This window comes from Campylobacter ureolyticus (assembly GCF_027277485.1).
Lineage (GTDB): Bacteria > Campylobacterota > Campylobacteria > Campylobacterales > Campylobacteraceae > Campylobacter_B > Campylobacter_B ureolyticus_B.
The window spans coordinates 57,672-115,342 of record NZ_JAPXGQ010000002.1; the positions used below are offsets into that span (position 1 = coordinate 57,672).

60 protein-coding genes (2 of these 60 cut by a window edge) are annotated in these 57,671 nt (G+C 31.6%); 13 read left to right on the top strand and 47 right to left on the bottom strand.

Annotation, left to right across the window (positions count from 1 at the left end; all coding sequences use genetic code 11):
* Both O6B72_RS01280 and htpG read left to right on the top strand, forming a co-directional pair.
* Window positions 1-826, top strand: the 3' portion of a protein-coding gene (locus tag O6B72_RS01280) for an SH3 domain-containing protein (protein ID WP_269491988.1). 437 nt of this gene lie to the left of the window's left edge; 826 of the gene's 1,263 nt are visible here — the last part of the coding sequence; its start codon lies beyond the left edge, outside the window; its stop codon occupies window positions 824-826.
* Window positions 827-956: 130 nt separating this feature from the next.
* Window positions 957-2,792, top strand: coding sequence for a molecular chaperone HtpG (gene htpG, locus O6B72_RS01285; protein ID WP_269491989.1), 1,836 nt, complete (start codon window positions 957-959; stop codon window positions 2,790-2,792).
* Window positions 2,793-2,813: 21 nt separating this feature from the next.
* Here htpG and O6B72_RS01290 read toward each other — a convergent pair whose 3' ends face one another.
* From O6B72_RS01290 to O6B72_RS01310, 5 genes are all read right to left on the bottom strand, one after another.
* Complete coding sequence (locus tag O6B72_RS01290) at window positions 2,814-3,197, bottom strand: rhodanese-like domain-containing protein (protein WP_269491990.1); 384 nt, start codon at window positions 3,195-3,197, stop codon at window positions 2,814-2,816.
* A gap of 274 nt (window positions 3,198-3,471) precedes the next feature.
* Window positions 3,472-4,689 carry a tyrosine-type recombinase/integrase gene (locus tag O6B72_RS01295; RefSeq protein ID WP_001291561.1) on the bottom strand — a complete coding sequence of 406 codons (1,218 nt, stop codon included), beginning with the start codon at window positions 4,687-4,689 and terminating at the stop codon, window positions 3,472-3,474.
* 81 nt (window positions 4,690-4,770) lie between these two features.
* Complete coding sequence (locus O6B72_RS01300) at window positions 4,771-4,974, bottom strand: excisionase (RefSeq protein WP_000814511.1); 204 nt, start codon at window positions 4,972-4,974, stop codon at window positions 4,771-4,773.
* A gap of 460 nt (window positions 4,975-5,434) precedes the next feature.
* A complete protein-coding gene (locus O6B72_RS01305; protein ID WP_000857133.1) occupies window positions 5,435-5,665 on the bottom strand; it encodes a helix-turn-helix domain-containing protein in 231 nt (76 codons plus the stop codon).
* On the bottom strand, window positions 5,662-6,084 hold the full coding sequence (locus O6B72_RS01310; protein WP_000804885.1) for a sigma-70 family RNA polymerase sigma factor: 423 nt from the start codon (window positions 6,082-6,084) through the stop codon (window positions 5,662-5,664). Before O6B72_RS01310 ends, O6B72_RS01305 begins: the two co-directional genes overlap by 4 nt.
* A gap of 504 nt (window positions 6,085-6,588) precedes the next feature.
* Here O6B72_RS01310 and O6B72_RS01315 point away from each other — a divergent pair.
* Entirely contained in the window at window positions 6,589-6,942 is a 354-nt protein-coding gene (locus tag O6B72_RS01315) for a helix-turn-helix transcriptional regulator (protein WP_001227347.1), read from the top strand.
* Window positions 6,943-7,001: 59 nt separating this feature from the next.
* On the opposite strand, the gene O6B72_RS01320 is transcribed toward O6B72_RS01315, so the two are convergent.
* The 14 genes from O6B72_RS01320 to O6B72_RS01390 all read right to left on the bottom strand — a co-directional run bounded on the left by O6B72_RS01320 (window position 7,002) and on the right by O6B72_RS01390 (window position 21,466).
* Complete coding sequence (locus O6B72_RS01320; RefSeq protein ID WP_000336323.1) at window positions 7,002-7,169, bottom strand: cysteine-rich KTR domain-containing protein; 168 nt, start codon at window positions 7,167-7,169, stop codon at window positions 7,002-7,004.
* 118 nt (window positions 7,170-7,287) lie between these two features.
* Window positions 7,288-9,207, bottom strand: a complete 1,920-nt coding sequence (gene tet(M), locus O6B72_RS01325) for a tetracycline resistance ribosomal protection protein Tet(M) (protein ID WP_269491991.1) — start codon at window positions 9,205-9,207, stop codon at window positions 7,288-7,290.
* 377 nt (window positions 9,208-9,584) lie between these two features.
* On the bottom strand, window positions 9,585-10,502 hold the full coding sequence (locus tag O6B72_RS01330) for a conjugal transfer protein (RefSeq protein ID WP_000975336.1): 918 nt from the start codon (window positions 10,500-10,502) through the stop codon (window positions 9,585-9,587).
* 14 nt (window positions 10,503-10,516) lie between these two features.
* Window positions 10,517-11,518 carry a bifunctional lytic transglycosylase/C40 family peptidase gene (locus O6B72_RS01335; protein WP_136306020.1) on the bottom strand — a complete coding sequence of 334 codons (1,002 nt, stop codon included), beginning with the start codon at window positions 11,516-11,518 and terminating at the stop codon, window positions 10,517-10,519.
* Entirely contained in the window at window positions 11,515-13,698 is a 2,184-nt protein-coding gene (locus tag O6B72_RS01340; RefSeq protein WP_002345008.1) for a CD3337/EF1877 family mobilome membrane protein, read from the bottom strand. The genes O6B72_RS01335 and O6B72_RS01340 overlap by 4 nt, the downstream gene beginning before the upstream one ends.
* Window positions 13,699-13,700: 2 nt before the next feature.
* Complete coding sequence (tcpF, locus tag O6B72_RS01345; protein ID WP_000331148.1) at window positions 13,701-16,148, bottom strand: conjugal transfer ATPase TcpF; 2,448 nt, start codon at window positions 16,146-16,148, stop codon at window positions 13,701-13,703.
* Window positions 16,132-16,524 carry a conjugal transfer protein gene (locus O6B72_RS01350; protein ID WP_002345009.1) on the bottom strand — a complete coding sequence of 131 codons (393 nt, stop codon included), beginning with the start codon at window positions 16,522-16,524 and terminating at the stop codon, window positions 16,132-16,134. The genes tcpF and O6B72_RS01350 overlap by 17 nt, the downstream gene beginning before the upstream one ends.
* A gap of 86 nt (window positions 16,525-16,610) precedes the next feature.
* Window positions 16,611-17,108, bottom strand: coding sequence for an antirestriction protein ArdA (locus O6B72_RS01355; RefSeq protein ID WP_002345010.1), 498 nt, complete (start codon window positions 17,106-17,108; stop codon window positions 16,611-16,613).
* Window positions 17,109-17,226: 118 nt separating this feature from the next.
* Window positions 17,227-17,448: a hypothetical protein gene (locus O6B72_RS01360; RefSeq protein WP_001009056.1), complete on the bottom strand. Its 222-nt coding sequence runs from the start codon at window positions 17,446-17,448 to the stop codon at window positions 17,227-17,229.
* Window positions 17,449-17,490: 42 nt separating this feature from the next.
* Complete coding sequence (gene mobT / locus O6B72_RS01365; protein WP_015646596.1) at window positions 17,491-18,696, bottom strand: MobT family relaxase; 1,206 nt, start codon at window positions 18,694-18,696, stop codon at window positions 17,491-17,493.
* Window positions 18,697-18,872: 176 nt separating this feature from the next.
* Window positions 18,873-19,310: a hypothetical protein gene (locus tag O6B72_RS01375; RefSeq protein ID WP_015646595.1), complete on the bottom strand. Its 438-nt coding sequence runs from the start codon at window positions 19,308-19,310 to the stop codon at window positions 18,873-18,875.
* Between the two features lie 5 nt (window positions 19,311-19,315).
* Complete coding sequence (locus O6B72_RS01380) at window positions 19,316-20,710, bottom strand: FtsK/SpoIIIE domain-containing protein (RefSeq protein ID WP_015646594.1); 1,395 nt, start codon at window positions 20,708-20,710, stop codon at window positions 19,316-19,318.
* A 39-nt stretch (window positions 20,711-20,749) separates the two neighbouring features.
* Entirely contained in the window at window positions 20,750-21,133 is a 384-nt protein-coding gene (locus O6B72_RS01385; protein WP_001234287.1) for a YdcP family protein, read from the bottom strand.
* An 18-nt stretch (window positions 21,134-21,151) separates the two neighbouring features.
* Entirely contained in the window at window positions 21,152-21,466 is a 315-nt protein-coding gene (locus tag O6B72_RS01390) for a YdcP family protein (RefSeq protein ID WP_000420680.1), read from the bottom strand.
* Between the two features lie 448 nt (window positions 21,467-21,914).
* On the opposite strand from O6B72_RS01390, the gene O6B72_RS01395 reads away from it, so the two are divergent.
* Together O6B72_RS01395 and O6B72_RS01400 are read left to right on the top strand one after the other, a co-directional pair.
* A complete protein-coding gene (locus tag O6B72_RS01395) occupies window positions 21,915-23,330 on the top strand; it encodes an aspartate ammonia-lyase (protein WP_269491992.1) in 1,416 nt (471 codons plus the stop codon).
* 74 nt (window positions 23,331-23,404) lie between these two features.
* A complete protein-coding gene (locus O6B72_RS01400) occupies window positions 23,405-24,751 on the top strand; it encodes an anaerobic C4-dicarboxylate transporter (RefSeq protein ID WP_050335974.1) in 1,347 nt (448 codons plus the stop codon).
* Between the two features lie 519 nt (window positions 24,752-25,270).
* On the opposite strand, the gene cuyB is transcribed toward O6B72_RS01400, so the two are convergent.
* Together cuyB and O6B72_RS01410 are read right to left on the bottom strand one after the other, a co-directional pair.
* A complete protein-coding gene (cuyB, locus tag O6B72_RS01405; protein ID WP_101636730.1) occupies window positions 25,271-25,951 on the bottom strand; it encodes a cysteate racemase in 681 nt (226 codons plus the stop codon).
* Between the two features lie 123 nt (window positions 25,952-26,074).
* Window positions 26,075-27,418, bottom strand: coding sequence for a class II 3-deoxy-7-phosphoheptulonate synthase (locus O6B72_RS01410; RefSeq protein WP_269491993.1), 1,344 nt, complete (start codon window positions 27,416-27,418; stop codon window positions 26,075-26,077).
* Window positions 27,419-27,540: 122 nt separating this feature from the next.
* Between O6B72_RS01410 and rarD (O6B72_RS01415) the strand changes: the two genes are divergently transcribed.
* Genes rarD (O6B72_RS01415) through O6B72_RS01425 form a run of 3 tightly spaced genes read left to right on the top strand, consistent with a single transcriptional unit; the run spans window position 27,541 to window position 29,697 of the window.
* Window positions 27,541-28,425 carry an EamA family transporter RarD gene (rarD, locus tag O6B72_RS01415; protein WP_269491994.1) on the top strand — a complete coding sequence of 295 codons (885 nt, stop codon included), beginning with the start codon at window positions 27,541-27,543 and terminating at the stop codon, window positions 28,423-28,425.
* Window positions 28,422-29,276, top strand: a complete 855-nt coding sequence (gene rarD, locus O6B72_RS01420) for an EamA family transporter RarD (protein ID WP_269491995.1) — start codon at window positions 28,422-28,424, stop codon at window positions 29,274-29,276. Before rarD (O6B72_RS01415) ends, rarD (O6B72_RS01420) begins: the two co-directional genes overlap by 4 nt.
* A complete protein-coding gene (locus O6B72_RS01425) occupies window positions 29,269-29,697 on the top strand; it encodes a hypothetical protein (RefSeq protein WP_269487415.1) in 429 nt (142 codons plus the stop codon). The genes rarD (O6B72_RS01420) and O6B72_RS01425 overlap by 8 nt, the downstream gene beginning before the upstream one ends.
* Before the next feature lie 674 nt (window positions 29,698-30,371).
* On the opposite strand, the gene O6B72_RS01430 is transcribed toward O6B72_RS01425, so the two are convergent.
* The 14 genes from O6B72_RS01430 to O6B72_RS01495 all read right to left on the bottom strand — a co-directional run bounded on the left by O6B72_RS01430 (window position 30,372) and on the right by O6B72_RS01495 (window position 41,782).
* A complete protein-coding gene (locus O6B72_RS01430; protein ID WP_269487414.1) occupies window positions 30,372-31,178 on the bottom strand; it encodes a hypothetical protein in 807 nt (268 codons plus the stop codon).
* Window positions 31,179-31,270: 92 nt separating this feature from the next.
* The gene (mrdA, locus tag O6B72_RS01435; RefSeq protein WP_269491996.1) at window positions 31,271-33,049 is read right to left on the bottom strand and encodes a penicillin-binding protein 2; all 1,779 of its coding nucleotides are present in this window, start codon (window positions 33,047-33,049) and stop codon (window positions 31,271-31,273) included.
* Window positions 33,046-33,552, bottom strand: a complete 507-nt coding sequence (locus tag O6B72_RS01440; protein WP_050334948.1) for a hypothetical protein — start codon at window positions 33,550-33,552, stop codon at window positions 33,046-33,048. Before O6B72_RS01440 ends, mrdA begins: the two co-directional genes overlap by 4 nt.
* Window positions 33,501-33,959 carry an N-acetyltransferase gene (locus tag O6B72_RS01445; protein ID WP_269491997.1) on the bottom strand — a complete coding sequence of 153 codons (459 nt, stop codon included), beginning with the start codon at window positions 33,957-33,959 and terminating at the stop codon, window positions 33,501-33,503. Before O6B72_RS01445 ends, O6B72_RS01440 begins: the two co-directional genes overlap by 52 nt.
* The gene (yihA, locus tag O6B72_RS01450) at window positions 33,946-34,548 is read right to left on the bottom strand and encodes a ribosome biogenesis GTP-binding protein YihA/YsxC (RefSeq protein ID WP_258298379.1); all 603 of its coding nucleotides are present in this window, start codon (window positions 34,546-34,548) and stop codon (window positions 33,946-33,948) included. The genes O6B72_RS01445 and yihA overlap by 14 nt, the downstream gene beginning before the upstream one ends.
* Window positions 34,545-35,030 carry a lipopolysaccharide transport periplasmic protein LptA gene (lptA, locus tag O6B72_RS01455; RefSeq protein WP_269491998.1) on the bottom strand — a complete coding sequence of 162 codons (486 nt, stop codon included), beginning with the start codon at window positions 35,028-35,030 and terminating at the stop codon, window positions 34,545-34,547. The genes yihA and lptA overlap by 4 nt, the downstream gene beginning before the upstream one ends.
* Entirely contained in the window at window positions 35,012-35,530 is a 519-nt protein-coding gene (gene lptC, locus O6B72_RS01460; RefSeq protein WP_269491999.1) for an LPS export ABC transporter periplasmic protein LptC, read from the bottom strand. Before lptC ends, lptA begins: the two co-directional genes overlap by 19 nt.
* Entirely contained in the window at window positions 35,521-36,009 is a 489-nt protein-coding gene (locus O6B72_RS01465; protein WP_050334960.1) for a KdsC family phosphatase, read from the bottom strand. Before O6B72_RS01465 ends, lptC begins: the two co-directional genes overlap by 10 nt.
* A gap of 11 nt (window positions 36,010-36,020) precedes the next feature.
* Window positions 36,021-36,587 carry an imidazoleglycerol-phosphate dehydratase HisB gene (gene hisB, locus O6B72_RS01470; RefSeq protein WP_024962803.1) on the bottom strand — a complete coding sequence of 189 codons (567 nt, stop codon included), beginning with the start codon at window positions 36,585-36,587 and terminating at the stop codon, window positions 36,021-36,023.
* Between the two features lie 9 nt (window positions 36,588-36,596).
* Window positions 36,597-37,340: a septal ring lytic transglycosylase RlpA family protein gene (locus O6B72_RS01475; RefSeq protein ID WP_269491617.1), complete on the bottom strand. Its 744-nt coding sequence runs from the start codon at window positions 37,338-37,340 to the stop codon at window positions 36,597-36,599.
* Entirely contained in the window at window positions 37,327-38,523 is a 1,197-nt protein-coding gene (locus O6B72_RS01480) for a lytic transglycosylase domain-containing protein (protein WP_258298376.1), read from the bottom strand. The genes O6B72_RS01475 and O6B72_RS01480 overlap by 14 nt, the downstream gene beginning before the upstream one ends.
* Window positions 38,524-38,532: 9 nt before the next feature.
* Entirely contained in the window at window positions 38,533-39,315 is a 783-nt protein-coding gene (locus tag O6B72_RS01485; protein WP_258298375.1) for a TatD family hydrolase, read from the bottom strand.
* An 80-nt stretch (window positions 39,316-39,395) separates the two neighbouring features.
* Window positions 39,396-40,919, bottom strand: coding sequence for a DNA repair protein RecN (locus tag O6B72_RS01490; RefSeq protein ID WP_269492000.1), 1,524 nt, complete (start codon window positions 40,917-40,919; stop codon window positions 39,396-39,398).
* A complete protein-coding gene (locus O6B72_RS01495) occupies window positions 40,916-41,782 on the bottom strand; it encodes an NAD(+)/NADH kinase (RefSeq protein WP_269492001.1) in 867 nt (288 codons plus the stop codon). The genes O6B72_RS01490 and O6B72_RS01495 overlap by 4 nt, the downstream gene beginning before the upstream one ends.
* A 92-nt stretch (window positions 41,783-41,874) precedes the next feature.
* Here O6B72_RS01495 and aspS point away from each other — a divergent pair, with 92 nt between their 5' ends.
* From aspS to O6B72_RS01520, 5 genes are all read left to right on the top strand, one after another.
* Window positions 41,875-43,623: an aspartate--tRNA ligase gene (gene aspS / locus O6B72_RS01500; protein WP_269492002.1), complete on the top strand. Its 1,749-nt coding sequence runs from the start codon at window positions 41,875-41,877 to the stop codon at window positions 43,621-43,623.
* Between the two features lie 11 nt (window positions 43,624-43,634).
* The gene (locus O6B72_RS01505) at window positions 43,635-44,216 is read left to right on the top strand and encodes an adenylate kinase (RefSeq protein WP_024962810.1); all 582 of its coding nucleotides are present in this window, start codon (window positions 43,635-43,637) and stop codon (window positions 44,214-44,216) included.
* Window positions 44,217-44,227: 11 nt separating this feature from the next.
* The gene (ppa, locus tag O6B72_RS01510; protein WP_258298372.1) at window positions 44,228-44,746 is read left to right on the top strand and encodes an inorganic diphosphatase; all 519 of its coding nucleotides are present in this window, start codon (window positions 44,228-44,230) and stop codon (window positions 44,744-44,746) included.
* A gap of 43 nt (window positions 44,747-44,789) precedes the next feature.
* On the top strand, window positions 44,790-45,416 hold the full coding sequence (locus O6B72_RS01515; protein ID WP_269492003.1) for a uroporphyrinogen decarboxylase/cobalamine-independent methonine synthase family protein: 627 nt from the start codon (window positions 44,790-44,792) through the stop codon (window positions 45,414-45,416).
* 80 nt (window positions 45,417-45,496) lie between these two features.
* Complete coding sequence (locus O6B72_RS01520; protein WP_269492004.1) at window positions 45,497-45,886, top strand: uroporphyrinogen decarboxylase/cobalamine-independent methonine synthase family protein; 390 nt, start codon at window positions 45,497-45,499, stop codon at window positions 45,884-45,886.
* 50 nt (window positions 45,887-45,936) lie between these two features.
* On the opposite strand, the gene O6B72_RS01525 is transcribed toward O6B72_RS01520, so the two are convergent.
* The 12 genes from O6B72_RS01525 to O6B72_RS01580 form a co-directional block, all read right to left on the bottom strand.
* On the bottom strand, window positions 45,937-46,263 hold the full coding sequence (locus O6B72_RS01525) for a hypothetical protein (RefSeq protein ID WP_258298370.1): 327 nt from the start codon (window positions 46,261-46,263) through the stop codon (window positions 45,937-45,939).
* Window positions 46,260-46,619 (bottom strand): hypothetical protein, encoded by a 360-nt coding sequence (locus O6B72_RS01530; RefSeq protein ID WP_258298369.1) that lies wholly within the window; start codon window positions 46,617-46,619, stop codon window positions 46,260-46,262. Before O6B72_RS01530 ends, O6B72_RS01525 begins: the two co-directional genes overlap by 4 nt.
* The gene (gene mnmC / locus O6B72_RS01535; protein WP_269492005.1) at window positions 46,616-48,478 is read right to left on the bottom strand and encodes a bifunctional tRNA (5-methylaminomethyl-2-thiouridine)(34)-methyltransferase MnmC2/FAD-dependent 5-carboxymethylaminomethyl-2-thiouridine(34) oxidoreductase MnmC1; all 1,863 of its coding nucleotides are present in this window, start codon (window positions 48,476-48,478) and stop codon (window positions 46,616-46,618) included. The genes O6B72_RS01530 and mnmC overlap by 4 nt, the downstream gene beginning before the upstream one ends.
* Window positions 48,478-50,091 carry an N-acetylmuramoyl-L-alanine amidase family protein gene (locus O6B72_RS01540; RefSeq protein ID WP_269492006.1) on the bottom strand — a complete coding sequence of 538 codons (1,614 nt, stop codon included), beginning with the start codon at window positions 50,089-50,091 and terminating at the stop codon, window positions 48,478-48,480. The genes mnmC and O6B72_RS01540 overlap by 1 nt, the downstream gene beginning before the upstream one ends.
* Window positions 50,075-51,166 carry a nitronate monooxygenase gene (locus O6B72_RS01545; protein ID WP_269492007.1) on the bottom strand — a complete coding sequence of 364 codons (1,092 nt, stop codon included), beginning with the start codon at window positions 51,164-51,166 and terminating at the stop codon, window positions 50,075-50,077. Before O6B72_RS01545 ends, O6B72_RS01540 begins: the two co-directional genes overlap by 17 nt.
* On the bottom strand, window positions 51,166-52,371 hold the full coding sequence (gene tyrS / locus O6B72_RS01550) for a tyrosine--tRNA ligase (RefSeq protein ID WP_269491632.1): 1,206 nt from the start codon (window positions 52,369-52,371) through the stop codon (window positions 51,166-51,168). The genes O6B72_RS01545 and tyrS overlap by 1 nt, the downstream gene beginning before the upstream one ends.
* A gap of 14 nt (window positions 52,372-52,385) precedes the next feature.
* Window positions 52,386-54,593, bottom strand: coding sequence for a RelA/SpoT family protein (locus O6B72_RS01555; protein ID WP_101637430.1), 2,208 nt, complete (start codon window positions 54,591-54,593; stop codon window positions 52,386-52,388).
* Window positions 54,568-54,792 carry a DNA-directed RNA polymerase subunit omega gene (locus tag O6B72_RS01560; protein WP_024962820.1) on the bottom strand — a complete coding sequence of 75 codons (225 nt, stop codon included), beginning with the start codon at window positions 54,790-54,792 and terminating at the stop codon, window positions 54,568-54,570. Before O6B72_RS01560 ends, O6B72_RS01555 begins: the two co-directional genes overlap by 26 nt.
* Window positions 54,793-54,802: 10 nt before the next feature.
* Window positions 54,803-55,519, bottom strand: coding sequence for a UMP kinase (gene pyrH / locus O6B72_RS01565; protein ID WP_024962821.1), 717 nt, complete (start codon window positions 55,517-55,519; stop codon window positions 54,803-54,805).
* 62 nt (window positions 55,520-55,581) lie between these two features.
* On the bottom strand, window positions 55,582-56,829 hold the full coding sequence (locus O6B72_RS01570) for a murein hydrolase activator EnvC family protein (protein WP_244078924.1): 1,248 nt from the start codon (window positions 56,827-56,829) through the stop codon (window positions 55,582-55,584).
* Window positions 56,826-57,635, bottom strand: coding sequence for a cell division FtsX domain-containing protein (locus tag O6B72_RS01575; RefSeq protein WP_024962823.1), 810 nt, complete (start codon window positions 57,633-57,635; stop codon window positions 56,826-56,828). The genes O6B72_RS01570 and O6B72_RS01575 overlap by 4 nt, the downstream gene beginning before the upstream one ends.
* Window positions 57,622-57,671 carry the 3' end of a cell division ATP-binding protein FtsE gene (locus tag O6B72_RS01580; RefSeq protein ID WP_269492008.1) on the bottom strand. 622 nt of this gene lie beyond the right edge of the window, so 50 of the gene's 672 nt are visible here — the last part of the coding sequence; its start codon lies beyond the right edge, outside the window — the gene reads right to left on this strand; it ends in the stop codon at window positions 57,622-57,624. The genes O6B72_RS01575 and O6B72_RS01580 overlap by 14 nt, the downstream gene beginning before the upstream one ends.

A 57,671-nucleotide genomic window follows, 5' to 3' on the forward strand; every position in this document is an offset into this window, starting at 1 on the left:
TGGCGTTTATTCAACTAAGCTTTGGTTTGAAGCAAAAGAGACAAATGCAAGTTTAAATAAGATTTCAATTATAGCAAAAAGAAACGGAGAATTTTTTCAAAAAGCAAACATAAGCCCTAAACTTCCTAAAATTCTACCTATAGAAGAAAAAAATGGTTATGCCCATATTGTAGCTGATGAATTAAAAGTATTAAACTACAAAACAGCAAAATTTGATGCAAATTCAAATATTATGACTATTGAATTATCTTCAAAAAATACAAATTTAAAAAGCTTTTATATAAATAATGAAAATATCATAAGACAAGGTATGACTTCAACAAAAGGTGGGTATCAAAATCAAAAAGGCTTTTACTTTGTTGTTTTTAATAATAATATAAAAAAATTTGATTTTTCCTATTTCAATGCTAAAACGAAACAATTTGAAAGTTTTTCTTTGGGTATTAAGCTTGAAGTTGATGATTTGAGTACCCAAACAGAGTTAAATCCACAAAATGATCCATTTTATGCTTATAAAAAAACTGCTCTTTATGTGGGTGTTATATTGCTTTTGTTTTTATATATTTTTAGTAAAAATACCACACCACTCATATTTGCTTGTATTTTGATAGGATTTCATATATATAATAAAGATCCTCATAATGTTGGAATTGTAAGCAAAGATGCAAAAGTTAAAATTTTACCTATTGAAAAATCAACTATTTTTTATATGCCTAACAGTGATGAAAGTGTTGAAATTTTTGAGCAGAACAAGAATTACTATAAAGTTCTTTTCGAAAATGGAAAAATTGGCTGGGTAAATAGTAAATATTTAATTAAAAAATAATTTTAAATTTTAACACTCAGTAAGTTGATAGTAATAATATCAACTTACTTTATAAAAATATATTATTTCTTGCAATTTTAATCACTTTGTTGTATAATCTGCTAAAAATTTGAAATAAAAAGGAATAATTATGGAACAAAAACATGAATTTCAAACTGAAGTTAGCGAACTTTTACATTTAATGATTCACTCACTTTACTCAAATAAAGAAATTTTTTTAAGAGAGCTTATATCAAATGCAAGTGATGCGCTTGACAAGCTAAATTATCTATGTCTTACAGATGATAAATATAAAGCGCTTTCTTATACTCCAAAAATAAATATTGAGTTTAATAAAGATAAAAAAACTCTAATTATAAGTGATAACGGCATTGGAATGGATAAAGAAGATTTGATCAATAATCTTGGAACAATAGCAAGAAGTGGAACAAAAGGATTTTTATCAAATTTAAGTGGCGATATTAAAAAAGATTCAAACCTAATAGGACAATTTGGAGTTGGATTTTACTCTGCTTTCATGGTTGCTGATCGAATAGAAGTAATGAGTAAAAAAGCTTTAACCAATGATGCAAATATATGGAAAAGTGATGCTACAAATTTTAGTGTTGAGCCAGCAAAAATGGAAAACTTTGGAACAAAAATAACTCTTTATATGAAAAATGATGAATTTTTAGATGAGTATACGCTAGAAAATATTATTAAAAAATATTCAAATCACATCCCTTATCCAATTTTTATGGATAAAAGCGACTATATCCCACCAAAAGATGGAGAAAAAGAGGGTCACACAGAGATAAAAAATATTCAAGTAAATAAAGCAAGTGCATTGTGGCAAATGCCAAAAAGTGCGTTAAAGCCGGCTGATTACAATGACTTTTACAAGCAAATCAGTCACGATAGCAAAGACCCACTTTTATATATACATACAAAAGCTGAAGGAAAAATAGAATACTCAACACTTTTTTACATTCCTAGCATTGAGCCTTTTGATTTATATAGAGTTGATTATCAAAGTGGTGTTAAGCTTTATGTAAAAAGGGTTTTTATAACCGATGATGAAAAAGAGCTTTTACCATCATATTTAAGATTTGTAAGAGGCATAATCGACGTTGAAGATTTACCACTTAATGTAAGTAGGGAAATTTTACAAGAAAACATTATAATGCAAAACGTAAAAGAGGCAAGTATTAAAAAAATTCTATCTGAGTTAAAAAATTTAAAGGAAAAAGATTTTGAAAAATACTTAAAATTCTATTCGCTTTTTGGAAAAGTTTTAAAAGAGGGGCTTTATGGTTTTACACCATATAAAAATGAAATTTTAGACTTAGTACTATTTAAATCAAATAAAAAAGATGGTTTTATAAGTTTAAAAGAATATAAAGAAAATATGCAAAAAGATCAAAAAGAAATTTATTATATCACTGGAAAAAATGCTAAGACTTTGAAAAATTCCCCTCTTCTTGAAAATTTTAATAAAAATAACATTGAGGTTTTAATCTGCGATGACGAGATAGATGCCATTATTATGCCTATGGTTTATGAATATGATAAAACTCCTATTAAGCCAGTAACAAGTGCTGAATTTAAAGAAGAGTTAAATCAAGATGACTTTAAAGAACTTACAGAAAAAATAAAAGAAGCTCTAAAAGATGAAGTAAAAGATGTAAGAGTAACCTCAAGACTTAATAAATCAGCTTCGTGTTTGGTTTATGATGAAAATGATCCAGACTTTGCAACACAACAAATTTTAAAACAAATGGGACAGGATAATCTGCCAAAAATTCTACCAATTTTAGAAATAAACCCAAACCATGAAATTATAAAAAAACTAAAAGATAATAATATGGTATTAAACGATGTAGCAAAAGTTCTTTTAGGGGTTGCGAAAATTCAAGAAGGCACCACAATAGAAAACACAGATGAATTTACTAGCATTCTAACTAGTTTTATACAAAAAGCAATTTAAAAAGTAAAAGAGTAGATTTTTCTACTCTTTTATGAATTTATAATTATATTCTTTAGCTAATCTCTCAACGCCACCTTTTAAATTTACTACATCTTTATAGCCATTTTTATCAAGTAGTTTTGCAGCTGCACTAGATCTTGCACCACTTCTGCAAATAACAGCTATCTTTTTATTCTTATCAATGTTCAAATCTTCTAACTCATTTAAAAAATTAGCATTATAACCATTTTCAGTTGTTATAGGAATATTTAAAGCACCGGCTATATGAAAGCTTTTAAACTCTTCTTTTGTTCTTACATCAATAAGTAAAACATCATTTAACGCTTCAGGTGTAACCAAAATATTTGAAATTTTGCCAAAAAGCACACAACTACCAAAACATAAAATAAAAATTATTTTTTTCAATTTTCTATTCCTTTAATAAAGTGAATGTATTATACAAAATAATTTTAAATAAAACTATTACATTTCTTTTTTATAACAAATATATAAATTTTTTATAATTAAACAAAGTATAAATTTCTAATTATCTTTTTATATTTTCTTAAATGCTCGTAAAGCCTTATTCTATGTGCTTTCGAGTATTTTTACTGTAGGAAGATACTTCACGTTTCTTTGCATATTTCCTCATGTCTTAGCTGTCAGAAGTGGTAAATAAGTAGTAAATTCATTTGTACTACTAAGCAACAAGACGCTCCTGTTGCTTCTCTTTATTCAAGCGTTTCATTTCTGCCATTGCAGAATCGAATGTTGCATGTGCGTAATAGTTCAGCGTCATGGCTATATTAGCATGTCCCATAATGTACTGTAATGCCTTTGGATTCATTCCTGCATTTGCATAGTTGGTACAGAATGTATGTCGCAAACTATGTGGAGTGATGTGTGGCAATTTATCCTCGTTATACTTATTGTATTTCTTAACAAGACCTTTCATCATGCCGTTGTAATCACTTGCCACTTTTGGATAGTTCTTTCTATTAAGAAAGAGGAAATCACTATATCCATCAATCTCAACACGCTTATCATTCTTTCGATTCGCTAACACTCGCTTAAATGCTTGATAGGCTTCTTCAACCATAGGAACTTGACGTTCGCCACTTTTGGTCTTTGGTGTTTCAATGTAGTACCCAATTTCAGTATCTCTCAATAGCTGATGGTCTATATTGACAAGACGATTCTCAAAATCTAAATCTGGAAGTGTCAAACCACCAAACTCTGAAATACGAAGACCTGTTTTTAAGAGTATCAGAATTTCATCATAATTTTTGCTGTAGGTTTTATCAGCTTTTGCAAAGGCTAACAGTTTTTCTTCCTGTTCTTCTGTTAGTACGGTCTTAGGGACAGTATCATCATCAAGAACTGCTTTCAGTTGAAAGTCAAATGGATTCTTCCGAACACAATCATCTTGTATAGCAATATAGAATGAAGCCTTTAAAGAACGTTTGTAGTTATTGATGGTTTGATAAGCATAACCATTTTCACTCATTCTAATAGCCCATTCTTTAGCGTCTGATGGCTTAATACTGTCAATACTTCTTACACCTAACTTGTCTTTCTTCAAAATATCCATAAGATATTTGCGTCCAGTTTCAGTGTTTTTTCTAACCTTTGGTCTTTGAGCGTTCTGTTTTGCGTAAAGCTGGCAGAGTGTCATTTTCTTTCCTACAACATCAATACCATCATGAATGTCTTTCTGTAACTCTGCGATTTTCTCTCTAAGTGAGATACAATCACGCTTTCCTGCTGGTACTCGGTCTGTAGCCACAAGTTTCCACGAGTAAACAAATTGCGGTTCTCCAAATGAATCTATATATTTGTATAAGTATCTTCCGTCTTTTCGTTGGCTCTCTCCAGTCTTTAAGATTCGACCTTTATTGTCACGTCTTTTTTCTGACATGGCATTTGCTCCTTTCCTTTATGGAAAGAGCCTTGATACGACTTAATACTATTTTATCATATACAAGACCCTTTGGCGACGCTAGATTGCGTCCAATGTATCTATAATTTTTTCAAATTGTTTTCGTTTAATCTGAATACGATTGCCATTCATAATCAGCCAATTTGCATTTTTATTTTCCTCTGCCAAGCGTCGTAGCTTGTTTTCGCCAATACGAAAATATTTTGACGCTTCTTCAATGGTTAGGGTATAACGTTCCCAAATAGGAATGTCAGTCTGCTTCATAAAATCCTCCTTTCCAAATCACTTATTTGGATTTCATAAAAGTTGTTTTACCAGCAATCGAACAGCTTTAGCAAAGCTCACGGGAGTTCCACCCCTGCATGGTTCTCATGTAGCCATACTCATTGCCTGCGACGGTTTTATCACGCTCGGACTATTGACTGTATGGGAGTATCATTATCACGATAAGAATGTCGTTGCAGGCAATCCTGCTAAAGATTGCTTCTCGGATCACTAACATGAATCGCTCGCTATCTTTATAAGATAGGTCATGGCGGTTAGTTCCGTTGGCTCTTTTCTTATCGAAACGTATTCGATTACTTTTATTCAGTTTTCAAAGAACAATGGCTCGTTAGCCTATCAAAACACATTGAAAGCTCAATATGCTTTGGTGGAATAACAAACCTCCCTGTTCGGGAAGCGTGGAATGGTTTAGCACGCTTCCACGAAAGGAGAGAGGATATTACTTAATTTCAAATGACAAAATCTTTGTAATCAGTCTGGTTTCCATTCTTCCACGTAAGACTTCATCAACGACCATACTTTGATTGCCATATTCATCTTTCATAAGTCGTAGGGAACGCTTCGTTATGTACCCTCTGTAATGATGTAGAATCTGGTTAATCGCTTCGGTATCGCCATCTGTTGCCTTTACAATGAGAGGAAAGGGAATCATAGGATATTGTGTTTTCATTCTTCAAATTCCTCCATAAACTTTTTAATTAAGGCTAGTCCACTGGTTCTATGCCGATAGACAGTAGAACGGTTCAATTTCAACAGGTCTGCAATTTCTGAATCGCTCATGTCCATAAAGTAAAACAGCAGTAGAATTTCACGTTTCTTGTCTGGCAACTCACGTAATGCTTCACTCAACAAATCATTTTCAACGCCTACTGATAACCCATTGAGTGTAAAAATCTGAAAGTCAGTTGAATAGTTATCTGTTGTCGCAAACTGGCTAACAAGATAATCGCCAACATCCGAAAAGGACACCTCACGCTTTGCAATCCTTGAAAGATAAAGCATATAATTCTTTCGCTCGTCTTCCATAGCACGTTTACAGATATAGTCAAACTGATTTTCTATTGTGGTCTGAAAAGAAGATGGTTTCATGTTTCTCACCCCCTTTCTGTCTAGGAAAGGAAGTGAGCCTTGCTCGTTTATCTCCTTTCACTCTTAGTCCCAATGTGAAAGGGGGATTTGTTGCATTACTGATAAATAAACTTTGTAAAAAAGTTCTGAATAGCCAAAAAAGCATATAAACAGATTTATTTCTCTGTTTACATGCTTCTGTTATTCTATCTATATGATTTATAAAACCACATTGGTGGACGTACTTATCTATTGCAGATAGACGACTTTTTTTGACAAGAACCCAATGTAAGGAAATTTATTGTATATGATGTACTTCATGGCGACGTTGACCTCCAACAAACCGCCATTTGGAAGTAATATACAATATTTTAACAGCGTAAATAGCACTACCATATAACGGTTTTTTTTATTGGCGTTTAGTAGTGCTTTTTATTAAATATAAACCTATAAACCATATAACACGTTTTTCTATACCTGTTTTTAATTCAGTAGGAACAATAAAATGTATAGAGGTGGTCTACTATGCGTAAAAAAGAAGATAAATATGATTTTAGAGCCTTTGGTTTAGCCATTAAAGAAGCTCGATTGAAACGAGGTTTAACTCGTGAACAAGTGGGAGCATTGATTGAAATTGACCCACGGTACTTAACTAATATTGAAAATAAAGGGCAACACCCCAGCATACAAGTTCTTTATGACCTTGTATCGTTACTTCATGTTTCCGTTGATGAATTTTTCTTACCTGCTAATAACTTGGTAAAAAGCACCCGACGATTACAGATAGAGAAATACATGGATAGCTTTACAGACAAAGAACTATCCTTAATGGAATCTTTAGCCAGCGGTATCAACGAAGCAAGAAACATCGAAGACTAATTAAAAGAATCCATACATAACGGAAAGAGCCGATAAAATGAGATTGTATTAATCTCATTTTATCGGCTCTGCGTCTTTGCGTCTGGCTCTGTAATCACAGTTACTTTGAACTGCTTTATTTCAATTAAATTTTCTTGTCTGCATTTCGGACAATAGAGGGGGAATTTTTTTAATTCAGTATCTTCCCTTATCTTTAATCGTGTTTTATTTCCACATACAGGACACAATATCCACTTGTAGTTTATAATAACTATCTCCTCCTTTACACTTTAATTCAAATCTTTATTAAAAAATATTTCATCTTATTTAACAAGAAACCATATTTATATAACAACATAAAATACACTAAGTTATTTTATTGAACATATATCGTACTTTATCTATCCGACTATTTGGACGACGGGGCTGGCAAACAGGTTCACCGGTAGTAACATGGTACCCTTTTAACTCTGTTAAACAAACACTACGTCCATTTGTAAAGAAAGTTAAATCACTACGATATTCTTGAATACACCGAGCAGGGATTTCTCCACTAAGAATGACCTCATTATTTTTCAATTGAGTGTCTACGATGTTCGCACAATATTTAGGAGCATCGTTGTATGCTCGTGAAAGATATTCCTGTGGCGCATAAATTTTAAAACTAAGATATGGCTCTAACAATTCTGTTCCAGCTTTTTTTAAGACTTGTTCCAATACAATAGGAGCAAGCATCCGAAAATCTGCTGGGGTACTAACAGGGCTATAGTATAAGCCATACTTAAAACAGATTTTACAGTCCGTCACATTCCAACCATATAATCCTTGTTCGCAACCATAGCGTATCCCTTCCATAACTGCATTTTGAAATGATTGATCTAAGTATCCAAGAGAAACCGAGCTCTCATACTGCATTCCACTTCCCAACGGAAGCGGTGATACAGATAAACCAATGGAAGCCCAGAAAGGATTTGGCGGCACTTCGATGTGAATGGTATATTCTGCATTTTTTAACGGTCTCTCCATATAAATGACTGTAGGCTCTTTTAGTTCTATCTCCACATGATACTTTTCTTGCAACAGTGCACTAATCACTTCCATTTGTACTTTCCCTAAGAAAGAAAGTATAATTTCATGTGTCGTAGAATCCACGTAATATCGTAGAAGCGGATCACTATCTGAGATTTCCAAAAGGGCATCAAGCAACATTTCTCTCTGTTCAGGTTTACTCGGTTCAACAGTTGTTTGTAGTAGAGGGTGCGGATTTTCAATCTTTTTTCTCTGTGGCAATAGTTTTGTATCTCCAAGAACACTATTTAACTTCAAAAACTCATTTTGCAAAATAACAATTTCTCCAGAATAAGCCTTATCGATTTTACATAATTCACCATTTATTGAAGTATACATTTCTGTAATTTTTATTTTTTCCTTTTCCGATATTCTAACCGGATCTCGCAAATGCAGTACGCCACTATAAAGACGTATATATGCAAGACGCTGTCTTTTTTCCGAATACTCAATTTTGAAAACTTTTCCGCAAAGTTCAGACTGACCTCGATGTGTTGATGAATAAAATTTATTCGTAATCACTTCTATAAGGTTATCAATCCCTATATTGTTTTTTGCACTTCCGTGATAAACAGGGAACAGAGAACAATTCTGAAATCTTATGCTTTCCTCTTGTTCGAGTTCCAATGCTTCTAATGATTTACCGGACATATATTTCTCTAAAAGGTCATCGTTTCCCTCTATTACCGTATCCCATTGTTCAGATTCGGTAAAGTTCGTCACACACATATTAGGATACAGTTCTACCTTCTGTTTGATTACAATTTCGGCAGAAAGTTTCTCTTTAATATCCTGATAAACCGTTGATAAATCAATTCCATTTTGGTCAATCTTATTGATAAAAAAGATTGTGGGAATCCCCATTTTCCTAAGTGCATGAAATAATATACGAGTTTGTGCTTGTACGCCATCTTTTGCAGAAATCAGTAGAATTGCCCCATCTAAAACTGATAATGAACGATATACTTCTGCTAAGAAATCCATATGGCCTGGCGTATCTATAATGTTGACTTTTACATCCTCCCACTGAAAAGATGTCACTGCTGTCTGGATAGTGATTCCCCTTTGACGCTCCAAATTCATTGTATCTGTCCTTGTTGTGCCTTCATCTACGCTCCCTAGTTCTGCAATTGCACCACTGGTATACAATAAACTTTCCGTTAATGTTGTCTTTCCTGCGTCAACGTGAGCCAGAATGCCTAAGTTAATTATTTTCATGTAATTTTCCTCCTATCAACACCCAAAAAAGGGCATAAAAATACCCAGTGATAAATACTCCTATCACTGGGTAAATAACTCCAATAGCCCCAAAACACTTATATGTTTTCGGGCATATAAAATTACATGATAAAAGTATTCTTAAACTGGGTACAAAAAACTAAGCCCCATATTAAAAGTGAAACGGGACTGCTACTTTTTGTTCCCACTATCAAATTGACAGTTTATTTAAGAATACCTTGCCGCATATTTATTAACTCCTTTTAAATAGTCACTTAAATTATAGCACGTAAGAGCATATTTGTAAAGGAATCTCCAATTTTTTATCAAAGAGAGTACATGATTACAAAGTATCTGTAATCATGTACCAATATTTGTTATTTTACAATCTTCCAATTACTCCCGTTCTTTTCAAGTACCAAATCAAATTGAGATACCTGCGTTGCTTTGGTCTGCTGGTCGATATACTCCACTGTCAGCGATACCGTGACTTGATTATCCTTACGATTGTGAATAGGATTTACCAGTTCTTGAAAGATGTACTCTTTTCCGATTGGTTTTAATATCCCGTCATTCACATAGTAGGAAAGTTCACTGGCTGTCGCTGTAGGATAGAGCTTGAAGAACGTCGTTAAAAACTCATTGATTTCATTGGTTGTAATGGAATCAACCGTCCCCTCACTTTCAATGGCTTTTGGTTTATAACTTGATTTCTTAGGTATGTTGGTAATGGTCGGATTCTTAACCAGTACCATATTTCCAGAACCATCTACATAGACACTCACTATATAAGCAGAGTGGACGGTCTTTGTATTTTCTCCCTCTGTAATGAGCTGGTCTACACTGTAGGTTACATTAAACTCATTGTCGCCAGTTGGCTCTACCGTCCATATCTGAAATCCTCTTACAGAAGACGATACAGGAATATCTTTGCGTACTGTATCAACATTGAGAGCTTGAAGTTCATCTGTCAGATAGCCTTTTAGACTTTCCATTCGATTATCAATGGACTTATCGGATTGCTCCCATGAATAGTAGACTTTCGCAAAGTTCTCTACAAAATTTTCTACATGATGAGTATCAACGTATTCCTTTTCTATGATAGTTGTTTCGTGAATAGTATGAGTATCTATAGCTGTAAAGTGCTTGAATATCGCAAAGCTGAAACTAAGCCCTAAAAGTACCCACAAGGCAATCACAACCTTTTTATGAGGATTGACCTTATAGTAGACACGAGGTTTCTTTTCCTTTGGTATCTGTTTTTCTTTATTCTGATTTTTTCTAAATTTCATCATTAAATCTTCCTTTCTCATTGTTTGATTCGTCCTGCTCCCACTAAATGCTGTTGCCAGTAGGGGCTTGTTAAGTCGGCATAACCGATTGGGTCGCCTGCATGAAACATACGGTTATTGCCAAGGTATATCCCAACATGAGTAATATAAGAGCCAGCGTTATAGGTAGAATGAAAGAAAACCAAATCGCCAGCTTGTGCTTCCGATAGTGGGATATGCTGGGTCACATCATATTGCTGTTGTGCGGTTCGTGGTAAGTTAATTCCAGCTTTTCCATACGTCCATTGTGTCAGTCCGCTACAATCAAAAGAAGTAGTCGGGGAAGCTCCACCGTAAACGTATCGCCAGCCCTCATATTTCAGTGCTTCGTCCATGATGGCTTGTACCGTATCATCATCAAACTCTGTTGTGACAAGATACTGCGTTACCAGTTGCACATAAAACATATTGCCATAGTTGTATCGCCAGCCCCCATTGATAGGTATGGCTATGGGATTGGGGTAAGACACTTTTTCGCCACCTGAATACTCTTTTGAGAAACTTTGAGCCAGTTCAAAGGTATATTTATTCCCACGATTAGCCACATATCCTAAGAAACCACCACCATAATTGTAGGACTGGATAACCGATTCTAAATCTACACCAAGCCTTTCGCTACTGGCTAATAACTCACTGAAATACTTCACACCTTGCTTAATGGATTCTTCTGTACTCAATGAATTAGGTGGAAGACCGAGGGATTCCGAGGACTGCATAACATCTTCTGCTGTACCACCCGATTCCACCTGTATAATCGCAAGAAGTATATTGACGTATTCTTCAATTCCATATTCTTTGGCAACTTTTTCTACCATAGGCTTATGAGCCAGCACTTCTGCGGAAACATCCACACCGCCATAGTGAATGTTGGAAAAACCGCCATCTTGTTCATCTGAAAATAAAATGGCGACAAACAGAAGCAGTGAGAAGACCATCAAGAATAATCCCGAACCACCAATCACTAAAGTTTTCAGCTTCATGGTTTCTTACTGCCTTTCTTAATGGTGGCGGTTTTGATTGGTGGTCTACTTTTTGTATTTTGTAGTGGTACTCTTTGAACAGTAGACTGACGTTCTTTTGTGATTGAACGTTGTGAAGCTCTATCTGTTGGTGCAGTTGAAGTTACTGGCTTTTGAACCGTTCTTTCTTGAACTGTATTACTTTGACGTTCCGTTTTTAAACTTGAAGAATCGGACTTAACTGTTGGACGCTCTTGTTTGGCTTGTTGAGATTCCCTATAGGAAGCCTGTACAGTTGTTTGCCTTGAAGTCTGTCCATCATGAGATTGTTCTTGCTTAGTGGCTGGTCTTTCATGAACGGAAGAAGCTGGCTGTTTTTTCTGTTTGACCTGTTCCATTTCAGAGCGACGCTCCGCAATGGTTTTCCGTCTTTGTTCCTGCTGTTTCTTGCGTCCACTGGCTTTATCCGCTTTGGTTTGAGAAATACTTCTGGTTAAATCATGGACATTATCCGTCACTTTAGATTTTCCTTGATATACTGCATATCTTGCATTGGTCGGCAAATCCTTAACCTGTTCTTTCAAATTACCAGCAGTATCTACCATTCTGTCTTTGGTATCAGCTACTGTACCGATGGTTTGACCGATACGCTTTCCTAGTGTTGATTTTTCCTGCCCGTTTGGTCGAGAGTGATCTGCTTGTGTACTCGCAGAACTTCCCGAACCCGACTGTCCTTTTTTACCCGTAGCACTGGCAATGGCAGACCCAGCCCCTAAAGCAGTCACGGAGCGTCCAAGTTTCCGCTGTAGACGGTGCATGTGAGCGTGCATAAGCATACGAGGTTTTCTCATCATACGACTTCCCACACTTTGAGAATCGTTACTCTGTAGAGAAAACATACTCATTAAATCGCCCAGCTTAAAGTAGATTCCTGCAAAGGTCACAATCTGTAGAAAAGCAATCAAAAAGAACGGATAACCAGCCGATAAGGTATAGAGCATGGTTGAAATACTAAATGCTGTCGTAATAATCAATGTGATTCCAGCTCGTGTCAAAATGGTATTAAAGAGCTTTGTTATGGCTCGTTTTGACATACCATCAAATGATGGAATCATGCTTAAAATAAAGCTCACAGGCAGAAACATAGCATAGATGATAAAAAGTACCTGCGAGAAAATCATGATTCCTGTTAATAGGAATACAAATATGGAAATCCCAATATTGAAGACAAATAGGAAGAAGACTGTACCTAAACGGTTAATCGTCTTTGTAATCGTCATATTGGTATTGCTTCTATCTTCAATTTCTTCCGCAACAATTTTTTCTCTGTCTTCCCCATTGTTGGAATCTGGACTGGTTGAGAGCAGGCTTTCCACACGGTCAATACCAATACTTTCAATGTCTGAACTGTTATATTGAAGCAGTAGCCACGGTTGCTGAACCTGTATGGAAAATAGGCTGTCACGTATCAAGTCCACACTGTCCTTGCCTTGACTATCTGAATGGGGCATGACAATTTTTGTACCCAGTGACAAACTAGCGTTGCTGATGTCTGATGAAAAGTCATTGATTTTCTTAATATAATCGGGAGCATAGGCAATAAAGGAAGCCGATAGGATAAAAACCAGCACAAAATTCATGAGGGCATGAATTGCCTTTGTGGTTTCTCTCTTTATCAGTCCTGTATAGGCAACATAAACCCCAAGAACCAAAATCAAGAGTAAAAGGAATCCAACATAGAAACCCTCTGTTGATAGTCCACTAGGCGTAACCCCTGCAAGGGTCTGCATATTCTTGCCAATGGAATCTGCTGTAGCGGAAATGAAGTCTAAGGAATAGGCTTCCTGTACTAAGTAACCCGTCGCATTGGAAACATAAAGACTGATTGTCCAAATAAAATTGGTAATGGCATATAGTCCATACATGACTTGTTTTCCAATTCCGTCCGACCAGTTCCACGGTAGCCAGCCCCAGCTATTATCCACATAAAAATCCAGTTGATAGTTTTCAAGTGGGTATCGGCTGTATTCATTTGCCACATTGACCGTATCATCTACCAAGCCCGCAGCTTGAACCACCGTTCCCAGCATGGCTAAAAGAAAAATGGCAATCACAAGTGTGAAAGCCACTGTCATTGCCACTTTACCTAGACGTTTCAGCGTCCAGTTTGATTTTATTCTGTTTAATATTGATGGTTTCACATTTACACCTCTTTTCGCACAGGTGGTCTGGTATCAAAGGCATGGAGCAGTTCTTCAAATACAGGGTGGAACTGTATCACACCGACACGACCATATAAATCACTGATAAGGCATTGCCCGTTTTCCAAATCACGCAATCGCTTCTGATTGTTTTCGTCCTCTGGGTCTACACCAAAAAAGGCAAGGGTTTTTTTAATCTCGTTAAGGTCAGTGGAACGAAAGGCAAATTTTAAGCCGAGGTTATTTTTCAGTTTTTCATCTAAGAGGTCATCTGTATTTTGGGTCACGAAATATACCCCAGCGTTCATAGCACGACCAGCACGAACCAGCTTCATAGATAGTGTTTTCCCTTGTGCCACCTGTAAGAAGCTCCATGCTTCGTCTAAGTCTACAATCTTGAAAATACTTCGGTCTGTATGGATAAAGTCCAACGCAAAGGTACTAATGACAATCAGCATTGCTACCGATAGTAACTCCATTGTGGTATATTCCTCAAAGGAAGTTTCCTTGTCAGGAAGTACCAAGTCGGCAACCTGTATAATGTTCAGTTGTTTTTCAAGGCTGATAGACTGCTCTACATAACCATCACTAAAAAGCAGATGGGCAAAGTCATAGTCTGTAAAACTTTCGATATGGTCGGCTATGCTGGTACTTAGTGGCGTATTCTCAACCCGTAATTCTTCAATCACTTTCATCAACCCTCGCACTTCACTATTGGTTACTGCACGAATGGCTTTTCTAAGGATTGGGAAGCGTTCCCCATCACGAGAGGAAATCCCCGTAAGGAATGTCAAAATATCAATAGCCAGTGATTCAGAATCTTTGGTATTTTTCATAATTACATAAGGGTCAAGTAAGCCTTTGTTTTTCTCATCAGAAGTCAGATTGACGATATTGATTTCATGGGAAATCTCTGGCAAGGTTTCTTTCCATCTGCCACGTTCTGCTTTTGGGTCTACAATCACTGCTTGTGCCCCATAAAGCACTGCATAATAGACGATAAGGTTATTCGCAAAGGATTTACCACCACCCAGCGAACCGACAAAGGCAGACGCTAACGCATTGGTTACTGAACCCTTAACCCCTTGACTGGCAAGAGCAGGTTTCAGATAGACATTGCGTCCAGTATCTAAGCTGTAGCCAACATAAATCCCCTCATTTTCACCCAGCATTTGAGTAGCACCAAAACCTAAACCAGCGAGGAAATCAGAGGTCACGTATTGAATATAGTCATTCATATATCTTTTGCTGGCAGGTAAAAATTCTTCATGTAAGCCCAGCATATCCCCAAAAGGTCGTACCAGTTTCACGCTCAAATCATCATAGAAATCTTTCACTTCATTACAACGACGTTTAAGTTCGTCAAGGTCATTTGCTGATACCCTTACAACATAGGACAGCTTATACATAGATTCCTTGCTTTGGTCTAAATTGGTTTCCAGCTCGTTCACACTTTCCAGAGCTTCCGCCACATTAGAGCTGGTTTCATTATCACTTTGCCATGCGTGGTTATCCAAGTCTTTCAGTTCTTTCTTTTTATTGCGGACAGTAGATAGGGCTTTACGATTCGCTACAATTTCCACATTCATTGACGTATCAATCGGAAAGGTAAATTGCTGTTGCTGGTAGTAGAAGATTTCAGAGGACGGGAAGTCCAGTTCGCCGACAATACTGTTGATGGTAAAGTAAGCTACATAGGCGGTTTCGTCTTCCTGCTGGATTTTCAAATATCGCTGTTTTTCTTCCACCAGACAGCGAGTAGGCTTAATGAGGTCATAGGTTTTAATCAGTGTTTCATGTTCCAGCTTTTTCTTTGATAGAGGATACTCATACTCTTCATAGGCAGTGCCTGTCTGTCCGTAAAGGTGTTCAATCAGATAGCCGAAGTCGTCCTTATCTAATCTTCGGATTTTGAAACGACGGGAGATTTTATTTTCTAAAAGCTTTTCCATCTTCTGAAAACGCAGGATTTCATCATTACTCATACTAACAAAATCGCCCATCAGCTTATGGTTCACATCATAGACAAAATCAGTAAAAGCATTTTTTGCTTCAACGGTAAGACTTTTCATAGAAAACTCCTGATCGTTGAGAAGCAACTTAAAACCGATAAAGAAACGGTAGTCCACTTGATTTTCGCCAATCATGGATATTAAAGCGTCTGTCTGTTGGTCGATTTTGTCATAGGCAACCGTTTTGAGCTTTCCAGTGACTTCATTTTTGGAACGTTCTTGTGCAGAAAGTATGCTGGATTCTGTACTGATTTGTAAAGCATGAATCTTGCCATCACGATTTTGTGCGATAAGCTGTCTGAAAGAATCATGTACTTGTATTTTCTGTTCCGGACTTAGAAATGAGTAATTGTAGGGAACAAGCTCATAGTAAGCGTAACATTCCCCATCTTTATTCCAGACCAGATTGTTTTCAATATATTTAATTGGATATGCCATAAAATTCACTCCTAACTGCTGTAATGGCTTCTTGTGGCTGGTTTCTGCCAAGCGTTACTTTTTTTCCTGCATAGGTCAGTTTTCGTCGCAGTGCATAAGCAATGACAGACTTCAAAAATCCATAAGGCTTTTTACCATCAAAGGTTTTTGTAGACATAAACCATGTGAAAGCCACAGGAATCCCAAAGTATTTGAGAAATGCTCCCTCTATCATAGAAAGAGGGGGCAAGTTGCCAAGTATCATAACTGCAAAGAGTGACACGACAAACCATGTCATTTGCGTAAAGGTTATGGGAAACGGAAGTCTAAAGTCATTGATGGAGTACAACACTTTCTCAACAGACCAGATACTGGTATAGCTTCGTATTTTCTTCATGTAATCAATCCTTTCATAAAAATGGGGATAGTCTTTTGACTACCCCGTAAACAAGAAAATCTGCCAGTAAGAATGTACCGACAGATTTAATAGACGATTTCAAAAATCCCGTGATTGGTTGAGATAAACGTTCCCGAAAGGTCTAAATCCCGACCATAGGATTCATAATCAATATAGTTTTGAAGACTGGCTGGCACTTCGCCTAAAGCACCCGTTTCTTCAATGTAGTAGCGTGCCACGTCAGACATATCATCACAATCGGAATGAATGATAATATCTTCTTGATGTTCGCTTAATTCTTCAATACTTGAAAAATGAGTGAGCAGAGCAGATAGCTCCGATTGTAGTTCTTCTGGCAACTCCGATACCATTTCCCATAGGCGATTGAGTTCGCTAATAGAAGTGTATTCGTCAACCGTAAAGGGTAACTCGTAATCATGAATGGCGTATTCCTCATATTCATCATTCAAGCCGATTTTCTCTTTGACTTCCTCAAAATCAATGGGAAAGGTAAACCATGCACCAACTAATTCGCCCTCATTGTATTTGCCTAAATTGGCAATGTAGACTTGCATATCGTCCATGTATTCACACGTCCTTTCTTTATAGAGATTCAAAAATCCCTACCGCACTTCGTTTGGTGTACCATTCTTTTGCGGAACATAAGAAAACCACTTATATTCCACAAAATAACGGTTTAATTTAAGCACCAATAATGCGATTGAATAGCTCTAGTAAAATGTCTTTTACTCCAGCAGCGTTGAAGACTAAGCCTACCGCAATAATCGCAATAATGAGAAAGCCAATGAGTTTACTGAACTCACGCTTGAAGCCAAGATACAAGCCAATCACAACGATTGCTAAAAGTACCAGTGATTGAGCGTTTGATAGAAACCAGTTATAAAGGTTTTGTCCAAAATTCATAAAAATGTTCTCCTCTCTATATTCAATGAATTTGTGTTTAGGTTATTTCTTTGTCGTTATCACGTCCTTATCTTTTGCCGACTGTTGCTTCAAAATCTGCTCATGCCGGTCTGTCAGTTTCGCATGGTCGAGAATGTCTTTCACAACCTGCGTCTGGTTGATTTCATCAAGTTTAATCGCAACCTTTAAAGTGGGTGCGACTTGATGGGAAAGCCAGTTCAGCGTCCGCTGGAAAGAGTAAGGCTCTGGTTTTGTGGTTAGTTTTAATCGTTCACGGTTGTTCCCAATAAACCAAGCCCATTCTTCATTCAGCTTCCAATCAGAACGAGGTTTGGAATCGTCTTTATCTACAAAACGGATATACCGATTGATAATTTTAAAAGCAGTCTTTTCTGGATTGTCATAGACGAGTAAATCACGGACTGCATAATAGGCACGCTCATTTTTCAGCCGAATCTCAAAACGGTTTTTTACTTCTGCGTCTTCAATGGGAATATCATTTTTCTTGTACTGTTCATAGTCCTTTTCATAGATACAGAAATAAACTTCACTCTGTAATGAACCGATATAGAGGGTATTTCCCATACATTCCTTTTCATCTTTGCGTACCAGTTCGCCACTGCGATAGCTTTTGAAACTGCGGAAGACGGATATACATTCTTCCTGTCTGCATTTTTCAGTGAGTACAGGGATATTCAAAATCCCTGTCTTATCGTTAATGGCAAGGTCAAGGCGTTTCATCACACCGCCAGCCACCAAAGCGTCCATAAAGAACTCATACCAGCTTCTTTGTTGAGCCAGAAGATAGCTTTCAAATTGCCGACACCCACGACCTTTCAATTCCACCAGAACTCCTTTGTCCAGTTCGTGGGAGCAGAGAACGAATATATCGCCTAAAGCATAATGCTCTGAATAAGAATAGAAACCATAGTCCTCATGAAGAAAATAGGACAGTTTCAGTTGTAAGATGTTTTCGACCACATGCTGTACGTCCGTTGTGGGAAAGCGAATCCTTACATAATCAAAGAGCATTTCAAGGGGAGCGTCGGGATTGAAGCGTTCCAGAGCTTCAAAAAGAGATTGCTGTAAATCCTCTGATGGCTTGACTTTTCCTGTTTCAATATCGCTTAGATACTGCCTTGTAATACCAGTCGCAACCGCTAAACGATTTTGAGATAGTCCATAAGCCAAGCGTTTTTCTTTTAACTGCTGTAACCAAGTTTGTTCATTCAGTAAAAATCCCTCCAATCAAAAAGGCGTATGTCAACTTTTAAAGCCCATTTTACATACGCTGAAATTTTGTAAATCCCTTGTAACCAAAGGATTTTCTAATGTTTTTTTGACTGTTTCCTGTCGATTTGTACCCCCCTGTTAGATACGGGGGGTTAATGGGCAGGGCAAGCCCTGCCCGACAAAGCCAGAACTTACGGTTTAAGACCGTAAAACCTGCCTTTGTCGTCTGTATCTGCCTTTGATTCTCCCTGTATGCCAGTGTAAATCACTACCAAATCAACTTCTGGTCTTAAATATTCCTGTTCAATCACTTCTGATAGACCGTCCGTTTTGAATGAATTTCTATCAAAAAGCTGAAATTCATATAGAATATTTTTGCTGGTAATACTATGTCGCTTCTCTAACCTCATTCTGAATGTGAACGGTGGTTTCTTCACTTCACGGATAATTTCATCAATCAGCTTATCTATTCTGGAATAGAATCGTACTTTTGGATTGACGGTAAAATGCCTGTATCGGTCAATGATGTATTGTTCACAATCTACCGTGAATTGGTCTGTATTCAAGCAAAGACAAATGACAGATTTTTCAGTCGGTGTATGATATATCTCCAATCTTTTAATATCCATTACTTTTATTTCTCCATTTCTTGTTGTTCTGATGATGGCTTTTTTGTGTCCTGTCTGCTGTTGGATAACTTTTTAATTTCCTCTAAAAAGTCATGTCCTTTTGGTACAAGGGGAGTATAAAACTCTGATATGACACTTGTTCCTACATCAACATAGCCACGACCTTTGATTCGCTTTAAGAAGAAATCCTTTTGTACGTCACTGCCAAACATCATGCCATAGCCCATTTCAGACATACGACCTAAAGCCACTCTGAAATTAAACTGGTCACGGATTCCGTCGCCTAGATATTTTGCGTCTGGACGCTGACAAGCCAGTATTAGAAAGAAGCCAGCTTGACGACCTAACATGACAATCTGTTTCAACTTATTTATAACTGCGGTGTTTTCTTTTGTTCCCAGCATTTCCATGAAAGCGACATATTCATCAAAGATTAAGAAGTGTGCTGGAAGTCCTAAGTAAGCATAATTTTCGCCAGTCTTATAATTTTCCATCTGCTTCATTTCCTCACTGCGTTTTATCATTTCTTCATAGAATGTATCAATGCAGGAAAGCAAGTCTTCTTTTCTGTAGTGGACATTTGCCATCACAGAGCCTAAATCGGCTAAGTCTGCATTTTTCGGGTCTAAGATATACAGCTTAGAATCTGTATGAAGCAAGGCTTCAATCAGTGTCAGGATAAAGTAGGTCTTACCGCCACCTGTACCACCAGCTATGAGCATGTGAGGCAGATTGTCATATTCCCACCACATATTTTTCATTAAGCAAAGTTTCCCATCATGAGCTTGTACTTCATCAATAGAAATACGACGGGCTATCATATCATAGAGCAAGGTATATTCCACGTAGGAATCCTTTAACTCTTTATCCGTCAGCTCACAGTACAAGCCACTTTCTAATTTCTTTTCCAAGTGTAGGAGCTGGTCTTGATATTTCCCCAGAGTGATTTCCACTTGTATCTGTATTAAGCCATTTTTAAGGCGATAATAGATTTTAGGGAAGTAGGTTATCTTTTCTTTGGTACGACTGGGGGAATCCTTGAAGAAGCCATCTGTTTTGACCTGTTCTGATTCATACCACTTATTTTCAAGAACCATCTTCGCCAGCTTTTGACGGTGGTAGAGTTGTTTAATCGTATCATAGCGATACCGTTTGAATAGAAACGCCACCAGCAAGCAGACAAGAATTGCGACACTGAAACTGATACTTAAATACGGAATGTCAATCTTATCTGCTTGTGATAGGTTAAAGTCCTGCCAGTTGACCTGCTGGATTGTCTTCACATGAAACAGTCCGACAACAAGCAGTAAAATAGGCAGTAAGGACGCTACTGTAAAATGAAAGACTAAATCTTTGTCACTCGGACGAATCCTTTTACCACGAAAGACACGCTGTTTCATGTTTGATTTTCTCCTTTCTCTCTAATGGAAGATACGTGGCTATTTGTCCGTAGCAGGTTCTTTCTTAGGTGGCTGTTGATTTCTAAAGGAATTAGAATCCTTTGTCAGCACAATATCGTCTGCCTTGATGTACCAGTCAACATCTGCTCCTTGAAAGGTAGCAGTAGCGACAGTATCCGCAATGGGATTGATAAGTTCCACCCGTGCGTTATATTCAAACTCTTTCAAAGGCACGCTGGCAGGAATACTTACTTGAATCATGCGTCCTTGCCCTTTGGATTTTAAGTCATAGGTACGTTCTTTGATTTCCTCTGAAACCGTACCGTCTTCATTTTGGATTCTCACTTCACGACGTAGAGCAGAGAATTTTAATTCTCCAAAAGTCGTGTCTTTATCTAATACGATACCATTTGCTAATCTCATCATTTTTCCTCTCTTTCTTTATTCTTTTACCATGTCGTCAGCATGTAAAAGGTAATTTGTAAAACCACGAGTGCCGATTTTATAGCCCTCGGCGGTAATACGTGGATTGACTAACTTAACACGTTCCTCAAAGCCGAAATGTTTTTCGCCAGCTTCAGCAGGAAGTACGACCACAATATCATCTGCTCTTTGAACGTCTGAATAGAGATTATAGCTTCGAGATAAGACGGTTAGATGTCCGTTGATTCTTCGCTGTACGACTTTATCCTCGCCAGCAAATTCTAAATTGCCGAATGTTTTTTCCATCTTGGGAATCACAAATTTAAGTTCCATATTTTTACCTATCCTTTCTTTTTTATGGTTGAATGAATCTCGTTTGTTTGATGGTCTTTCACGGTGGGGAGCGACCTTTATTCTCTTGTTTTTCTATTTTCGTAGTATCACGTCCTTTCAAATCGGGTAAAAAAATAGACACCTCATTTTTGAAGTGTCCACCTTTTGCCTATTCAATTTTTATTGGAAGTATCTTTGTTTCTTCACTTTTCAAGGGTAAATCGTCGTATCAAAGCTCATTCATAAGTAGTAAATTAGTAGTAAATTGATTGGTTTCGACCTTGATAAAGTGTGATAAGTCCAGTGTTTATACGGATAACTAGATTTTCATACTATTTTTAAAAATAAAAAAAACTTATCTTATAATATAATTTAATTAATGTTTTTTAGATTCGTTTAAAACTTATTGTGATATAATTGCTTGAAATCTTTAAATAAAGGAGAAAAGATGGCAACAAGAAAAGAACACGATTTTATCGGTGAATTAGAAATTAGTGACGACGTTTATTATGGCGTTCAAACTTTTAGAGCAGTCGAAAACTTTAAAATGACTGGAAGACAAATAAAAGACTATCCATTCTTTGTGAAAGCTTTTGCACAAATTAAAAAAGCAGCAGCACTAGCAAATAAAGAGGTTGGTGTTTTATGCCCAGAAAGAGCTGATGCTATTGCAAAAGCAGCTGATGAAATCATAGCTGGAAAATATCACGATCAATTTGTTGTAGATATGATCCAAGGTGGTGCAGGAACTTCAACAAATATGAATACAAATGAAGTTATAACAAATGTTGCATTAGAAATTTTAGGCCATAAAAAAGGCGAGTATAAATATCTTCACGCAAACGACCACACAAATTTGGGTCAAAGCACAAATGACACATATCCAAGTTCAATCAAAGTTGCAACTTATGCAAAACTTACAGATCTATTAAAAGCAATGGAACTTTTAAAATCAGAGCTTGAGAAAAAAGGCAAAGAGTTTAAAGATATGATTAAAATGGGTAGAACAGAGCTTGAAGATGCTGTTCCTACAACACTTGGTAACACTTTCAACGCTTTTGCAAGCTATATCAAAGCTGACATTGCAAACATTAAAAAAGCAAGAGAGTTAATGAGCTTTTTAAATATGGGAGCAACAGCTATTGGAACAGGAATTAACTGCCACCCAGACTACAAATGCGCAGTTCATAAACACCTTAGCAAAATAACAGGTGCAGAGTTTAAACCAGCTGAAGACTTTATAGCTGCAACTCAAGATACAGCAGACTTTGTTCAAGTTAGCGGATGCCTAAAAACAGCTGCGGTTAGACTAAGCAAAATTGCAAACGACTTAAGACTTATGAACTCAGGTCCAAGATGTGGTTTAGCTGAAATTGAACTACCTAAAATGCAACCAGGAAGTTCAATTATGCCAGGAAAAGTGAATCCTGTTATAGCTGAAGTTGTAGGTGAGGCTTGCTATGAAGTTATAGGAAACGATGTAACCATTATGCTTTGCTCAGAAAGAGGAGAATTTGAACTTAATGCGTTTGAACCAGGAATTGCTTATGCGCTATTTAACTCACTTGTAATCCTTGAAAATGCGTACATAACTCTAGCAGAAAAAGCTATTAAAAATGTTCAAGCTAAACCTGAAAATTGCCTAAATTTAGTTCTTAACTCAGTTGGTATAGTAACTGCATTTAACCCAGTAATTGGTTACGAAAACTCAGCTTCAATTGCAAAAGAAGCTTTAAAAACAGGTAAATCAGTTGGTGACATTGCAATAGAAAGGGGACTTTTAACAAAAGCAGAAGTTGATAAGCTTCTAGATCCAAAAAGTATGTTAAATCCTCACATGTCACATACTGGTAAAGAAAAATAGATAGATAAATAGTTAGTGTAAGGAAAATTTCCTTACACTTTTTTTTAAAAAGCAAAATTTAAAAAGGGGTTTTTATGGACTTCATGCTTATTTTAGAAATAATCGTTTTACTTGGAGCGATTTTTATAGGTGTCAAATTAGGTGGCATCGGTATAGGCTACGCAGGTGGTCTTGGTGTTATAGTATTAACCATTGGACTTGGTTTAAAGATGGGAAGCATTCCTTGGGATGTTATTTTAATTATCGCTTCTGTTATTTCAGCAATAGGCGCAATGCAAGTTGCAGGTGGACTTGACTATTTAGTTCAAATTGCTGAAAAGATTCTTCGTAAGAATCCAAAGCATATAAATTTCTTGGCTCCTGCAGTTACTTATCTTTTAACTATCTTTGCAGGAACAGGTCATACAGCATTTTCAATGATACCAGTTATTGCAGAAGTTGCAAAAGGACAAAATATTAAACCTTCAGTTCCACTATCAATTGCTGTTGTTTCTTCACAAATAGCAATTACAGCAAGCCCTGTATCTGCAGCTGTTATATTTATGGCTGGCGATATGGCACTTGGTGGACTTGGAGTTAGCTATCCTATACTTCTAGCTATTTGGATTCCAACTACATTTGCAGGTTGTATGGTAACAGCTCTTATAATGAACCTTTTGTGGAAACAAGACTTAGATCAAGATCCTGTTTATCAAGATAGGCTTAAAAGAGGTTTAGTTGCAGCTCCGCAAAAAGACGGTAGCTACAAAGAGCTTCCAAAAGGGGCAAAAACATCTGTTTTAATATTTTTATTAGGAATTATTTTAGTTGTTTTATATGCTTCAGCTATAAGCCCTCAATTTAAATTAATAGAAAATGTTAAACTTCCAAGAGATGGTGCGATAATGAGTATTATGCTAACAATTGGAGCTTTAATAGTTATGATTTGCAAAATTGATGTTGATAAAGTTCCGCTACAAAGCACATTCAGAAGTGGTATGACAGCTTGTATATGCGTTTTAGGTGTTGCTTGGCTTGGAGATACATTTGTATCAAATCACACAGATGAGATTAAAGGCTTAGCAGGAAATTTAGTAAGAGATTATCCTGTTTTACTATCAGTTGCTCTATTTTTTGCAAGTATGCTTCTTTACTCACAAGCTGCAACTGCAAAAGCATTGATTCCTACTGTTATAGCTGCTCTTGGACTAAGCGCAACAAACAATGGAGATGTTTATATTCTAGTTGCTTCATTTGCTGCTGTTTCAGCACTATTTGTTCTACCAACCTACCCTACACTTCTAGGTGCGGTTCAAATGGATGATACAGGAACAACAAGAATTGGAAAATATGTATTTAACCATGCATTCTTCTTGCCTGGTGTTTTGGCTATAGCTTTCTCAGTAGGCTTTGGCTTTATTTTAGCACCAATTCTACTTTAAAACTATTAGTTGGGGTAATCCCAACTAATTTTTATATAACTTATTTAACTTGACTTACGATAATTCTTATTAATACACTAACATTGATTTTTGACACTTGATATGTTTTACTAGTTTTAAATCTAACGGGTATCTTTTTACTGATTTTTTTACAATAAATAACAATGTTGGTTATAAAAAAACTAGCATTTAATTACTTAGTTCATATTTTTCAATGTTTAATTACATTATATAATTTTTTACAATTTAACAGTGTTTAACTCTACACTATAGTATTCCAATATTTTAAAACATAAATTTTTTAGTTATAAAAAAACTATGTTTTGATATTAAATTATATTTTTTTCAAAATATTAATCATAAAAAGCTTTAAATTGTTTGAAATATTTTTCAAATTTGGATAATGAAATTTCTAAATGATATGTACTTGTTTTTATCGGTAAAATACAACTCAAACTCTTTTTTAGAGTTTGAGTTAAATAAAATTCAATATATATTATTAATAATAGTCTTTATTTTTTACGAATTTGCAAATTTAATTATCTCTTTTGCAAGCTCTTCAGTAGCATCTACAAATTTAAATTCATTTGGTACAAATGGTAAAAATAATGGTATCTCAGTGCAAGCAGCTATAAATATATCAGCATCAATCTTGGACATAGTCTCAATAAAAAAATCTTTTTTTTCAGCTATTTTCCCAGCTTTTACACCCTCATAAATACATTTCATAATGTCATTTTCTATCTCTTTACTAAACTCAACACTTTCAAAACCATATTTTTCTAAATTTTTATCATAAATTTTACTTTTTCTTGTAGTTATTGTTCCTACAACAGCCACTTTTTTAGCATTTTTATAATTTTTACTTATATTTTCAACGGTTATATTTGGCATATCTAAAAATTTCATTTTTGTTTCAGTTATAAGTTTTGGTGCAAAATAATGAGCAGTATTACACGCCATGCAAAATGCATCACAACCTGAATTTTCAAGCCTTTTAACACTATCAAGCAAATAAGGAAATGGGTCTTTTCCGTCTCCATAAATATAGTTTGTTCTATCAGGAATTTTTGCATTATTATCGATTGTCAATAAAATATGATCTTGGTCGCATTTTGCAGGAGTTAATTTTACTATTTTCATATAAAGATCTGCACTTGCCATGGATCCCATTCCGCCAATTATTCCAACTCTTTTCATAAATTTTTCCTTTTAATTTTTGTGAATTAAAATTATACTATCAAAATACTTAAAAACATAAAAAACTAACTAAATTTATAAATTTAACTTTAAAAACAAAATCTAACTTAATCAAATTAAAATCTATTTTTTAAACTCTTTTAAAAGATCAGCTACCAAAAAAGCAAGTTCTAAGGATTGATTTGCATTTAGTCTTGGATCGCACTGAGTTTCATATCTTTTAGCTAAGGTTTCTTCTTTTACATTAAAAAATCCACCAGTACATTCAGTTACATCATCACCACTCATTTCAAGATGGATTCCACCAGGATATGTTCCTTCACTTTTATGAATTTCAAAAAAGCTTTTTACCTCTTTAAGTATTTTATCAAAAGCCCTTGTTTTATAATTATTTGTTGTCTTAAAAGTATTTCCATGCATTGGATCACTGCTCCAAAGTACCATTTTTCCCTCACTTTTAACAGCTCTTAGAAGCCTTGGTAAATTGCTATCTATTTTATCAGCGCCCATTCTAACAATTAAATTTAATCTTCCTGCTTCATTATCTGGATTAAGCTTTTCACAAAGTCCTAAAATCTCATCTGGTGTTGCAGTAGGTCCAATTTTTACACCAACTGGATTTTTAACTCCGCTTAAAAAATTTACATGAGCTTCATTAAGTCCTCTAGTTCTCTCACCTATCCAAAGCATATGAGCTGAACAATCATACCAATCACCACTTGTACTATCTATTCTAGTTAATGCCTCTTCATAAGGCAAAAGTAAAGCTTCATGGGAAGTATAAAACCTAGTTTCATTTATAGCTTGAGTTTCTGGGTTTATACCACAAGCTTCCATAAAATCTAGTGCTCTTGTAATTTCATTTACCAAATTTGAAAATTTAGTCTCAATTTCAGCTGCTTTTGCAAAACCCAAATTCCATCTATGAATTTCGTGTAAATTTGCTAGTCCACCTCTAGCAAAAGCTCTAAGTAAGTTTAATGTTGTAGCGCTTTGATAATATGCTTGAATTAGCTTTCCTGGCTTTGGTTCCCTTGCTTCTTTGGTAAATTCTAAATCATTTACAATATCGCCTCTATAGCTTGGAAGCTTTACTCCATTAATCTCTTCAAAATCACTACTTCTTGGTTTTGCAAACTGTCCTGCAATACGCCCTACTTTGACAATTGGAAAACTCCCTGCAAATGTTAAAACAGCCGACATTTGTAAAATTACCTTAAACATATTTTTTATATTATCAGCTCTATAGTTTGCAAAACTCTCAGCACAATCTCCGCCTTGAAGCAAAAAGCTTTTTCCTAAACTAGCACTTGCAAGTTCTTTTTTAAGACTTCTTACCTCTCCTGCAAAAACAAGTGGAGGAAGTGTTGCTAAGCGAATTTCGGTATTTTTAAGTTCATCTAAATTACTATAAATAGGCTGCTGTTTAATAGGTAAACTCCGCCAACTATCTTTATTCCATTTCATATTTTTCCTCACTTAAAATTTATAAATTTATCCATTTTATCTTAAAAACCTAAATTCAAAGTTGATTTTAAAGAAAAAATTATAAAATAATGATAAATTTTAAACTTTATTTCGGAGAGTTAATGAAAACAGAGACTAATATAGGTTTTGTTGCAGGAATTTCTACATTTGTTATGTGGGGTCTTTTTCCTTTATATTTCAAGCTTTTACAAAATGTAAGTGCAGTAGAAATTTTAGCCCATAGAATATTTTGGTCTTTTGTTTTTGTATTTTTTTTTATACTTTTTTCAAAGAAAATTAGCAGTTTAAAAAGATATATATTAAATAAAAAAGTAGTTCTAACACTAACTATTAGTGGAATTTTTGTTAGTCTTAACTGGGGAATTTACATATATGCAGTAAATTCTAATCAAATTTTAGAAGCAAGTTTAGGGTATTTCATCAACCCTTTAATGTATATAATCTTAGGTATGATTTTCTTTAGAGAAATTCCTTCAAATTTAGGAAAAATAGCAATTTTTATAGTATTTTTAGCTATTTTAATACAAGTAATATCTCTTGGAAAGCTTCCTTTTATCTCACTTATTTTACCAACATTATTTGCATTATATGGATTAATCAAAAAAAAATTAAGTATAGGCTCACTTGAGGGACTTTTTATAGAGACATTCTTACTGTCAATTTTAGCATTTTGCTATATTTTAATAATGCAAGATAATGCTACCGGACATTTTGATTTTGGTAAAACTGGGTTTCTTTTAGCACTTTCAGGTTGCGTGACAGTTTTGCCACTCATAACATTTAATATTGCTGCATTGAGATTAAAATTTTCAACCATAGGTTTTTTACAATATATTTCGCCAACAATGACAACAATGCTTGCTATTTTTTTATATAAAGAAGATTTTAGTATCTATAAGCTAATAAGCTTTGCTTTAATTTGGTTAAGTATTGCCCTAATTACAATAGATGGCTATAAAAACAATAAAATATTGGAAGAAAAGTGAAAAATTTAGGTCTTATTTTAGGAGTTGCTTCATTTTTCATGTGGGGAGCTTTTCCTGTTTATTTTAAGTATTTATCAAACATTTCACCATTTGAAATTTTAGCAAATAGAATACTTTGGTCTTTTATATTCGTCTTTTTTGTCCTTTTATTTTGTAAAAAACTAGGAAGCTTAAAAAGATATCTACTTGATAAAAAGCTATTTTTTAAATTAAGTATTTGTGGTATTTTAGTAAGCCTAAATTGGGGAATTTATGTTTATGCAATAACCATAAATAGGGTTTTAGATGCAAGCTTAGGGCAATTTATAAATCCTTTAATGTATATGTTCTTAGGAATTGTCTTTTTTAAAGAAAAGCCATCTAAACTAGAATTTACAGCTATATTTTTGGGGTTTTTAGCCATAATGATACAAGTAATTGAGCTTGGAAGTTTTCCATATATTGCTTGCTTTTTATCACTTAGCTTTACAATTTATGGACTTTTAAAGAAAAAAATGAACATTCCATCACTAGAAGGTCTTTTCATAGAAACATTTGTTGTTGCAATAATTTCTTTTTTTTATATAAGCCTAACTCCTTCAAATTTAAATTTTGATTTAACCGGACTTTTGCTTTTAGGATGTGGTATAGTAACACTAGTTCCTATGATCACATTTAATTATGCAACTCTTCTTTTAAAACTCTCAACTATTGGATTTTTACAATACATAACACCAATTTGTACTGTAATTTTTGGTGTAGTATTATTTAATGAACATTTTAGTATTTATAAATTTATAAGTTTTGGACTTATTTGGATTGCACTAATAATGATAACCTATGATGGATATAAAAGGAGAAAAAATGTTTAATGTTGAGCTTATGCTTGTAGTTGCGTTAGTGGTTGGTTTTATAATATATAAAGAAATTTCAAAAGTAACTTCAAATATAGATATTCACAAACAAAATCCTGATATGAGTAAATATTCTAAATTTTGCGATTTTATAGATGATGAAATAACCTCGGTTAAAAACTCACTTATGCTTGAAAATATAAAATTAAAAAATGAAGGTTTAAAAGATGAATTTCTAGATAAAGTCAGTACTCTTAGTAAGGAACTTGTTTTTTTACAAAATATGAGTTCAAGCAACAAAAATGCAAAAGATTGGGAAAAAAGACTATTTGATTTTTTAAATAAATTTGAGAGTTTAAATGATGAATATTTGCAAAATTCACAAAACTTAAATGATGAAATAAGGGAAAGACTAGCTAATAAATTTAGGAATTTATAAAATTTAAATTAAGATAAATGTGCATATTTAAAATTTAACTGATAAAATCATATTAAAGATGGTACAACTTTTACTCTGAGCTTATGATGTATTTTATCATTTTGGTTGACACTTTAACCTCAAAAATATCTTATTTTTATAATAATCTGTTTTAACTATTTTTGCCAATCCACAAATCCTAAACACATAACTTTATAAAGCCAACTAAATAACACAGAACATCATAAAATGATTAAACAAAACTATGACAAAATCTTTTAAGTGTTTGGCAATATCCTTATTTTTCTCTTCTTTTTTTTAAAATTATATAACTCTTTATTTAATTTTTTTAAATGGTAATAGCAAATATATTGCAAATTTTATTATCATAAATACGATAATTGAACTTAAAACAGTAGGTATATTTTTCAAAATTTCAAATGATTCTTGAATTTTTTCAACTAGATAGTATAAAAATACTATATATATTGGCCACATAATCCAATCATTTAATAGACTATATATAAAATATATAAATTTTAAAATCTCATACTCCGAACCACACTTTTTACAAATTAACTTTAATTTTCCTTCTGAATTACTAGATTCGGTCATCTTATTTATTTTATTTCTGCAAACTTCACATTTTTTATAGAAAAATCCCATTTTATGCCATTTCATATTTGATTATATTTTTATCTGACATGTTTTACCTCTAATAAATTTAATATTTCATAATCATTTATTTTATATGCAAAGTCTATTAAAAAATTGCAATCAAAAATGATATCATTAACATCTTGATATTTTAAAATTATTTTTAAATATTTTAAATATTTATTTTTACAGTTATTATATTTACTTGTTTTTACTATATCTTTTACTTTATCTAAATTTTGATTTTCTAAAAAGTTATTATCTATACATTCTAAAATATCTATATATAAAAATAAAAGAAATCTATTTTGTTCATTCAAAATAACTCCGTTTTCCATAAAAAAAGAAAATATGTCTATATTGCCTAAAAAATATGCACTTTTAAGCACATTATAGTTGCTGTTTTCGATACTAAAGTTATCATTAAAAATTCTAAAATTAAAATTAGAATTTTTAATTTTATTTAATAGTGAAATAGTTTCTGATGGCAATAAATATGCTTCTGGTATGGCTTTATAAATTAATCTTTCTTTTAATTTGTTATTTAAATTTTCAAAGTTATCATATTTATATAGAAAATTTGCCATTAAAACAATGCTATTTTCATTTAAAAACATTGTTTCATAAACATTAGAATTTACTTTTGATGAGATATTTACTAAATTTGGATTTTTATCTAACATTGTCTTTGCTTTTTCATAATCATTGTTTAGAATAGCTTCATTCAAAATACTAACTTGTTTGTTTAAATCTAAATCTTGAGCTCTAACTATTTCTAAATTTAAAACTTCATTTCCAAAACAGAAACCAAACACCAAACACAATATTAAAACTATCTTTTTCACATTTAACCTTTGCTAAAACAATTGATTAATTATACTTCTTAGAATCTAGATTTGAAAAACTATATATTTTAAACAAAAATTAATATTTGCAATTAATTATTTATTGTTATATATCCCATATCTACAAGTTTTTCAAAAATATTTTTTAAAAGAGGACCGCCTGTACTACTTCCACCACCGCCATGCTCAACTAAAATTGTAACTGCGTATTTTGGATTATCAAACGGTGCATAGCCTGTTATCCAAGCGTGTGAACGGTGATAGTATTCCATATCTTTTTCTTTCATTCTTACAATTTCACTTTGAGGAATGCTTACAACTTGTGCAGTTCCGGTTTTTGCAGCTATTTTCACAATACTATCTTTTAAATATTTATAGGCTGTGCCTTTTGGATGATTTGCCACCTCATACATAGCTTTTCTTATATATGGTAAATTTTGTTTTTCAAAATGTGTAAAAATTTCATAAGTGTTAAAACTTACTTCATTATTGTCAATTTTTTTTAAAAAATGAGGTGTTAAACCTTTTCCACTAGCTATCTCAGCTGTATTTTTGGCTATTTGCATTGGAGTTACTAAAAAACTTCCTTGTCCAATTGATGTTATGACAGTTTCACCCATATACCAAGGTTTTGCGTATTTTTCCATTTTCCAAACCCTACTTGGAACAGTTCCTATAAACTCATTTGGAAGATCAACTCCTGTTTTTTTACCAAAACCATGTTTTTCTAAATTTGAAGATAAAAAGTCAATTCCAACTTCTAAACTTCCTTCGTAAAAATAAATATCACAACTTTGTCTTATGGCATCATTTAAATTCATTTTTCCATGACCCCATCTGCTCCAACACCTAAATTTATGATTTCCAAGCTCCATTGTTCCACCACAAAAATAGCTTTTATCTTTGTCAATTTTACCACTATTTAAAAATGCCATTGCAACTGACATTTTCACAACTGAACCTGGTGGATAAAGCCCATTTATAAGCTTATTTGTAAATGGATGATCTAAATTTTCAATTAAATCTATCCAATCTTTTTGGCTAATACCTGTAACAAATGGATTTAAATCATACTCTGGAAAACTTCCTGCTGCAACTATCTCACCATTATTTACATCAATCACAATAGCAGCTCCTGATTTATCAATAAAAAGATCTTCCAAATACTCTTGTAACTTCATATCTATGCTTAGGGTTATATCACTACTTTGTGGTTTTGTATATGAGATTTCTTCAACTACTTTATTTAAAGCGGTAACTTTTGTTAGGCGTTTTCCTTCTTTGCCCTGTAAAATATCATTATAATATCTTTCAACACCACTCTTTCCAGCTATGTTTGTAAGTTTTGATAAAGGATTGGTTTCTAAATCTTTTGAATTTGCTTTTGCCACATATCCAATAACATGAGAAGCCATCGAACTATATGGATAAAAGCGAAGCGAAGCTGGCTCTATACGTAAATTTTTTCTTAAATTTAGTTTTGAAAACAGAGGAGAAATATCCTCATATTCTAAAAAATCAACTATCTTTATAAAATCTTGATTATATGGTGAGTTTTGTTTTTTATATTCATTTTGCATTTTTGTAGAATTTAAATCTACAAATAATTCTTCTATATATTTGGTTTCTTCTTCTAAAATTTCATTTTTTAAGTGAGGTCTTAAAAATAGCGAATACCCAAGGCGATTTATTGCTAATGGATTGTTGTTTACATCAAAAATTTGACCTCTAACTGGTGGTAACTCAGTAGTTTTTATGACATTTTTTGAAGCAATCCTAGCATAATATTCATTTGAACTTAAATAATAAACTCTTAAAATTAACATAAGCCAAAATAAAGCAATAAACAAAATGCTAAATTTAAGTCTCATATAATCCTATCCTTAAACAAAAGGACGCAAACTGCAGACTCAAAAACTGCGTACATTAAATACTCATATGTTAAATTTAGAGTCTGATTTGAATTAAGATATGAAATTAAGTTACTTGCCAAAAAGGTGCTAATATAACCATAAAAAACTAAAAATGTTAAAAATATATTTCTAAGCTTAAAACCTTCAAAACTAAATTTAAACATAAAATAGTAAAAAACACAAAACGAAATTGCTATAGAAAAAAGTTCAAACCCATGAAGCTGTTCAGCAAAAAAAAGAAAAATTATCGTTTGATACCATTTGCTTGTAAAATCTTCATAATTTTTATCTTTTTCATACTTTAAAATAACTGCATACGCAAAAAATAGACCTATAAAAGGTGGCAATGAAGTATAAATAGATGTTAAAATCTCATAAAAAATTAAAAAGACCCAAAAAACTAAGTTTTTTAAAGCGTATTTATCACAGCTATTTCGTTGCATACTGGAAATTGTTTGCATTTAATACAATCTGCCCAAATTTTTTGATCAGGCAACTCCTCTTTTGAAATTTCCACAAAACCTAACTTTTTAAAAAACTTATCCGCATAAGTTAAAGCAAAAACTTTTTTAATATCTTGAAATTTTGCCTCTTCTAATAAAATTTTTACAAGACCACTTCCAATGCCATTTGCTCTTAAATTTTTACTTACAACAAGACTTCTAATTTCAGCTAATTCTATAGAATAAATATATAAAGATGCGTATCCTACAATTTTATTATCTTTTAAAGCCAAAGTGTAAGATCTTATATTTTGAGCAATTTCACTATCACTTCTTGGCAGTATGATACCTTTTTTTACTTCATCAGCAACCATTTCTTGCATAGCTTTAATGTCTTTTAACTTTGCAGTTTTATACTCTACCAAAAACAGCCTTTATAATAAGTTCTCTTGCTTCATCAATGCCTTCATTTTTTAATGTTGATATAAATTTAGCATCTTTATCAAAATTTAAAACTTTTGCTTTTTGACTTTGATTTAATTTATCTGATTTTGTATAAAAATTTATAAGCTTTTGATCACTTCTTAAAAAACTTTTTATATAGAAATCAACATTTTTATCAATTTCCATATCAAACTGCCTACTATCTCTAAGATGGATAAAAAGTCTTATTGAGTTTCTTTTTTTGATAAACTCATCCAAAGCACTTTGCCAAATTTTGTGTGTGCTTTTTGTAACTTTTGCATAACCAAAACCAGGCAAATCTACTAAGATTAAATTATATAAATTTTCATCATCATCTTTAAAATTTGCTTCAAAAAAATTTATAAGCTTAGTTTTTCCTGGAGTGCTGCTACTTTTTGCTAAGTTTTTTTGATTTACCAAAGAGTTTATAAAACTACTTTTTCCAACATTTGATCTACCTAAAAAAGCTATTTCACTTCCTGAGTAAAAATCACTTTTTTCTAAACTAGGAGATGATGTTAAAAACCTAGCATTTAAGACTTTTATCACTTTTTATCCTCAATTTTAAAGATTAATTTTGCAGGTTTTTTATCTAATTTTTTGCTTGTTCTATCACTATTTACTTCATATTTTCCACTTAGTTGATTAATCGTTATAATATCTCCAAAGACCTCTCTTTTTGTTTCAACTTCTTCAATCCAAGCGTTGCCCTTTAAAGTATAAATTTCAGTTTTTGGCTCATAGGTTAAAATATCTCCTTTGCCGTTATAGTGGCTTTCATTAATCAAAATTTTAAATTTGGCATTACCTGTTGCAATATATTTTGTAGGTTGCTTATTTTTATCAAAATAAATTGTAATTTTATCGCTATTCAGAGTATCAAATGAGCCTTTTTTAACTTTTACATTTCCAGTTAAAATACTTTGAAGCTTTATCTCATCAGCAAAAAAATTATCGGCCGTAACCTCAACTTGCTCAGCAAATAAAGGCAAAGACGCAAGTAAAAACACTATTATTCTCTTATAAACCATCCATTAACTCCTGTTGCAAAAGTCTGTTTTGTATTTAGATCATGTTTTAAAGTAAGACCAGTTACATTATTTTCATTTTGCCATAAAATAAAAGGCTTGTTACTTGTAGCAATTTTAGTTTTTGTATTATAAAAAATTTCGTCTGAAATATAGTTCATATCATCACTATTTTTATACTCTGCATTGTCTAAAAATTCTATTATATCGTCTTTATAAATAGCTTTGTTTGAACTTAATGTATGATTTGTATCTTTATTTAAAACAAACCCTTTGAAATTTTCAAACTCATCTTTATCTTTATATTTTGTACCTTTATCGGCTTCATATTTTGCAATTATTTTTTTTTCTGTTACCTCATAGTCAATTATATCAAACATTTCAGTTTGGGCTAAATCTATCTCACTTTTAAAAAAATCACTAAAATAAGGTGTTTGAACTGATAAAATAACCATCATAACACTAAAAATAGCAATACCAAAATAAAAAATTCTTATAGCCATTTTTTAAGCCAAACATCTCTTAGGTTTTCTTTTTTTATAATTATCTCTATCATCTCTCTAACTGCCCCATCGCCACCTTTTTTTGAAAGCATTATATCAGCCTTTACTTCACTAATAGCATTTAATGGCTTAAAGCTCATTTTAACATTATTTAAAAGCTTTATATCATTGTAGTCATCACCTATGGCAGCAGCATTTTCAAAACCCAATCCCTCTTTTTTTAAAATTTCTTCTGCTGTGCTAAGTTTATCTTTAACACCTTGAAAAATATATTTTATTTTTAAATCTTTTGCTCTTTTTTCAACTATTTTTGATGACTTTCCTGTAATTATGGCTGAAATTTTGCCCATTTTATTCCACTGTTCTATACCAAAGCCATCATTTACATTAAATTTTTTTAGCTCATCGCCTAAATTTGTATAGTAAAGTCCACCATCAGTTAAACAGCCATCAACATCTAAAAAAATAATTTCTATCATAAAATGCCTTTTTATAAAACACCTTTTGTACTAGGAATTCCCATTTTTTCATTTTTAGTCAAAGCTCTTCTTAGCGCAACTGCAAAGGCTTTAAAAGTTGCTTCTGCTATATGATGTTTGTTGCTTCCTCTTAATTTTATAAGATGAAGTGTAATACCTGCATTAAAAGCAACAGCTCTAAAAAACTCTTCTATCAACTCAGCATCAAATTCACCTATCAAACCATCTTTTATACTATCATAAACTAAAAAAGCTCTATTTGAGATATCTAAATCACAACTTACTGCGCTCTCATCCATTACAACAACTGAATTTGAATATCTTTCAATATTTTGAACTGGATAAATTTGTTTTTTTAAAGCCATTCCTAAAACTATACCGATATCTTCAACACTATGATGAAAATCGACCTCTATATCGCCATCACACTCTACTTCTAAATCCATCAAAGAGTGTTTTGCAAAAGCTTCAAGCATATGGTTTAAAAAACCTATTTTAGTATTTATTTTGCTTTTTCCAGTTCCATAAATTTCTAATCTAAGCTTTATTTTTGTCTCTTTTGTATTTCGTTCTATCATACTAAACCCCTATTGTCTAACTATAAAAGCGCCATCTAAATGATATGAACTATGAGCAAAATCTCTTGCTTCATCCTCACTTCTAAAACCTGTTAAAAATACCCTATGGAGTCCATCTTTATCAAATTCCTTAATTATAGCCTTATATCCACCTTTTCCATCATACTCTTTTTTGTAAATATTAGCTCCATTTATGTTTCTAAATGCCCCTACTTGAACCATAAAAGTTCCACCTATATAAATTCTTTCGTTTTGCGGAGCTGTTTTACTAATACTATGACCATCGAATCCAACAACCTCTATAACAACAGGAGCAGTTCCGCTAGCAATCACCCCAATATCAGAAGCTGCTTTTTTAGATAAATCAATAATTCTTCCACTTACAAATGGACCTCTATCGTTTATCCTTACAACTGTCCATTTTGAATTATTTAAATTCGTAACTTTTACCATTGTATTCATAGGAAAAGTTTTATGTGCTGCTGTTTGAGCATACATATTGTATCTCTCCCCATTTGAAGTGCTCTTTCCATGAAATTTTGGCCCATACCAACTAGCTAATCCTTTTTGAGTTTCTCCCACTTCAACCTTTTGAGGATAATATGTTTTTCCATTTATTTTATAAGGTCTCATAGTAGCATGGGTGCTTGGTTTTGGTTTAGATACAACCACAGGATATGATGTTTTAGTTGAACACCCTACTATAAAAAAAGCTATAAAAAAAAATGTTAAAATTTTTTTATGGTATAACAATTGTATCTCCTGCTTTAATATTTAAATCTTTTATTTCATTAGCAGCAACTAAAGTAGCTACATCAACATCAAATTTATTTGATATTGCTATTAGTGTATCGCCTTTTTTTATAGTATATTCTTTATTGTCATTAAAAGCGATTATAGATGTTGGAATTTTAAGCTTTTTCCCAATCTCTAATTCATCACCAAGATTGTTTTCTTTTATTAATTCATCAGCTGTAGTGTCCCATTTTTTAGCTATACTTTCTATAGTTTCATCTTTTGCGACTACATGGATATTATACGATGGAGCAAATGTATCTTCCCCTCTTATTATCTGTCCTATATAGTTTAATGCATAAAGATTAAGTTTTTCCTCAGGAATATAAAAATGATACGCATTTTGGTCTTTTGGAGCAACCGAAGTTTTAATGTGAGGATTATACTTTTTCATCTCTTCCACACTTAGACCTATGCTGTTTCCAACGCTTGCCAAACTTGTTCCACCTTGAACTTTTATTTTTTCTACTGAATTTTCTGGCTTTATATCAACAAGCGCGATTCTTGCATCAATATTTTTTGAAATTATTGTGTTTTTAATAATTCTTTTAATGAAATTTTTAGTCTCTCTTGGAGTTTTGTTACTTGTTAAAAGAGTTGAAAAATCATCATTTTTATTATTTCTTATAACTTTTTTTATACAGCCATCGCCACAATTATAAGCCATTAAAGATATATACCACTTATCTTCAAAACACTCATTTAAAAAATCTAAATATTTAAAAGCTGTATCTGTTGATAAGAAAGGATCTCTTCTTTCATCGATTTGAGCATTAACATTAAGACCAAAAGATTTAGCAGTTCGAGGCATAAACTGCCACATTCCACTAGCTTTTTTTGACGAAGTTGCTCTGTTTAAAAATTTTGACTCAACCATAGCAAGATAGAGCAAAAACTCAGGAGCATCAATTTTTTCAAGCTCTTTTTTTACCATATAAACATTATCAGGAGAGCTTTTTATAATTTTTATAAACTCATTTACATCTCTTTCATCTATACTTTTTTCTATATTTAAAACTATTTCTTTATTTTTTTCATTATTTGGGATAGCAAACTCGTTTAAAATCTCATCTATAAGTGTATTTGCTTGTAAAGTAATAGTAAATATAAAAATTGTAAAAATACTAAACAATTTATTCAAATTTTCTCCTTAAATTTTAAAAAGTTTTTCTGCGTTTTTTGTTGTAATTTCTTCTATTTTACTTACCTCTAAATTTAAAATTTCAGCCATTTTTTGTGCTACAAATGTAGTAAAAGCAGGCTCATTTCTTTTTCCTCTATTTGGTGTTGGTGCCAAATACGGCGCATCTGTTTCAATGACTATATTTGATAATGGAATTTGATCTAAAATCTCAACTAAATTCTTAGCATTTTTAAAAGTTAAAACTCCACCAATTCCAAAATAAAACCCTTCATCTTTTAATGAAAGCAATAATTTGCTTGCATTATAACAGTGCAAAACCACACCAAAAAGTTTTTTTGAATACTCTTTTAGAATATTATAAATATCCTCATTTGCATCTCTTGCATGAATTATAAGAGGTTTTTTAAACTGGATTGCTAAATTTATTTGATCTAAAAAAATCTTTTTTTGCAAATTTTTATTAGCCAAAATCTCTTCATCACTATTAAAATGCTCTTTTATCTTAAAATAATCAAGTCCGCACTCCCCAATAGCTACACACTTTCTATCATCTAAAAAATCTCTTAAATAATTTATCTCAAACTCATCGGCGTGATATGGATGAACTCCAGCTGCAAAATAAACATTATCATAAGCATAAGCGATATCTCTAGCTTTTTTTAGGGTTTTTATATCAGCCCCAGGAATTATTATTTTATTAATTCCGCTTTCCTTTGCTCTTTTTACAACAAAATCCAAATCGTCATTAAAACTATCATCATCTAAATGACAATGTGTGTCTATTATCATCTGCTAACCTATTAATTATTTTAATCAATTTTCGATTTTAGCAAAAAATGACAAATGAAAGCTTAAAGTACCATAAATTTTCAACTATTTCTAAGTCTTTTTGCAAATTCTAAGGCTTCTTTTGTGATTTTTTCTCCGCTTATCATTCTTGCAAGCTCTGTTATTTTCTCATCTTCGTTCAGTTTTTTTACATTTGAAATACCATTTATTTTGCTAACTAAAAAATGAGAATCAGCTTTTGAACTAAGTTGCGGAAGATGTGAAATAGCAAAAATTTGATAAAATTTTGAAATTTTTAAAAGAACATTGGCAATACTCATAGCCTCTTTTCCACTTAAATTTGCATCTATTTCATCAAGGATTAAAACACCATTTGCAAAACCTGTTATATCGATATTTGCACCAATAAATGCAAGCCTTAGTCTGTTAAACTCACCGGAGCTTAAATTTTTTAAAAGTGTATTTGAAATTTCAAAGCTTATCTCATCCATTCCTAAACTATCAATCTCTTTTTCTTTAAATATAACTTTTGCATCACTCATATAAAGCTCTTTTAAATATCCATTTAAAATATTTTCAAGCTCTTTTTTTACATTTTTCCTACTACTGCTTACCAAATTTGAAATTTTAAGAAGTTTTTCTTCTAAAATTTTAAAAGAATTTTTTAAATCACTTTTTTTAAACTCTATATTTTCATATTCGTTTAACTCTTTTTTTCTAGTTTGTAAGGTTTCAAGTGCTTCTTTTACGCCACCATAGCGTTTTTCTAAATAGTTTAAATCTTCAATTCTATTTAAAGTTTTTTCTATATCAATATTTTCCAAATCTTCTAAATTCAAACTCTCTTTTTTGGCCCTTAACTCATTTATGGCTTCTTCAAAAAAATCACTTTCTAAATCACTTACCCTTAAAGCCTCAATTACACTACTTTCTATATCAAATATCATTTCAGCTTTCATCCAAGCTTCATTTATCCTATCGATTTTACTGAGGCGTTTTTTTAATTCCATCAACTCCTCAAATTCACCTATTTTAGGATTTATACTTTCTATTTTGTTTATTTCAAATTTTGCAAAATCCTTTAGCTCCTCAATATTCTTCTCTTCATTTTCAATTTTTAAAAGCTCTTTTTTTACATGACTAAATTCTTTAAAAATCTCACCTAGATTCTCTAAATTAGTTTTATGAGCTCCATCTTTTTTAATAGACAATAAATCTAGCAAATTTAATAAATTTTTATTATTAAACTCATCAGCATTTCTAATGCTAAGATATTTAATGTGGGTTGAAGCAATTGAAAATAAATTTTTTTTAGAAATAAATTGAGAGTTTATAAAATATCTTGTTGATTTATCTTTTAGCATTCTAAAATTATTAACACTTTCATTTTCTATGCCAAATTCACTTAAATCAAAATCAAACTTCACATCTGCTTCTATTAAACCGGAATCTGTTTCACTAAGTCCAAATACAGATAAAATAGCATTCATCAAAACTGATTTTCCAGCTCCACTAACTCCTGTAAAAACACTTAATCCTTTATCAAAAAAAAGCTCTGATTCTTTAAAAGTTAAATTATTTTTCACATAAAGTCTATCTATCAAACCTTGCCTCCATTATGTCCCCAATGAAGTTTATTTTTTAAAACTTCAAAATAATTTGCGTTTAAATGTCTTATTAAATTTGCATGAGTGTCCCCAAGTCTAACCACAACTTCATCAAATTTACTCATATCAAAAGCATTTTGACCATCTATTATAATACTTACCTTACTATTTCCTGCATTTTTAAATTTTAATTTATATTCAGCTGGTAAAACAAGCGGTCTTTGTGTTAGGCTATGAGCACAAATTGGCGTAATACAAAAAACCTTGCTCATTGGATAAATTATTGGTCCATTTGCACTCATATTATAAGCAGTTGAGCCAACAGGTGAGCTTACTATAACGCCATCACCATAATATGTATTAAAATACTCATCATCTAAATATGCATCAACTTTACTCATTGATAAAACTGCACTTCTTGATAAAACAAGATCGTTAAATGCAATTAGCTTTATCTCATTTTCAGAGTTTTTAAGTGAAATTTCTAACATTAAAGGTTTTTTTATTTCATATTTACCTTTTAAAAAATCGGCAAAAAACTCATTTAGCTTATCAATTTTAACATCGGTTAAAAACCCAAGAGTTCCATCATAAACACCTAAAACATTTAAATTTTTAAAACCATTTTTAGCTACTTCTCTGCAAGTTGAGATTAAAGTTCCATCTCCTCCAATACTTAAAATTAAAGTTTTTTCCTCATCTATCTTATGCAGATTTTCAAATTTATTTATAGTCTTTTCTAAAAATAAAATTTCATAACCTAAACTTTTAAAATATTTTACAAATTTCAAACATTTTTTAGGATTTTTAGCAACTATTCCAATATATTTTAAGTTTTTTTCTAAAATTATTTTATTCATAGCTGTTATTTTAGTAAAAATTAGCTTTACAAAAGCAAAATTTCGATACAATGAGAGTTAATATTTCAAAAATAATATAAAAAGGAATAACTTTGAGAAGTCATTATTGCACCGATTTGTCAAAAGAAGATGTCGGAAAAGAGGTAAAAGTATGTGGTTGGGTGAACTCTTATAGAGATCATGGTGGCGTTATTTTTATAGATTTAAGAGATAGAAGTGGTATTTTGCAACTAGTTTGTGATCCAGCTGATAATAAAAAAGCTTACGATTTAGCAAATACTATAAGAAACGAATTTGTTATAAAAGCAAGTGGAAAAGTAAGACTTAGAGGTGAAGGCCTTACAAATGAAAAGTTAAAAACAGGCGAAATAGAAGTAGTTGTTAATGAGTTAGTTATAGAAAATCCAAGTGCACCATTACCATTTGTAATTGGTGATAAAAACGTAGGAGAAGAAACAAGACTTAAATATAGATTTTTAGATCTTAGAACTCCTGAGAATTTTGCTAAATTTCAAACTCGTTCAAAAGCAGCAATTGCAACTAGAAACACACTTAATCGCCTTGGATTTGTTGAGGTAGAAACTCCAGTTTTAACAAGAGCAACTCCAGAAGGAGCAAGAGATTATTTAGTTCCAAGTAGAGTTTATCCAGGGGAATTTTATGCACTTCCTCAAAGCCCTCAACTTTTTAAACAGCTTTTAATGTGCTCAGGTTTTGATAAGTACTTCCAAATAGCAAAATGCTTTAGAGATGAGGATTTAAGAGCTGATCGCCAACCTGAATTTACACAAATAGATATAGAGATGAGTTTTGTTGAGCAAGAAGATGTTATAAAAGTCGCTGAAGAAGTATTAAAAGATATTTTTAAAGAGTGTGGACATGATATAAAAACACCATTTAGAAGAATGGATTATAAAGAGGCTACCGAAAAATACGGAAGTGATAAACCAGATTTAAGATTTGATATGCCACTTGTTGATGTAGCAGATATTTTTGAAAAATCAAGCAATGAAATTTTTAGCAAAATAGCACAAGACAAAAGAAAAAATAGAGTAAAAGCTATAGCCGTCAAAAATGGAGATAATATCTTTAGTAAACGCCAAATGCAAGGCTTTGAAGAGTATGTTAAAAAATTTGGAGCAAAAGGATTAGCATTTTTCCAAGTGAAAGAAAATGGATTAAAAGGACCTTTGCTTAGATTCTTTGAAAAAGAAGATATAGATGAGATCATAAAAAGATGCAACCTTGAAGTTGGAGATGTTGTATTTTTTGGAGCTGGTAAGAAAAAAGTCGTACTTGATTATATGGGAAGATTTAGACTATTTTTAGCAAATGAGATGAATTTAATCGATAAAGATAAATTAGAGTTTTTATGGGTATTAAATTTCCCTATGTTTGAAGAAAACGATGATGGCACCTACTCAGCAATGCATCACCCTTTCACAATGCCAAATAATATTGATGATGACATAGAAGATATTACTTCAGTTGCTTATGATGTTGTGTTAAATGGAATTGAACTTGGCGGTGGAAGTATAAGAATTCATAAAAATGATATTCAGCAAAAAGTATTTGAAAAGCTTGGAATACATGAAAAAGAACAAAGGGATAAATTTGGATTTTTACTGGATGCTTTAACCTTTGGAGCACCACCACATGGAGGAATTGCAATTGGGTTTGACAGACTTATAATGCTTTTAACAAAATCATCTAGCATTAGAGATATCATAGCATTTCCAAAAACTCAAAGAGCTCAATGTCCTCTTACAAAAGCTCCAAGTCATGCAAGTGATGAGCAATTAAAAGAGCTTGGTCTTAAAGTAGTAAAAAAACAAAATTAGAAAGGATAAAAATGAAAAATGTATTTTTAATCATAGGAGCTCCAGGAAGCGGAAAAACAACTGATGCAAGCATGATAAAAGAGATGAATCAAAGCGTGGAACACTACTCAACAGGAGATATGTTAAGAGCAGAAGTTACAAAAGGAAGCGAACTTGGAAAAGAGATAAATAGCTTTATCTCAAAAGGAAATTTGGTTCCACTTGAAATAGTTATAAATACCATAACTTCAGCTATAAAAAGCTCTGATTTGGACTTTATTATAATAGATGGCTTTCCAAGAAGTGTTGAACAAATGGAAAAATTTGATGAAGTTTTAAAAAATAATTCCGATATAAATCTAAACTGCGTTATCGAAGTAGATGTCAGTGAAGAAGTTGCAAAAGAGAGAATTTTAGGAAGAAACAGAAACGATGATAATGAAGAAATTTTTAATAATAGAATGAAAATTTTTACAGATCCAATTGAAAAAATTAGAAAATTTTATAAAGATAGAGGTTGTTATAAAGTTATAAATGGCGAAAGAACAATTGATGAAATCGTTGCCGATATGAATGAGATAATAGTTCAAGCTATTATGAAATCAATGAATTAATAGGAGTTAAAATGGATATTTCAAAAATAAAGATAGGCTCAAGCCCTGATAAGATAAATGCTGTTATAGAAATACCTTACGGATCAAATATAAAATATGAAATAGATAAAACTAGCGGTGCTGTAGTGGTTGATAGAGTTTTATATTCAGCTGTATTTTACCCTGCAAATTATGGATTTGTACCAAATACTTTGGCTGATGATGGTGATCCAGCTGATATTTTAGTAATTAATGAGTATCCTTTGCAAGCTGGCTCTGTAATACCTTGTAGATTAATAGGTGTTTTAGTAATGGAGGATGAAGCTGGAATGGATGAAAAACTTTTAGCAGTTCCGATTAGTAAAATTGATCCAAGATTTGATAATATAGAATCAATTGATGATTTACCAAAAGCAACCCTAAATAGAATTAAAAACTTTTTTGAGACTTATAAACTTCTTGAGCCAAATAAATGGGTAAAAGTAAAAGGATTTAAAGACTTAAAAACAGCTACTGAAATTTTAGATAAAGCTATTAAAAACTACAAATAAAAATAAGGGAAATTTTTCCCTTAAATACTCAACAAGGAAATTAATGTATTGTTACGATATAGTGGGAAGTTTTTTAAGACCAGCTGAATTAAAACAAGCAAGAGCTGACTTTGAAAATGGTAAAATAAATAAAGATAAATTAAGAAACATAGAAGATAAATGTATAAAAGAGCTAGTTGAAAAAGAAAAAAAGTTAAATTTACCTTTTATAACTGATGGTGAGTTTAGAAGAGAGTATTGGCATTTAGATTTTTTAGCTGATATTGGTGGAGTAAAAAAAGTAATATCAAAGGAGTGGTCTGTTAAATTTAAAGACAGCTCACCAAAAGCAAATACGATAATTATAGATGATAAAATTTGTTTTAATAAAAATCATCCTTTTTTACAAGATTTTAAATTTTTAACAAGCTTAATAGAAGCAAAAAATGCTAAAATGACTATCCCATCCCCATCAATGCTTCATTTAATACCTTGTGTAAGAGCACAAAATTACACCCCAATTGAAATTTATAAAGATAATGATGAAATTTATAAAGATATTGCACAAACCTATATAGATTTTATGAATGAGTTTTATAAACTTGGTTGCAGACATTTGCAACTCGATGATACTTCTTGGGGTGAGTTTTGCGATAAAGAAAAAGAGAAGCTTATGCAAAAAGAGGTATAAATTTAGATCTCATTCAAGAAAAATATGTTTGGGTAATAAATGAAATAGTAAAAGCAAAACCAAAAGATTTTATACTTAGTATGCATATTTGCAGAGGAAATTTCCGCTCAACTTGGTTTTCAAGTGGTGGATATGAAAGTGTTGCAGAAGTTTTATTCGGTAAGTGCAATATCGATATGTTTTTCTTAGAATATGATAATGACCGCTCTGGTGGATTTGAACCACTTAAGTTTATAAAAAATCAAAAAGTAGTTTTAGGTTTAATTACTACAAAATTTCCAGAGCTTGAAGATAAAGATTTAGTCAAAAAAAGAATTTTTGAAGCGATAAAATTTATACCACTAAATCAACTTCTACTTAGCACACAATGTGGATTTTCATCAACAGAGGAAGGAAATAATCTAAGCATTGATGAGCAGTGGGCAAAAATAAATTTAGTAAAAGAAATAGCACTTGAAGTTTGGAAATAAAAATCCAAACTTTTCAAAAATGCTTTTTAGTAAATTTGAACTATTTAAAACTAAATTAAAACTCCAACTCCAAGACTTAAACTCAAAGTTATTATAAGTGATATCACTCCCATATAGATGGAATTTAAATCATAAAATCCGTAATATAAAAAATATGTAAAAAATCCACCAAAAAATGCAACCAAACTTATTAAAGCTCTTGATAAAATCTTATTATAAATATTATTATATATAAAAGCACAAGTTAAAATTGAGATAAAAAACCAAATAATAGCCGTTTCTTTACCACTAAAATTTGCAAATCCAAGTAAAGAAAGTGTATTTAAAAACAAGCAAATAGTCCATAAAATGATAGTTACAACTTTAAAATTTCTCATTTTTTATATTTATAAATTTTATTTGTAAAAGTTTGATATCTATATTGCAAAAACACGACAATACCAACATAAATACCTATAATAAAAGAGATTAAAAAGAAGTTTTTAAACATCAAAAATCCGTTTACAAATCCTGCTATAAAAGCTATCCCAACAGCATAGGCAAGAGGATGACTAACAACATTTTTCTCACCTATTGCAATTACTGCTAAAGAAATTATATAAACTATCAAGGTGATAAATACAACAATTATTTTTATATCTCTTAAAAATTCACTACTTGATTTGCCAAGCATCGCCCAAATCCCTATAAATATTAAAAATACTATAGATGCAAAAACTAAATATTTTTTCATATAAGCCCCTTTTTAAGTTTTCTGATTAAAAATCTAGCTGGATTTAAAGAGTTAAATATTTCTTTACTTACACAAAGTGGTCTATTTAAAACAAGATCTAACAGAATATAAGCCCCCATTATAGAAGTTCCAAGCCCTCTTGCGCCATGAGCTGCATTTATAAAAACTCCATCTAAATGTTTTGGATAAACATTTGAATGTTTCGTAAAATTTATAGCTTTATAATTTTTAATAAAAAACTCTTTATCATGCAAAGCACCAATTATTGGAAACCTATCACCACTATAAGATCTAAAACCAACATTTGAATCTAGAATCTCAGTTTTTTTAGAACCTATAAATTCACAAATATTTTCTAAATTTTTAACATCATCAATGTATCTTTTTTTCTTCTCATAATCAAGTCTATCATAAGTAGCTCCAATTAGCTGAATTTTGCCAACTGGTGGACAAATATATCCTCTTGCACTAAGTGGAAAATTATTATTAAGTCTTTTTTTTATCCAAGTAACTTGCCCTCTTACTGAACTTATTTGTACATTATCATCAAAATTTATTTTTGGATTTTCTCCTTTATTAAAAAGTTCTTCGCTATGGCTTCCAATGGTAAAAATAACTATATCAGTTTCCATAATATCACCATTTTTAAAATGCACTTGATATTTATTATTGCATTTTTCAAGGTTTTGAAATTCATAATTAAATAAAATATTAAACTCACTTGAAAGAGCTCCACAAAGCTTTTTTGGACGAACGCTTGCTGCATTTTTTATATAAATACTTGGATAAGGAAAATCTTTTTTATCCAGCTTAAAATTTGAGTTTTCATATCTTTTTATCAATGTCTCATCAAAAGCAAATTCCTTTGCTCCGTTGAATTTAACTAAATTTTTACCATATTTTTTATAAAAATTCACAGCCATTAAAAAAGCCGCGTAATGCATTTTACCCAAAATAACATCTTTTTGAGTAATTAATGGCATTAAAGCTCCGATTAAATTTCCACTCCCATTAGTAGCAACTTCACTTTCTTTTTCGGTAATTATAACATCAAAGCCAGCATTTTGAAAAACTTTTGCGGTTGCCAAACCTGAAATCCCAGCTCCAATAATTAAAATTCTTGAATTTTTATTGTAAGTTTTTAAAACCCTCCTAAACCAAATTTCATCATTATTGGGATTTAAATTTTCTTTTAAAACAGCTCTAATCATCTGTCTTTTTTGAGCATGACCTTTTATTAAACTTACTTCAAATCCGACCTCCGTTAAATTTCTTTTTACAAATCCAGAGCTTGAGTAAGTTGATAAAATAGTTCCTGCCATACTTAAATTAGCAACACCTTTCATCACTTCTAAATCCCACATATCAGGATTCTTGGCTGGGGAAAAACCATCCATAAACCAAACATCAGCTTTAAAATCAAGATTTTTAAGTGCTATTTTTATATCGTCAAAATAAAGATCTAAAATAATATTTTTTGAAAAAAATACTCTGTAAAGCCCAGTTTTTTTGGGTGGATAGTTTTTAATAAGTTTTTTTGATAGTTTTTTAAACCCATCATCAAATTCGTTAAATTTATTATAAAATTTTTTAAGTTTTTTCTTTGAAAGAGGAAATTTTTCTATGCTTACAAAATGCAAAAATTTATTACTATTTTTAAATTTTTTACATAAATTTAAAAAATTAATACCAACACCAAAGCCAGCTTCTGCAACTATTAAACTATCTTTTTTATCCCAAATTTCATCCAAAGCGCTTTCGAAAACAAATTTACTTTCACCAATAGCCGAATTTTTACTATAATAGAAATCATCAAATTCTTTACTATAAAAAACTCCATCTTTAAAAAAAGTCTTCATTACTCATTCTTTAAAAAATATGCATCCACTCCATTTGCAATACCCTCTGCAATAAGTTTTTGATACACTCTATTGGATAAATTTTTACTATCATTTTTATTTGAAATATAACCGCATTCAACTAAAACTGCTGGCATAGTAGCACCCACTAAAACCCAAAATGGAGCCTCTCTAACTCCGCCATCTTTTACATTATATTTGCCTTGAACTTTATTAAGCATATGTTTTTGTATATCTATAGCAACTTTGTTTGAGGCTATTATTTTTTCTCTATTTAAAAAATTTAAATAAGTCTCTTGAGAAAAATGATTCATATCTTCAATGTCGCCTTTATTTTCAAGAGCAGCTGCGTTTTTACTACGCTCACTTCTTGCTGGACTTAAGAAAAATGTCTCAACACCTGAAAGAGAACTTCCTGATTTTGTTTTTGGTCCTGCATTTATATGTATTGAAATAAACATATCGGCATTTTTTTTATTTGCAAAAGCAGTTCTATCTTTTAAATTTATAAATACATCTTTATTTCGTGTAAATAAAACTTTATAACCCATATTTTTTAACTCATCACCTAAAAATTGTGAAATTTTTAATACCAAATCTTTTTCTTTAAGTCCATTTCCAATAGCTCCTGAATCTTTTCCGCCATGACCTGGATCAATTACAATAGTTCTTTGTTTTCTAACAATTTTTAAAGGTACTTTTTTATTTTGAGTTGTTTTTTTGCCACCACTAGGTGTTTTTGTAACTGGAGGAATAGTTAAATTTACAGAATTTGAAGGGTTTTTGATATCTATTGATATGGATTTTTCATCAAATTTTAAATTTATATTAAAGCTATTTTTTTGAGAAAAAACCACTCTCGTTGTTTTTGGATTATACTGAGCAATTCTTATTTCATCGCTTAAATGACGCAATATTTTTGAAATTTTTGCATCGTTTACTGCTTTTATATCAATTACATTTCTATACTCTTTACTTTTTAAAGCAAATTTTTTAATTTCATCTTCGCTTACGTTTCTATTAAATGTTAGCTTAATTCCAGCATCTGTTTTATCAACACTTTTAAGTCTTAATCTAATATTTTTATTGACTTCGTAATTTTTAGACTCTTTTGTAATAATTATTTTTTTACTGTTTGTATTTTTTTCTTTAATATTGTCATTTTTTTGGTTTAAAATTTTATCATTTTGCTTGTTTGAATTTTGAGATTTTTCAATTATAGTTTTTGTTTTTTCATCTTGTTCTAATGCTACTTTTTCATCAACTATTTTGCTATTTTTTGGTATAAATTTAGATAAATTTATTTTTTGATTTATATAGCTTTCATAATTATCTCCTAGTAAATTAAGTTCTGATTCATAGCCCTTATGATTTAGTTTTAAAGCCTTTGATGAATAAACTAGCCTTTTTAAAACGTTTATTCTATCAATTTTATTTTTATCAATGGAAGTTTGCAGATAAATATCTTTTAACTCTTTGTGGAATTTTTCTTTTGCAACTTTACTTGAATTGTCAAAATTCTTATCAAAATTTGAAAAATTCCTATCAAAGTCCCCACCCCATAAAAAAATGGCTAAGAAAAAAAATAGAACAACTCTAACTGTCTTCGCCATTTACTAACTTTTCAATCAGCTCTTTTACGCTAATTATTTTATCAAGCTTATATCCATTTGCACCTGTAAAAAATAATCCAAATTCTTTATTTCCGTCGTATGCATCAAAAAGTCTATCAGCTATACAGTATCCAACCATTTTGGCACCTTTTCCACGCTGACATGGACTTACACAGTTGCTAATACACTGAATTTTTGGACCTTCTTTTTTTTCAACAAGTTTTAATAAGTTTGTTTTTACTCCTCTTGCAGGATAACCAACTGGAGATTTTATAAGCATAATATCTTCTTCTTTTGCATTAATTATCACATCTTTAAACTCAGATGCTGCATCACATTCATTTGTACCTATAAATCTAGTTCCCATTTGAACGCCATTTGCTCCAAGTGAAATTGCTTTCATGATATCATTATGATCCCAAATTCCACCTGCTGCAAAAAGTGGGAAATCTCCCCATTTTGAAATTTCTTCTTTGACTTGAGGAATTAAATTCCAAATGCTATATTCTGGATCTAAACACTGTTCATAAGTAAAACCTTGATGACCACCGCTTAAAGGACCTTCTAAAACAACTCCATCTGGCAAGCGATTATATCTTTGTTTCCATCTTTTACAAATTATCTTTAATGCTTTGGCGGATGAAACTATTGGCATTAGAGCAACATCACTAAATTCTTGTGTGAACTCAGGTAAATTTGTAGGAAGTCCTGCACCACTTATAATTATATTAAACCCAGCCTGACATGCATCTTTAACTATCTTTTCATAATCATTACAAGCACACATTATATTTACGCCAAGTGGAGAATCACCACAAATTTTTCTTGCATCATCAGCTAAAGCTTTTAAACCCTCTTTAGAATAAAAATTTTCGCTTCCTAGTGGCTTTGAATTAATCTCTTTTTTAGAATATAATCTGTTTTTATAATATCCAGTCCCAACAGAACTGACAACACCCAAACAGCCATTTAAACTTACATTTCCAGCTAAATTGCTCCAACTTATTCCTAAGCCCATGCCACCTTGAATAATCGGATGTTTTAGTTCATACTTGCCTATTTTTATACTTTTCATCAAACGACCTTTAATCTTGCAAAGTTTTTCTTTCCTATTTGAAGAACATATTTACCTTTTTTTAATACCAAATTTTCATCATCTATCTTTTTTTGATCTATACTAAAAGCATTTGCTTTTATATGCCTTCTAGCTTGTGAGTTTGAACTAGCTAAGCCACATTTTACAATAGCCTCAACCACCCAAATTTCATCTTTTATCTCAAATTCTTCCATGGAACTTGGAAGTTTATTTAAGGAGTGAATTTTATCAAACTCTTCTTTTGCTTTTTTTGCTAAATTTTCATCATGAAATCTTGCAGTAATTTCTAAAGCCAAAGCCTCCTTGACTTCTTTTGGATGAATGGTACCATTTTCAACGCCTTTTTTAAGCTCATCAATTTCTTTTAAACTTTTTGTACTTAAAAGCTTATACCATTCCCACATAAGCTCATCACTTATGCTTAAAGTTTTTGCATACATTTGATTTGGCTCATCTGTTACACCAATATAATTATTTAGGGATTTACTCATTTTATTGACCCCATCAAGTCCAACTAAAAGAGGCATAGTAATGACAGCTTGTTCTTTTCCGGTATTGTAAATTCTTTGCAAGTGTCTGCCCATTAAAAGATTAAATTTTTGATCAGTTCCACCCATTTCTATATCACACTTCATAACGACACTATCATGACCTTGTAATAGTGGATATAAAAACTCACTTATTGAAATTGGAGTTTGATTTTTATATCTTTTTTCAAAATCGTCTCTTTCTAGCATTCGTGCAACGCTATATGTTGAAGCAAGTTCTATCATATCTGCAGCATTCATCTTGTTTAGCCAATCTGAATTAAACATAATTTTTGTTTTATTTTTATCTAAAACCTTAAAAACTTGTTTTTCATAAGTTTTTGCATTTTCTAAAACAACATCTTTACTTAGTTTTTTTCTAGTTTCACTTTTTCCAGATGGATCGCCTATTTGAGCTGTAAAATCACCTATTAAAAACATAATGATAGCACCATGGGTTTGTAAAAAAGCCATTTTTTGAAGAGTTACAGAGTGTCCTAAATGAAGATCTGGAGCGGTTGGATCCATACCTATTTTTACATAAAAATTTTCACCTTTTTCATAATAATTTTTTATTAAATCCTTTACTTTTTCTTCATCAATTATTTCATTCACGCCTCTTTTTAATTCTTTATAAATTTCATCTAAATTTACCACTTTTTTCTCCTATTTTAACTATTTTTATAAACATCATCAAGGGAAGTAAATTCCACTATTTTATATCTATCTTTAAGTCTTGTTTTGATATCTTTTGCCTTTACATTTTCACCAAACTCAATAACAAGCTCAAAAAAATCTGACTTTGTCTCATCATTTTCATTTAAATTTATAGCTGATAAATCAACTTGAAGCCTTGTTAAGTAATTTAAAAATCCAGCTAAAGATCCTCTTTTATTTTCCAAACTTAAGATAACTTTATATCTATGTGGAGCATTTCTTGTCCATTTTACAAAAATTAACTCGTTACCCTCTTTTATTAAATTTGCAGCTCTTTCGCAAAATTTATGATGAACTGCAACATTTGTACCGCTCCTAAAGCCTAAAATATCATCATCTCTTTTTGGATTACAACAATAATCAAACTCTACACTATTTACTTTATAGTTTGAATAAACAACAATATTATCAAATTTTTGCTTTCTAACTATATATTTATCACCCAAATTTAAAGTAAATAATTTATCTTTTTTGGGGTATTTTTTAAGTGCATTAACAACATTTTGAAGGTAGATAGAATCGTATGCGGCTCTTCCTATTTTATTATGCAAATTTTCTTTTTCAAGCCACGATAAAACATTAATATCTTTTGTATCAAAAATAGCTGATAAAATTTTTATACCAATTTGAGTATTAAGCTCTTTTAATTTTTGCTTACAAAAATTTCTTATAGTTGCTCTTGCTTTTCCTGTTTTTACTGAAGTTAGCCAACTGCATCTATAATGAGCTTCATTTCCTGTTATAATATGAACAATATCTCCATTTTTAAGCTCTGTTAGAAGTGGAACTTTCACACGATTTACATAGGCTTCAATTGCCTTTAGACCAACTTGTGAGTGAATTTCATAAGCATAATCTAAAGCAGTAGCACCACGAGGCAAAGTAAAAATTCCACCTTTTGGTGAATAGACAGCTATATCTTCCGCATAAAGACTATCTTTTGCATATTCATAAAGCTCTTCAGGATCTTCTTCATCATTTGTATTGGTATCTTTTGCACTTATATCACTTAACCAATCGAGCTTAGGGTTAAGAGAACCACTATATTTATATTTCCAATGTGCTGCAACACCGTATTCAGCAGTATTATGCATATCAAAAGTTCTAATTTGAGCTTCTATTATCATACTATCATTAAAAACGGTCGTATGAATGGTCTGATAACCATTTTGTTTTGGAAGTGCAATATAGTCTTTAAATCTTGAAATTAAAGGATTAAACTTATTATGAATAATTCCTAGAACGATATAACAATCTCTAATATCTCTAACGATAACTCTAACAGCTAAAAGATCAAGAACTTCTTGTATAGAAATTCCTTTTCTTTGCATTTTAAGATATGTTGAATAGTAGTGTTTTACTCTTTTTTGAACATCAAAGCTATCTTCACTAAAGCCATTAGTTAACAAAAGTTCAGTTATTTTAAGACTAAATTTATTTAAACTCATTTGAAGTTGTTGCTTATGCTCATTGATGTATGAATCAATCATATCATATTCATCTGGTAAAACATATTTAAAGCTTAGATCCTCAAGTAGATTTTTGATAGATGAAATTCCAAGCCTATGAGCAATTGGTGCATAAACTACAAGAGTTTCTTCTGCAATTCTTTTTTGTTTATCTTCTCTTAGAGCATCTAGTGTAAGCATATTATGAAGCCTATCACAAAGCTTAACTACTAAAACTCTAACATCTTCAATAGATATTAAAAGCATTCTTCTAAAAGTTAATGCAGAAGATCTTAGCTTTGTATTTTTATCAGTAGAAGGAGCTAACTTATCTTCTCTAATGCTTACTATTTTAGTAAGTCCTTCAACAAGCTTTGAAACACCATCACCAAAATTTTCCCTTACACCTTCAAGAGTATAATCAGTATCTTCAACCACATCATGGAGAAGTGCTGATATAACCATATCATCATCGCCACCCATAAAAGCAACTATTGAAGCTACTAAAATAGGATGAACGGCATAAGGCTCACCACTTTTTCTAAACTGACCATCATGCTGTTTTATACAAAGTTCAACACCTTTTTGAAGTCTGTCAGTTTGTTCTTTAAAAAAGAAAAAAAGCTCTTTTGCCGATTCTATGGTATTTGCATTTACAACTTTTTCTAAAAAGTCTTCAATGTTTATATCACTCCTCTGCTTTAACGATTCCATCTAGCGATACTTTACCTTCTGCGATTTCCATTAAAGCAATATCTGCAAATTTATAATTTTTTATATTTGGTAAATCTACCAAGGGTTTTTCACCGTTGTGAAGCTGATTTGCTCTTTTTGCAACAACTAAAGAGAGCTTATATCTATCACCATCAACAAATTTTAAAGCCTTAGCTGTTATTTCTTCTGATCTTGTCATAATTTTCCTTTTAATTTTTTACTATTGAACAAAATGATAAATCATCATTTATAATTTTAAATAAATTTCCACTTTTAAACATATTACAAACTACAATCGGTAAAGAATTGCTTTTTGCAAGAGCTACTGCTGTATCATCCATAACCTTTATTTCATCTTTTAGGGCTTCTTCATAGTTTAGCTTATTTAAGAGTCTTGCATCACTAAATTTATTAGGATCTTTATCATAAACTCCATCAACTTTGGTAGCTTTTATAATCATATCTGCCTCTATTTCAACAGCTCTCAATGTCGCAGCTGTATCGGTTGTAAAAAATGGATTTCCAGTTCCCGCTGCAAAAATAACAACTCTTCCTTTTTCAAGATGTCTTTTTGCTCTATTTATTATAAAAGTTTCGCAAATTGCTTCCATTTTAATAGCACTTTGAACTCTAACATCAACACCTACATTCTCAAGTGCTTCTCTCATAGCAATCGCATTTATAACAGTTGCAAGCATACCCATATGATCACCACTTGTTCTTTTTATGATACCACCAGCTGCCGCACTTACACCTCTTATTATATTTCCACCACCAATTACGATGCCTACTTCAACACCATAGCCAACAAGCTCTTTAATTTCGCCTGCTATAAATTTCAAAACTTTACTATCTATACCAAAACCATTCTCACCAGCCAATGCTTCACCTGAAAATTTAACTAAAATCCTTTTTTTATCATCCATGCTATTCTCCTTTATAACTCATTATTTTATCAAAAATCTCTTTAAATTAGCATAATATGAGTTTATTTTAATGAAATTAATTCAAGCGGATTGATATGAAAGTTTTTTTGCGTAACTTCAAATGTTAAATCGCTTTTTACTCTTCCAATAGAATAACCTTTTTTTATAACACTTCCATTTTTTATAGTTGGAGCGATTTGGCTTAAATTCGCATATATTGTATGAATACCATTTTTATTTTCAACAATTATAACATTGTCTAAAACTGGGGTACTTTTAGCAAATATAACTTTTCCATCAAGAACATTATAAACTTGTGCATTTTGTGTATTTGAGCTTAAAATAACTGACTCATTAAATATTTTTATATCATAAACTGGATCTATAAAATTTCCAAATTTTCTCTTTACAAAGGCATTTTTTAATGGAGAAATTGTTTTAGGACCAACATATTTTTTAACTCTACTTTCTTTGTAGCTTGAGCCATAAAGTTTAACTTTTTTATCAATATCTTCAACTCTTTTATCTCTTTTTAAAATTTCTGGCTGGACCTCTTGTTTTTGAACATTCTTTTGAGCTATTTTTCTAGCTTTTTCTTTCTCTTCTTTATCATCAATAATTTTAAGTTCCTCTAAGGTAGAAGCTAAAGCTTCACTTTGTTTTTGGGTATTAATTAATTTTTGAATATAATCTTCTTTGTTTTTATTTAAATTTTCAACCAATTTTTTTTGTTTTTTTTGAGCATTTGAAAGCTCTTCTTTTTTTGCACTATACTCTTTTAAATTTTTTTCCAAATCTAAAATTTCTTTGTTTTTTTTATCAATTGTTTTACTTGCTTCATCGTGGGTTATAACTAAATTTGCAATATCTTTTCTAAAAACATCACTTAAAGATGCAAAAACTTCATTTGAGATAAGTGATTCATAAGTTTTTACATCACCATCCTGTATTAGATTAAAAGAAAAATCTTCCACTATTAAATCAGTGATTTTTTTCTCAAGTTCTAATTTTATTTTTACCAAATCATCAGTTTGTTTATTTAGCTCATCTAACTTTGTCGCTTCGTCTTTGTATTTTTGTGACAAATTTACAACTAAGCCAGTTATTTCATCGATTTGAGCATTTGTTTTTTTTAACTCAGCACTTTCTTTTACTATTAAAGATCCAAGTTCATCAATCTTTTTAGATAAGTTTTTTTCTTCACTTTTTTTCACAGCTATATTTTTACTTGTTAATTCTATCTTATCTTTTGTGCTTTGATTTGCAAAAATATAGCTAAAAATGAGTAAAAAAAGAGCTATTTTTTTCATAAATTTTCTTCTTTAATACCAAACATAACAAAAGTTGCAGATACAAAGGCAACACTTAAAGACATAGCAAAAATAAACAAAATTTGATCTATTGTTAAAGCATACGTTAAAGGTAATGAAATAGTTGAAATAAAACTTTTATAAATAGCAAAATTAGGCAATATAAAGAAAAATCCACTTACTAAAAATGCAGCTAATAAACTATCCCAAAAAGCTAATTTATATAAAAAAATACTTTTTGTAAGGTATTGAGCACCAAATAAGTTCATAACCTCTATTCTGTTTTTATGCTCAAATGTCCAAATTTTCATCTGTTTTAACATAAGCATAACTCCCAAAATAGCAATTAAAATAGAAAAAGAAAAAACTAAGCTTTTAATAAATAAAAGAAGTTTATATATACTACTATGCGATTTTGAAAAAATTTCAACTCTACTTATACCATCAATTTTTTGCAATTTTTGATTAATAAAATCAAGCTGTTCATTGCTTGGAAAAAATTTTAAACTTACACTATAAAATTTAGGAAGGTTTTCACTAACTTTTGCAATTGCCTCTTTTGAAACTTTGTTTTGTAAATTTTCAAGCATATTTTTAGAACTTATTTCATTTAAATTTTGAATTTCATCTAATTTTAGACTATTTAAATCAAGTGATTTTTTTGAAACTAAGATTATGCTATATTCATCTTTTATTATTTTTTCATACTCATTTACTAAAGTATTTACAAAAAAGCTAAACTGTATAGAAAACAAAAGTCCAATAAGAGAAATAATAACGCCAAAATGTGTCCTAACGCTCTTCAAATACTGCTCCTTCCGATATTCTAAAATGTCTAAAAT

What these genes read in the sequence shown, in the direction of transcription:
- O6B72_RS01545 (WP_269492007.1), bottom strand. Translation starts at nt 51,166, where the DNA reads ATGAAAAGTATAAAAATAGGCAAGTATGAACTAAAACATCCGATTATT.
- O6B72_RS01300 (WP_000814511.1), bottom strand. Translation starts at nt 4,974, where the DNA reads ATGAAGCAGACTGACATTCCTATTTGGGAACGTTATACCCTAACCATT.
- O6B72_RS01465 (WP_050334960.1), bottom strand. Translation starts at nt 36,009, where the DNA reads ATGATAGAAATTATTTTTTTAGATGTTGATGGCTGTTTAACTGATGGT.
- O6B72_RS01515 (WP_269492003.1), top strand. Translation starts at nt 44,790, where the DNA reads ATGTATTGTTACGATATAGTGGGAAGTTTTTTAAGACCAGCTGAATTA.
- O6B72_RS01570 (WP_244078924.1), bottom strand. Translation starts at nt 56,829, where the DNA reads ATGAAAAAAATAGCTCTTTTTTTACTCATTTTTAGCTATATTTTTGCA.
- O6B72_RS01335 (WP_136306020.1), bottom strand. Translation starts at nt 11,518, where the DNA reads ATGAAGCTGAAAACTTTAGTGATTGGTGGTTCGGGATTATTCTTGATG.
- O6B72_RS01395 (WP_269491992.1), top strand. Translation starts at nt 21,915, where the DNA reads ATGGCAACAAGAAAAGAACACGATTTTATCGGTGAATTAGAAATTAGT.
- O6B72_RS01330 (WP_000975336.1), bottom strand. Translation starts at nt 10,502, where the DNA reads ATGATGAAATTTAGAAAAAATCAGAATAAAGAAAAACAGATACCAAAG.
- O6B72_RS01390 (WP_000420680.1), bottom strand. Translation starts at nt 21,466, where the DNA reads ATGGAACTTAAATTTGTGATTCCCAAGATGGAAAAAACATTCGGCAAT.
- O6B72_RS01440 (WP_050334948.1), bottom strand. Translation starts at nt 33,552, where the DNA reads ATGCAAACAATTTCCAGTATGCAACGAAATAGCTGTGATAAATACGCT.
- O6B72_RS01360 (WP_001009056.1), bottom strand. Translation starts at nt 17,448, where the DNA reads ATGAATTTTGGACAAAACCTTTATAACTGGTTTCTATCAAACGCTCAA.
- htpG (WP_269491989.1), top strand. Translation starts at nt 957, where the DNA reads ATGGAACAAAAACATGAATTTCAAACTGAAGTTAGCGAACTTTTACAT.
- ppa (WP_258298372.1), top strand. Translation starts at nt 44,228, where the DNA reads ATGGATATTTCAAAAATAAAGATAGGCTCAAGCCCTGATAAGATAAAT.
- cuyB (WP_101636730.1), bottom strand. Translation starts at nt 25,951, where the DNA reads ATGAAAAGAGTTGGAATAATTGGCGGAATGGGATCCATGGCAAGTGCA.
- O6B72_RS01295 (WP_001291561.1), bottom strand. Translation starts at nt 4,689, where the DNA reads ATGTCAGAAAAAAGACGTGACAATAAAGGTCGAATCTTAAAGACTGGA.
- O6B72_RS01520 (WP_269492004.1), top strand. Translation starts at nt 45,497, where the DNA reads ATGCATATTTGCAGAGGAAATTTCCGCTCAACTTGGTTTTCAAGTGGT.
- O6B72_RS01400 (WP_050335974.1), top strand. Translation starts at nt 23,405, where the DNA reads ATGGACTTCATGCTTATTTTAGAAATAATCGTTTTACTTGGAGCGATT.
- O6B72_RS01385 (WP_001234287.1), bottom strand. Translation starts at nt 21,133, where the DNA reads ATGAGATTAGCAAATGGTATCGTATTAGATAAAGACACGACTTTTGGA.
- O6B72_RS01495 (WP_269492001.1), bottom strand. Translation starts at nt 41,782, where the DNA reads ATGAATAAAATAATTTTAGAAAAAAACTTAAAATATATTGGAATAGTT.
- tcpF (WP_000331148.1), bottom strand. Translation starts at nt 16,148, where the DNA reads ATGGCATATCCAATTAAATATATTGAAAACAATCTGGTCTGGAATAAA.
- mrdA (WP_269491996.1), bottom strand. Translation starts at nt 33,049, where the DNA reads ATGAGACTTAAATTTAGCATTTTGTTTATTGCTTTATTTTGGCTTATG.
- O6B72_RS01355 (WP_002345010.1), bottom strand. Translation starts at nt 17,108, where the DNA reads ATGGACGATATGCAAGTCTACATTGCCAATTTAGGCAAATACAATGAG.
- O6B72_RS01530 (WP_258298369.1), bottom strand. Translation starts at nt 46,619, where the DNA reads ATGAAAAAATATTTAGTTTTTGCATCTATAGTATTTTTAATATTTATA.
- O6B72_RS01505 (WP_024962810.1), top strand. Translation starts at nt 43,635, where the DNA reads ATGAAAAATGTATTTTTAATCATAGGAGCTCCAGGAAGCGGAAAAACA.
- O6B72_RS01555 (WP_101637430.1), bottom strand. Translation starts at nt 54,593, where the DNA reads ATGGAATCGTTAAAGCAGAGGAGTGATATAAACATTGAAGACTTTTTA.
- O6B72_RS01425 (WP_269487415.1), top strand. Translation starts at nt 29,269, where the DNA reads ATGTTTAATGTTGAGCTTATGCTTGTAGTTGCGTTAGTGGTTGGTTTT.
- rarD (WP_269491994.1), top strand. Translation starts at nt 27,541, where the DNA reads ATGAAAACAGAGACTAATATAGGTTTTGTTGCAGGAATTTCTACATTT.
- O6B72_RS01375 (WP_015646595.1), bottom strand. Translation starts at nt 19,310, where the DNA reads ATGGATATTAAAAGATTGGAGATATATCATACACCGACTGAAAAATCT.
- lptA (WP_269491998.1), bottom strand. Translation starts at nt 35,030, where the DNA reads ATGGTTTATAAGAGAATAATAGTGTTTTTACTTGCGTCTTTGCCTTTA.
- O6B72_RS01525 (WP_258298370.1), bottom strand. Translation starts at nt 46,263, where the DNA reads ATGAGAAATTTTAAAGTTGTAACTATCATTTTATGGACTATTTGCTTG.
- O6B72_RS01560 (WP_024962820.1), bottom strand. Translation starts at nt 54,792, where the DNA reads ATGACAAGATCAGAAGAAATAACAGCTAAGGCTTTAAAATTTGTTGAT.
- O6B72_RS01485 (WP_258298375.1), bottom strand. Translation starts at nt 39,315, where the DNA reads ATGATAATAGACACACATTGTCATTTAGATGATGATAGTTTTAATGAC.
- pyrH (WP_024962821.1), bottom strand. Translation starts at nt 55,519, where the DNA reads ATGGATGATAAAAAAAGGATTTTAGTTAAATTTTCAGGTGAAGCATTG.
- O6B72_RS01540 (WP_269492006.1), bottom strand. Translation starts at nt 50,091, where the DNA reads ATGGCGAAGACAGTTAGAGTTGTTCTATTTTTTTTCTTAGCCATTTTT.
- lptC (WP_269491999.1), bottom strand. Translation starts at nt 35,530, where the DNA reads ATGGCTATAAGAATTTTTTATTTTGGTATTGCTATTTTTAGTGTTATG.
- O6B72_RS01350 (WP_002345009.1), bottom strand. Translation starts at nt 16,524, where the DNA reads ATGAAGAAAATACGAAGCTATACCAGTATCTGGTCTGTTGAGAAAGTG.
- hisB (WP_024962803.1), bottom strand. Translation starts at nt 36,587, where the DNA reads ATGATAGAACGAAATACAAAAGAGACAAAAATAAAGCTTAGATTAGAA.
- O6B72_RS01315 (WP_001227347.1), top strand. Translation starts at nt 6,589, where the DNA reads ATGCGTAAAAAAGAAGATAAATATGATTTTAGAGCCTTTGGTTTAGCC.
- O6B72_RS01380 (WP_015646594.1), bottom strand. Translation starts at nt 20,710, where the DNA reads ATGAAACAGCGTGTCTTTCGTGGTAAAAGGATTCGTCCGAGTGACAAA.
- O6B72_RS01410 (WP_269491993.1), bottom strand. Translation starts at nt 27,418, where the DNA reads ATGAAATGGAATAAAGATAGTTGGCGGAGTTTACCTATTAAACAGCAG.
- mnmC (WP_269492005.1), bottom strand. Translation starts at nt 48,478, where the DNA reads ATGAAGACTTTTTTTAAAGATGGAGTTTTTTATAGTAAAGAATTTGAT.
- O6B72_RS01305 (WP_000857133.1), bottom strand. Translation starts at nt 5,665, where the DNA reads ATGAAAACACAATATCCTATGATTCCCTTTCCTCTCATTGTAAAGGCA.
- O6B72_RS01310 (WP_000804885.1), bottom strand. Translation starts at nt 6,084, where the DNA reads ATGAAACCATCTTCTTTTCAGACCACAATAGAAAATCAGTTTGACTAT.